Below are 57,671 nucleotides of genomic sequence, written 5' to 3'. Positions count from 1 at the left end.
CGCTGCGCGGTTTATACGAGGAAGTCCAGCGAAGAGGGCCTGGAACAGGAATTCAACTCGTTAGACGCCCAGAGGGAGGCTTGTGAAGCCTATATTGCGAGCCAGCGCCATGAAGGCTGGCGGGTATCGGCGACGCGCTATGACGACGGCGGAGTGTCGGGTGGGACACTGGACCGGCCGGCGCTGAAACGCCTCCTGCGCGACATTGAGGCTGGTCAGGTCAAAATGGTCGTTGTTTACAAGATTGACCGGCTAACGCGATCACTGGCCGATTTCGCAAAACTAGTTGATTTATTCGACAAGGCGGGATGTTCCTTCGTTTCAGTTACCCAAGCTTTCAACACATCGAGTTCAATGGGCCGACTAACACTGAATGTGTTGCTTTCTTTCGCCCAGTTTGAGCGTGAAGTAACGGCCGAGCGCATCCGTGACAAAATCGCCGCTTCGAAGCGTAAGGGCATGTGGATGGGCGGCTTGGTGCCGCTGGGATACAGGCTTACGGGATCGGCCGGCCGGCGAAGGCTTGAGATAGACGAACGAGAAGCCGAACATGTTCGCCTCATTTTCAGTTCTTATGAACGTGAAGGCTGTCTGGAAAACGCACGGAAGGCTGCCGAGGCGGCTGGTGTCGTCTCGAAGGCCCGAAGGTTCAAGAGCGGCAAGACATGTGGCGGGAAGCCACTCACGCGGGGGCAGGTTCACTACGTTCTGAAGAATCCCATATACGCCGGCAGGGTCAGACATCGCGACAAGACCTACGAGGGCGAGCACGATGCGATCATAAACCCGGACCTCTTCGAGAAGGTTCAGACGAAGCTGCGAGCGCGTGCCAGACGGCCTCCGGCCGGTTCAATCCCAACCGGGGACCGATCGCTTTTGTGTGGACGCCTCTTTGACGAGAAGAGTGATCGCCTGACACCGACTCACGCATCAGGCCGCAACCGCCGCAAGCATCGCTACTACGTCTCCAGTCGATTGCTAGCGGGAAGAGATGATCCAAGCGGTTGGCGTCTGCCGGCCGTGCAGCTTGAGAACGTCGTTTCTGGGCTGGTTGAAGGCCGTCTAAGGCAGGCGGTCAGCTCCGGGGGCTTGTTCGCGGAAGTCGATGCGGGCTCTATTAGGAACGCCGATAGCGTGCGTTTTGACACCAGCACGTGCCTGTCGCTCATCCGACGTGTTGATATTCAACCAGGAGAGCTTCTCGTTCAACTATGTCCCGATTCTGTCGCAGCATGGCTGGGGCTCAAACCGGAAGCCTTGGATCAAGGGCAGCTGCATTTTACTTCACGCTTCCAGATGCGAAGACGGGGTGTAGAGACCCGGATCATAACCAGCACCTCCGCCGCAGAAATCGACCCGGTCCTTATCCGTGCCTTGGCGCGGGCGCATGACTGGGTTGACCGTATCAAATCCGGAGAGCCGGCGAGTGCCATCGCGCTAAAAGAGAATACGTCGGACGCCTATGTCCGAGTCCGCGCTAATCTCGCCTTTCTGTCTCCGCGGATACAAAAAGCGATCACCGAAGGGCGGCAACCCCCGGATCTGACACTCGAACGCTTAGTCCGCGAAGGTATCCCGCTGGAGTGGTCGATCAGGAACGAAAATTTGGATTTTAACGACGATCGAATTCCCTGATACGCAGTTCCAATTCCCTCATTACTCCTAAAAATTCCCTGTTCCGATTCCTCAAGGGACATCCAAAGCCTTTGAAATAACGCGCGAAGTAAGCGTGACTGGCCGGTTTTTGTCCGGCTTTCCCTGTAGATTTCCCTGACATCAGGGAAATGCGGTTAAGCGAAGCGGGTGATGCTCGGAACTGAGACGGGGCGGAATTGGTGACTAGGTCGTGCCGTTGTTGCCTGTCTATTGGAACAGGGACTCCGACTAAGCACCGGAAATACGCCGCTTTTCGGCGCGTCCTGGCGAACATACGAATGAGACGGGAATAAGTGGCGGAGAGGATGGGATTCGAACCCACGGAACGCTTTTGACGTTCACTCCCTTAGCAGGGGAGCGCCTTCGACCACTCGGCCACCTCTCCACCTGCGGGTTTAGAATGCGGCGGCGCGGGCATCAAGTGCGAGTTGCGGCGATTGCGGCATGGATTGCAGGCGGGAAAATGCCGTTCCGGGGCGCTGTACGGCGGCCCGGGCCTGCGCGAGGGCAGGCGGGGCCCGTCATGGTACTGACAGGCCCCGCGATGTGGGAGTGCCCGCGGCCTAGAAAAATGCCTGCAGGCCTGTCTGGGCGCGGCCGAGGATGAGGGCGTGCACGTCGTGGGCGCCTTCATAGGTGTTGACCGTTTCCAGATTGACCATATGGCGCATGACCTGGAATTCTTCGGAAATCCCGTTGCCGCCGTGCATGTCACGCGCCATGCGGGCGATATCCAGCGCCTTGCCGCAATTATTGCGCTTCATGATCGAGATCATTTCCGGCGCGGCCTTGGCCTCGTCCATCAGCCGTCCGATGCGCAGGGAACCTTGCAGGCCCAGCGTGATCTCGGTCTGCATGTCAGCCAGCTTTTTCTGGAACAGCTGGGTCTGGGCCAGCGGCTTGTTGAACTGGATACGGTCGAGCCCGTATTGGCGGGCGGCATGCCAGCAGAATTCCGCGGCGCCCATGGCGCCCCAGGATATGCCGTAGCGGGCGCGATTGAGACAGCCGAACGGGCCCTTCAGGCCGGAGACATGTGGCAGGAGGGCGTCTTCGCCGACTTCCACATTGTCCATCACGATCTCGCCGGTGATCGAGGCGCGCAGGGAGAGCTTGCCGCCGATCTTGGGGGCCGACAAACCGGTCATGCCCTTCTCCAGCACAAAGCCGCGAATCTTGCCGTCATGCGCGTCCGACTTGGCCCAGACCACGAAAACATCGGCGATGGGCGAGTTGGAGATCCACATCTTCGCGCCATTGAGCGTGTAGCCCGTCGCCGTCTTGGTCGCGCGCGTCTTCATCCCGGCGGGGTCGGACCCGGCATCCGGTTCGGTCAGTCCGAAACAACCAATCCACTCGCCGGACGCCAGCTTGGGCAGATATTTCTGGCGCTGCTCTTCCGAGCCATAGGCATAGATGGGATACATGACGAGCGAGGACTGGACCGACATCATCGAGCGATAGCCGCTATCGACCCGCTCGACCTCGCGGGCCACCAGGCCATAGGCGACATAGCCCAGGCCCGCGCCGCCATACGCTTCTGGCAGAGTACAGCCCAACAGGCCCTGCTCGCCCATCTCGCGGAAGATGGCCGGGTCGGTGTTTTCTTCGCGATAGGCGTCGATCACGCGCGGTTGCAGCTTGTCCTGCGCATAGGCGTGGGCGGTATCGCGTACCATGCGCTCTTCCTCGGTGAGCTGGTCATCGAGGTGGAAGGGGTCTTGCCAGTCAAAGGAACCCAGATCCGGAGCATCCTTGGCTTTCAGCGTCGGCTTGTCGGTCATGATATCTCCGTTCCCTCGGGCAGTTTGTGTTTCGCTGTGATGCCGGATTAGCCGGGCGCGGAGCGCGGAGCAAGTCGCCGAAGCGGTTCGACTTGGCGTGGTATCGCAAACACGGCTAGAGGTGAGGCAAGGTGAGCTGATCACGGCTCGCATGACACCGTTCGGGGAGGGATGGATGTCGCAGGAAAGCCTGATCGTTCTGGCCACGCTGATCGCGTACAAGCTTGTGCTTGTTGCAGTCGGCCTGTGGGCATCGTCGCGAAACCGTACGGAGAGCGATTTCTTTATCGCCGGGCAGGGGCTCGGCCCCTGGGTGGCAGGTCTGTCCTACGCTGCGTCGACCTCGTCGGCGTGGGTGTTGCTGGGCTTTTCCGGCTTTGTTTACGCCAATGGCTTGTCGGCCCTTTGGATGGTGCCGGGCATCTGGGCCGGTTACGTCGCCATCTGGCTCTGGTTCGGGCGACGCCTGCGCGACGAGACCGGGCGAGAGGGGCATGTGACGACAGCGGATTTCCTGTCCGGTGGCCAGTCCATGATCGGCAAGCGCCTGATCGGGGCTGTCGCGGCCGCGATGATCCTGTTCTGCTTCATCTTTTACATCGCTGCCCAATTCGGGGCTGCGGCCCAGGCCTTTGAAACCCAATTTGCCCTGCCGCAATTGGAATCGGTTCTGGTTGGAGCCGGGATTGTCCTGCTCTACTCCCTTCTGGGGGGCTTCTGGGCGGTCAGCGTGACAGACATGCTCCAGGGCGCCTTGATGCTCGTTGTCGCACTGCTCCTTCCCATCGCGGCGTTGATCGCGGCGGGTGGCCCCTCCGAAGTCCTTGCCACGCTCGCGGCCAATGAGGCCGCCGCCTATCTGAGTTTTGGCGGCGATATGCCGGTCATGCTGCTGTCCGGTTTCATCATCGGCGTGTGGGGCGTGGGGCTGGGAGCCCTTGGACAGCCCCAGCTGATCACCCGTCTGATGGCGGTGAAGGATGAAGCGGCGCGCATGCGGGGCTTCCAGATCGCCATCGTTTGGGCCGTCCTTGTTTTTGCGGGCATGACCATTCTGGGCCTTTCCGGACGCGCCCTGGTGGGGGCCGGGTCGAACGGCGAAGCACTCTTCTATCAGGTTGCGCGGGATTACCTGCCGCCGATCGTCGGCGGTCTGGTGATTGCGGCGGTCCTGTCCGCCGTGATGTCCACAGTGGACTCCATTCTCCTGGTCGCGGCCGCGGCGGTCAGCCGGGATCTGGGCGTTTCGAGACGCTTCGCCGGCCATGAAGTCCTCGTCTCGCGGATCGTGATGATCGCGATCGCCCTGGTAGCGGTCTGGATGACGCTGGCCCTGCCATCGACGATTTTTGCCCGGGTGCTCTTCGCCTGGGCAGCGCTCGGTGCGGCGTTCGGCCCGGTCATCGTGATGCGGGTGGTGGGCGTGCAGTCCGGCCATAAGGCCGTCCTCGCGGCGATGATTATCGGCTTTGGCCTGACGGTTTTCTTCAATGCAATGGGGGCTCTCGACCCGGCCAGCCTGCCGGGACCGGCCGCATTGGCGGCGCAATGGGCGCACTTGCCCGGTGACCCGTTCGAGCGGGTCTTTCCGTGGCTTCCCGCGCTGCTGATCCTGTGGTTCGGGCGAGTCAGACCCGTCCGGGGCCAGACCTAGAAGCGGCTTGACCGACTACCAGATTTCAACGGGGTCGGGCAGCGGAGTGAAGGTGTCGGCCTGCGGCGATGACCAGTCGTCTGGCCCGGCCTCGGGGTCGACCAGGGATGACAGGAAGCTGCGTTGCCCCAGGGCGCCGGAATCCGGTCCCTGGTCCGCACTCAGGCTTTCCGAAACGGGAAGGGGTTTGACGGTCAGGCCTGTCTCCGTTTCGTCTTGCACCTCACTCAGTGAGACCCCGACAGGCTGGGCTTGGCTGAGCAGGGCTGACAGGTCGACAAGGTGAGCGTCCGGGGAAAGTCCGTCATTGTCGATCCAGTCCGCCCGTTCAACGCGGGACATGATGGGGGCCATATCTGCGGCCTCGACGTCGGACAAGGGTTGGAATGCCGCAATTGCGGCCTCCTCCGGCGACGCACTCTCAAAGGTGAAGTCCGCGCCGGTGAGGGCGGCTTCGGTCGTGTTCTCGATGGTCAGCGTGCCGCCATGATCGGGATCGGTGTAAATGACATCGCCACCGCTATCGACCGCATTGGCCTTGAAGTCAGCCAGGCTGGCCACGGAGTTGGACCGGATGGTGATCGTGTCGCCACTGGCGAAATCGGTGATTGTGTCGTCGCCGGCATCGTAGATGAAGACATCATTGCCGCCGCCGCCGGTCAGCGTGTCATTGCCGGCATCGCCGTTGAGCGTATCCCGGCCACCGCCGCCATTCAGAATGTCATCGTCCGCACCGCCATTCAGCGTGTCATTGTCGGCCACCCCATAGAGGGTGTCGGCGCCGCTGCCGCCACTCATCGTGTCGTCGCCATTGCCACCATTGAGCAGGTCGGCGCCATCGCCGCCGTCCATGATGTCATCGCCGTTGAGGCCGTAGAGGGAATCGGTCCCGGATTCGCCATTCAGTGTGTCGTGGCCGCCGCCCCCATTGAGCAGGTCATTGCCGTTCCCGCCATAGATCGTGTCGCGTCCGGAAACGCCGTACAGATTGTCATGACCGGCCCCGCCATAGAGCGTGTCATTGCCGCTATTGCCGTTCAGCGTGTCATTGCCGCTCTGACCGTAAAGCGTGTCATTGTCGTCGCCACCGAGCAGCTTGTCGCGGAAATCACCGCCATAAAGCGTGTCATCGCCAGCTTCGCCGAACAGGCTGTCAGGTCCGCCCTGACCGTAGAGCGTGTCATCGCCGTCACCGCCATAGATGACGTCCTTGCTGACGCCGCCCCACATGGAATTGGCAGAGCTGTTGCCGGTGAGGGTGTCGCGGCCATTTCCGCCGACGGCATTTTCGATCACGACGCCATTGGCGATCGTGAAGCCCATCCGGAAGTCGGTGACATAGGACACCGGGCCGCCACTCGTCGCGGTATAGTCCAAGGTCGCGGCGCGCAGGTCGATGACGACCGATGTCACCATGCCGGACGCGTCAATCGTATCGGTCCCGCCCGTGTCCCAGATTGTTGAATAGCCGCTTGGCGTGCTGCCGGCATAATCGATCAGACTATAGGTCGTACTACCGGCATTGTTGGCGACAGAGCCGAACAGGTTTTGCAGCGCTGCGATATCCCAAGCCCCGAAGGATTCACGATTGCCGTAGCCGACGGTTGAGGTGCCGTTGGTGTACCAGCCATCATTATAGGCCATGATGGAATTGATCGGATCATTGAGGCCGTCCGGCCCGAGTGAGAAGGAGCTGACCGAATCCATCCCGCGCAGGAAATCCGAACCACGCGACTCGTCATGCGTGTGCCCGAGACCGAGCGCATGACCGATTTCATGGATCAGTGTCTCATGCCCCTGACCCCCGGCTTCATAACCGGACGACCAGCGGCTGCTAATGGTGTGATTGATGCGTATGTCGGTCCAGGACTGGCTGCCGGTCGACAGCGTACCGGCTGTGCCGAGACTGCCGCTATTGTCATTCTTGAAGAAAGTCAGATCGGCAAGGTCCGGATCGACGACTTCCACAAAGGTCAGATCGATTACGGTCGAAATCAGATCAAGGGCGGCGGTGATGACGGTTTCCTCTGCCGCTGACCAGTCCTCTTCCCCGCTCCAATCAGTCTCATTGGCAACGGCCGTGCCGTAGTCGCTGACAAAGCCGCTGTCGCCGAAATAGTAGTAGATAGTGGTTGCTCCCCCTCCGAGCGGAGACAATGTGCCTTCCACCGATGAGACGGGATCGGCTGCTTCGCCGCCGAGGTGAAGTCCGCCCTGCATGGGGGTGTCGCCGATCCAGATGATCGGTGCGTGGTCATGGCCGTGATGCCCGTCATCGTGCCCATCATCGTGCCCGTCATCGTGACCGGTGCCCGTGGTCAGGTCGCCGGGTCTGTCGCCGACACCCGTGAATTCTAGCAGGTCGGGGAAGCGTGCCAGGCTCCAGGCGTCGTCGAACGGGTTGCGGATGGAAGCTTCGCCGTTGAGTGAGCGGAGTGGATTGGAGCCGAAGTCAAGCATGATGTCCTCGCTGTGGCCGAGCGTCAGGGCTGCCCAAACCGGGCATCCGCACCGCCGCTTCGCGGGTTGTTCGGGTTCAGTTCTGTCCCGCGTCGATGGCGCACGTTAACACCGGACGCCGGGCTCATCATCCCCAAAAGCGAATTTTACAACTCACAGGGGCCAGGCCTTGCGGCCCGGGCCCCCGTTTTTTCGGCATCCTTGGACGGTCTACCAGATGTCGACCTGATCGCTCAGGATAACGCCATGATCATTCAGCGACGGCGCTTGCCACCCGCCAAGACCATCAGCGTTGATGGACAGGTCAGGCAGGACGGTCGAGTCGTTGGCGGCAATGGTTTCGGAAACCGGATGGTCCTTGATGTCGGAGGTCCGGGCGGCTTCCTCGGTTGTTTCCTGGGTCGGATCAACCGGATCAGAGAGGGTCTCGAACACCGGCTTCGCGAAACCGTCCAGGTCCATCGTCGACAGATCGCCCATTTTGAAGCCATCCATCATTCCAACCAGGTCCGCGATCTCGGCCGTGTGCATGCGACCATCGAGCTCGCTGACCACCGGGATGGCCTCGACAGCCAATGACACGAGTTCAGCCGTGGACTCAGTAACTGTTTCGATCGCCTCGAAGATAAAGTCGGTCGCGCTCAAGGCCGCCTTGGTCAAGCCGACCAGGATCATCTGGCCGCCACTGTCGGGGTCGGTGAAGGTCAGATTGCCGGCAGGCGTTTCAATGGCGTTGTCCTTGAAAGTATCAAAGTCGAGGACGTTTTCCGACTTCACCTTGATCTTGTCGGTTCCGGCGACGAAGTCGTAGACGAAATTCCGCCCGTCACTGGTTTCGAATATGTCTGCGCCACCTTCGCCGTAAAGCTTGTTGGTACCATCTCCGCCCATCAGCGTGTCATCGCCATCGCCGCCGACCAGGGTGTCATTGCCGTCGCCGCCATCGAGGACATCATTGCCGCCGAAACCGCGCAGCTCGTCATTGCCTCCGAGTCCCGACAGCGTGTTGGCGGCGCCATTGCCATCGAGGACATCGGCGAAGTTCGTCCCGCGGACATTCTCGACCCCGGAGACGCTCTCCACATTACCGCCACCGATGTCGGCGGCATTGCCGGCGGCAAGGTTGACCATGATGCCGACCGCGCGGGTTTCCTCGATGAAGGAGAGGGTGTCCGTGCCGCCGCCGCCGTCATAGCTGTCGGTGCCAGCACTGGAGACAAGCAGGTCGTCGCCGACACTACCGATCAGCGTGTCGTCGCCATTGCCGCCATCAAGCCGGTCATTGTCGCGGCCGCCATTGAGGGTGTCATTGCCATCGCCACCATTGAGCGTGTCATTGCCATCAAGTCCGATGATCGAGTCATCACCACCATCGCCATTGAGCGTGTCATTGCCATCATCGCCGACGATCGTGTCATTCTCGTCTCCGCCATTGATGACGTCATCGCCCGCACCGCCGCGCAGGATGTCGCGACCGACCCCGCCATTGATCGTGTCGTCGCCATCATCGCCATACAGGCGATCATTGCCGTCACCGCCATTGAGCGTGTCGTTGCCGCCGCCGCCATTCATTGTGTCATTGCCGTCGCCGCCGGAAAGGTCGTCATCGCCGTCACCGCCATCAACGGTGTCATTGCCGCCGCCGGCTCTGACCGTGTCATCGCCACCATGAGTGTTGATGACGTTGTTGAACGAGCTGCCCGTAATGGTGTCCACCGTGTCGATCTCGGCCGATGTGCTGACGTTCTCGACCCGGATCAGCGAGCCTGAGCCGCCGAACCCGTCATTCGTGATGACTTCATCTTTCAGGTGGATCACGACCGGTGCGGCCGCGACGGTCTCAACGATGCCTGCGTCGGTGTCGACAAAGAGGATGCCGCTGAGTTGAAGCGTATCCGTGCCGGACCCGCCATCAATGGCACCACCGCCACCATCGATCGTGATGACGTCGTCGCCATTTCGCCCGAACACGGTGTTGTCAGCCCCCGAGACAATGATGATGTCGTCATTGCCGGAGCCGTTGACGGTGTCATGGAAGATGCTTGTTCCCTGTACGGATTCGATGCTGGTCATGGTTTCGGCATTGCCGAAGCCATCATTGGAGATCACGCCGGTCTGGAGATTGACCTCCACGCCCTGGTCAGCATCACCCGCAAAGCTGATGATGTCGAAGCCGTCACCGCCGTCCAGCGAGTCAACGCCTCGGCCGCCGTCGAGCCAGTCGTCATCGACCCCGCCGAGAAGGATATCGTCGCCTTCGCCGCCAAACAGGAAGTCATCGCCGCGTTGGCCGGCGAGCGTGTCATTCCCGTGCTGGCCGATCAGCAAATCACTGCCATTCCCGCCCAAGGCGCGGTCGTCACCGAATCCCATATCAGCACGATCATTGCCATCATTGCCGAGGAACTGGTCCGCACCGGCCCCGGTGCTGACTGTGTCATCGCCTGCGCTACCGCGGATCAGGTCATCGGTCGACGACAGGACCGAGGTTACAACGTATTCGATCCCCGTGAAGCTTGATGTGCCGCCGAAACCATCATTGACGATGGTGCCGGTCGCCAAATTGATTTCAACACCTTGCGGCGCGGCGGTGACACCGACCCCGCTCGTGAGTTGACCCGAGAGGGCGAGTATGTCGAACCCGTCGCCCCCATCCACAACCGTGCCGACATCCATAATGATGACGTCGTCGCCGCCTGCTCCGGATACTGTGTTTCCGGTCCCGAGGACCACGATCCAGTTGTCGTCGTCGCTGCCGATGATGGTGTCGCCATTCAGGGTGCCCGCGGTCACATTCTCAATTCCGGAGATGGTTTCGGAATTGCCCCACCCGTCATTATCAACCGCACCGGTTGCCAGGTTGATCACCAGACCCTGAGTGGTGCCATCGGTGATCAGGACCTCGAGTTGGTCTCGTCCGTCGCCGCCGATGATCGTGTCAATGCCATTGCCGCCCTTGATGATATCGTCGCCGGCCCCCCCGTCGAGGATGTCGTCGCCATTGCCACCTTCCAGATTGTCATCGCCGTCCTCGCCATTCAGCGTGTCGTTGCCGTCATTGCCATACAGCAAGTCATCTCCGTGCCAGCCGCTGAGAACATTGTCGCCGGCATCGCCGGTCAGGCTGTCATTGAACGCGCTGCCTTCCAGGTTTTCGATACCGGCGATGGCGACCGTGTCGCCAAAGCCATCATCGACAATCATCCCCGTCGAGAGGTCGACAGTCACGCCATAACCACTGACGGTATCGGCTATGAAGAAAGTCTTGTTGCTAACCATGCGGAGCGTGTCGACACCATCGCCGCCATCGACCGATGTCGCCGCCTCGATGATGATCAGGTCATCGCCGCCGCGCCCGAGAATGGTATCGCCGAGACCGCCCGTTCCCTGCAGGCGGTTGTCGTTGTCATCGCCGGCAATGAAATCGTTGAAAACGGTGCCGGCACCGAGGCTCTCGATGCTGGTAAAGGCCTCCGTATTGCCGAAACCGTCATTCTGTATGACGCCATCGGTCAGGTCCGCGTAAACGCCTTGTGTCGCGTCGGCGTCATAGAAGCTGATACGGTCAACCCCGTCTCCGCCATCATAGCGGTCCTCGCCGGAACCGCCGTTCAGATAATCGTCGCCAGCGCCGCCAATGAGTTCGTCCGCCCCGGCTCCGCCGTACAGGATATCGTTCCCGTTCTGACCATCAAGGCGGTCATCACCATCATAACCCCTGATAAAATCATCGCCGCCGCCGCCGCCAATTTGGTTGGCGTCGCTCGAACCGAGCAGTATGTCATTGAATGACGTCCCCCCGAGGTTCTCGACACCCGTGATGGATCCGGAATCGCCGAATCCGCCCGAATATATCATTTCATCGGCGAGAGAGATGGAGACTCCCTCGCTCTCCTCGACAATGAGGTTGCCCAACTCGTCGAGGCCAACATAGCGAACATCATAGAAAAAGACGGCGTCGGTGCCGTCGCCACCATCGATAGTGTTCGCGCCCTGGACCTGGAAGGAATCATCGCCGCCATTGCCGGTCAGGGTGTCGCCGCCCCCAACGGCGATAAAGAAGTTGCTGTCGTCGGTTCCGGTGAATGTGTCGGCAAACAATGTGCCGGCGCCCAGATTTTCGATCCCTGTCATGGTTTCGAGATTGCCGAAGCCGTCATTGCTCACAATGCCGGTGGACAAGTTGGCAACCACGCCCTGTGTGGCTGTGAGGTCAAAGAAGCTGACGCGGTCGAAGCCGTCTCCACCCGCATAGCTGTCCACCCCGGCGCCGCCGCTGAGATAGTCATTGCCGGCTCCGCCGATCAGCGTGTCGTTTCCTTCTCCGCCACGCAGGAAGTCGTCGCCGTCGCCGCCATCCAAGGTATCATCGCCGCCATATCCCCAGACGGTGTCACTGCCGCCATTGGTCTGGATGACATTCGCGACTTCAGTGCCGCCGATCTGATCATTCGTGTCACGGTCACGCGATGTGACAATGTTTTCGACATTGCTGATCGTGGATTGATTGCCAAAACCGTCGTTAAAGATAAATCCGGAACGCATGTCGACGACAACTCGCTGGTCGGCGTCGACCGTCGTGACCCCGTCCGCCGCGTCGTAGGCGCGCATGTATCCACGCAGCTCGACCGTGTCGACGCCATCGCCGCCTTCGATGTCCGTGGCGCCCTCGATCAGGAAAATGTCGTCGCCACCGCGTCCGTCAATCGTGTGATTGGCGCCATGAACCTCGATGTGGTTGCCATTGTCATCGCCAACCACGATGGAACCGGCCAGATTGGCAATGCGGATGTTCTCGATACCGGAAAGTGAGTCCTGGGTGCCGAACCCATCATTGGCGACCGTGCCGCCCGAGAGGTCGATCTCGACCCGCTCGGTGGCCTCGCCGAACTGGTCGAACACAGCGGTGTCGATACCGTCGCCGCCATCAAGGGTGTCGGTACCGCGCCCCCCATTCAGTTCATCATTCGCGCTGCCGCCATCGAGGGTGTCGTCACCGTCATCGCCCCACAGGGCATCATCCTGGCTGCCGCCCAGAAGGGTGTCATTGCCGTCGCCGCCATGGAGGGAGTCGGCGCCGACATTGCCGAGAAGACGGTCATCGCCCGCGTCCCCGCGGATGATGTCATTGCCCGTATTGCCGAAAATGGAATCGTTGCCGTCGCCGCCATTGAGCGTGTCTGCGCCATCACGTCCGACGAGGTAGTCGTCGCCGCCGCCGCCGTGAAAAACGTCGTCGCCAAGGGAGCCGTAGAGGCGGTCATTCTTGGAACTGCCAACGATTTCCTCGATGCTGGTGATCGACGAGAAGTTGAAGTGTCCATCATCAATGATGGCGCCGAAGACCAGGTCGACGGTCCAGCCATGTCCTTCCTCGCGGCCTGACGATGTGTCGAGAAAGGTGGCCAGGACAAGTGTGTCATGACCGTCGCCGCCGTCAACGGTTGTGGCGCCTTGCAGTTGAAAGCGGTCATCGCCGCCGCGGCCGATCAGTGTGTCACCGGCCCCGACCGAGAGCAGGAAATTGTCGTTATCATCACCGGCCAGGTAGTCTTGATGGAGCGTGCCACCACCGAGTCCCTCGATACCCGTGAAAGTTTCGCTATTCCCAAACCCGTCATTGGTGATCGTTCCGGCAGCAAGGTCAGCGATAACGCCCTGCGTTGCGGTCAGATCGTAGAAGCTGATGCGGTCAAAGCCGTCACCGCCATCGTAATCGTCGATTCCAGCGCCGCCATTTAAATAGTCGTCGCCATCCCCTCCGATCAGGCTGTCATCGCCGCCGAAGCCTCGAATGACATCATCGCCACCAAGTCCGCTGAGGACATTGCGGTTGTCATCGCCGTAAAAGAAGTCTCTGAATTCCGTGCCGTTGACGTTCTCGACGCCGGTAATGGTGCCGCTGTCACCAAAACCACCATTCCCGATGAGGTTCGCGTTGAGGTAAACGAAGACGCCAGTGCCGGTTATCGTGCTGCCATCGGCACGCGTGAGGACGCCGTTGAAGGAGACGGTGTCGATGCCGTCACCGCCGTCGATATTGTTCGCACCTTCGACATAGAATTCGTCGTCGCCGCCGCGGCCGACCAGCGTGTCACCGCCACCGAAGGAGAAAAATCTGTTGGCGTTGTCGTCACCGGCGAGCGTGTCGATGTGGATGCTGCCGCCGACAGCTTCGATACCGCTCAGGGTTTCCTGATTGCCGAAACCATCATTGTAGACAATCCCGTCTTCGAGATCGATGTTCACACCTTGGGTGGAGGCCGTGTCGAAGAAGATGATCTCGTCAAAACCGTCGCCACCCGAATAGGAATCGGTTCCGCGGCCGCCCACGAGGCGATCATCGCCGGCTCCGCCGATCAGCGTGTCATCGCCGCCGAGGCCGCGCAGGAAGTCATTGCCGTCGCTGCCGTCCAAAATGTTGTCATCATTCGAGCCCGTGAGGTCGTCGGCGAGATTGTTGCCGCCCTCGATGATGATGTTCTCGATCCGGATTGCCGTGCCGGAAAAGCCGAAACCGTCATCGTAAATTGTGTTCTCTTCCAAAGAGATATGGAGGCCGCCAGTCCGGGTGAAGCCGTCGCGTGCCGGACTGGTTCCGCTATAGACAAGTGTGTCATTGCCATTGCCGCCATCAAAATCGCCGGCGGCTGCGACGTGGATTTCGTCGTCGCCACTGCGACCGAAAATAGCGTGGCCATTCCCGTCGACCGCCAGCACATTGTCGCCGTGGGTGCCCAACACCTGGGACCCGACCGAATAACCGATCTGGACATTCTCGATATTCGCCACGGTTTCCGCATTGCCGTCGCCATCATCGGCGACAATGCCGGTCAGAAGGTCAATCTGAACCGACCCCGTCCAATCGATCGGATATCCTTGCCATGTGTCGATTCCGGCCCCGCCATCGACATGGTCCGCACCGTCACCGCCGTTCAGCAAGTCATTGCCGCCGCCACCGAGCAGCGTGTCGTTGCCATCCTCGCCGTTCAGGACACTGCTCCCAAACGTGCTGCCGACAATCAGTGTGTCATTGCCATCACCGCCATACATCGTCGCTGTTCCGTCTATCACCTCCAGACGGTTGTCACCGGAATCGCCGAACAGGGTCGAGTTGGAGGCAAAAAATATGGTGGCATTCTCGATGTTTGTGACGGATTCCAGGCCCGAACCGGTCTGGTCGTTGTAAACGTTCGTGCGGAGGTCAAAATAGGCGTTCTCTATGCCCGCCTGCGCCTGGATGATGAGCGTGTCTATCCCGTCGCCGCCGTCGATCACGTCAACCCCGGTACCGCCATCAAGCGTGTCGTTGCCGGCACCGCCATCGAGTGTGTCATTGCCGGCATTGCCGTTGAGCGTGTCGTTGCCGTCGCCGCCGGACAGGTCATCATCGCCATCGCCGCCGTCCAGGACATTGTCGAGCGCGTTGCCGACAATGGTGTCATTGCCGTCGCCGCCAAGCGCGTTCTCGATCTCCACACCATTGGCGATGGTGAAGCCACCGGTCAGGCTGGCATAGGAAACACCGCCGCCGCTCAGGGCGTCATAGAGGAGGGTGGCCGGGCGCAGGTCGATGGTCGCGTCCTCTGACAGGCCTGCGGCTGAAATCGTGTCAGTGCCTCTCGTGTCCCAGATCGTGCTGAATCCATAACGTGCCGCGTCCGTGGTGGTGAGGCTGTAGACATTGTCACCGTTATTGTTGTTGACCGCGCCGAAGCGGTTTTGCAGCGCAGCAACGTCCCAGGCGCCGAAATTCGAGCGATTGCCGGAGTCGACGGTGGAGCTGCCCTGAGCCGCCCAGCCGTCGCGGTAGGCCATGATGGAGTTGATGGGATCGTTCAGCCCATCCGGACCCGAGGTGAACCGGTTGGCATTGGACATGCCGCGAAGATAGTCCGAGCCGAGGGACTCATCGTGGGTGTGGCCAAGGCCGAGTGCGTGGCCGATCTCGTGTACGAGGGTCTCATATCCCTGACCGCCCGGGTTGAACCCGTCGGGGACCCGGTTGCTGATCGTGTGGTTCATCACGATGTCGTAATGGCTGCCGCCTTCCGTTCCGGCTGCATAGCCGAGATAGGGCAGATTATCGTTCTTGATGAATGTGAGATCAGCTTCGGCCGGGTCGAAGGTCTGCACGAAGGTCAGATCGACAATCGAAGAGATATCGGCAAACGCATGCTGGATGCTGGCAATCTCCGCGGCGGTCCAGTCAACTTCGCCGATGTCGTCGGCGCCTGTGCTGTAGGTGACGCCATACTGGTTCTGGTAGCCGGTATTGCCGATGTAATAGACGATCACGCCATCATCGCCGCCCAGCAGTACAGACGTGCCCTGTACCGCGTCCACTGGATTGCCGGCCTCGTCAAAGACAATCTCCGCGCCTTCAGCACTGAAGTCGACGGCACGTCCTGCGCCACAGCCGCAAAGCGAATATTCATGGAAAACGTCGTCGTCCTGGTGGATGTCGTAATTTTGCGCGACATCTTCGCTGAGCTGCGACTCGAACCTGGCCCGCGGCGATCGCCCGGAAGCGGAGAAGCCGGAACCATCCGCCTCAAACCAATTCATCAGGCCAAATTCCTGGGCCATGAAGGGCGTATCGAGCGTGGTGAAGTCGCGCATGATGTTTTCTCTCGTTCACAAGCCTGTACAGGATGTTGGGGACACCACGGCCAGGATCACTTGGTTTTGGACAAGCGGACAGGTCCGACGCCGATGTTGGCATCGATGACTGCACGCTTAGCGCCTTGTTGTGGAAAACGGCCGCCCGAATGGGTCTGGCCCGACTAACGCCCCCAGAAACGATGGGCAGCCTGTATTGCCCATTAAGAAATTCCTAACACTTCAAATCTGGGGGTGCCACGAAAAAAGTCCTCGCACTGCAACAACTTGTCGGAATAATTTAATGCGGGCGTGTGGATCGCGTCACGGTTGTCGACCCGCAATGCTCTTGCCTGCGACACCTCGCGCCTTGACCTCGGCGCCATCCCGTAACAAGTCGGCGGCATGATTGCAGAACTCGGGCAGTTCGCCCTCATCCTGGCCTTCGTGGTCGCACTCTTCCAGTCGGTGGCCATCTTTGCGGGGCTGCGGACCGGCGATGCCGTGGTGCACGGCTTCGCGCGGACCGGTGCGATGGCGCAATTCGGTCTGGTGCTGGCGGCCTTTGCCTGTCTGACCGTATTGTTCGCACAGTCGGATTTTTCGGCGCTTGTGGTTGCCGAGAACTCCCATACCGACAAGCCCTTCCTCTACAAGCTGACCGGCGTGTGGGGCAATCATGAGGGATCAATGCTGCTCTGGTCACTGATTTTGACCGGGTATACGGCGGCGCTGGCCTGGTCGGCCAAGCCGGTTGAAGCCCGATTGATCTCACTGACCTTTGCGGTCCAGTCGCTGATTACAGCAGCTTTCACGGCCTTCTTGCTGTTTACCTCCAATCCGTTCGCACGACTGTGGCCCGGGCCGGAGAATGGCCAGGACCTCAATCCGCTTCTGCAGGACCCGGGCCTCGCCTCACATCCGCCCATGCTCTATGCGGGCTATGTCGGGTTCTCGATCACCTTTGCCTTTGCTGTGGCCGCTCTGATCGAGGGGCGCGTCGATGCACGCTGGGCCCGAATTGTTCGCCCCTGGGCGTTGGCTGCCTGGACCTTCCTCACCATCGGCATCGCACTGGGCGCCAGCTGGGCCTATTACGAGCTGGGCTGGGGCGGCTGGTGGGCCTGGGACCCGGTCGAGAACGCCTCTCTCTTGCCATGGCTTGCGGGCACCGCCTTCATCCACTCCCTTCGGGTGATGGAAAAGCGGGATACGCTGAAGGCCTGGACAATCCTGCTTGCCCTGATGACCTTCGCGCTGTCCATGGTCGGCACCTTCCTGGTGCGCTCCGGCCTGCTGACTTCGGTTCATGCCTTTGCCGTCGATCCGGAGCGCGGCGTGTTCATCCTGGGCATCTTGATCGCCTTGATCGGTGGGTCCCTGTTGATCTACGGGCTGCGGGCCAATCTGCTCAAACCGACCGGCCTGTTCTCCGAGATCAGCCGGGAGAGCACGCTCCTGGTCAATAATCTGGTGCTCGCAGCCGCTTGTGCGCTGGTATTTTTTGGCACGTTCTACCCGCTCTTTGTCACCACGGTGAGCGACGAGACGGTCACGGTCGGTGCGCCTTTCTACAATAGAACTTTCAATCCGATGATCGGCGCCTTGCTGGTCCTGGTACCGATCTCCGGCATGCTCGCCTGGAAGCGCGGCAAGCTGATGCCCGTTCTCAAGGATCTCGCACCGGCCGGGATCGCCGCACTGGCCGGAGCGATTGCGGCTTTCTGGATCGCTGATCGCGGCCTTGTTGCAGGGGCGCTGGGTACGGGCCTGGCGATCTGGGTCGCGCTGGGCGTGCTGACCGATCTGGCCAAGCGCTTCAAGCTGGGGCAGATCGCCTTCTCCGCCTCACTGGCGCGCGCGGCGCGTCTTCCACTGGGTATCTGGGGGATGGCTGTGGCCCATTTCGGGGTCGCCATAGTCGTCTTTGCCATTACCGGTGTGAGCGCGTGGAAGCAGGAAGCGAGTGCCTTTCTGATGCCGGGCGAGCATCTCGAGATCCGCGAGCTTGCGATCACGCTGGACGATGTCCGGCAATATGAAGGCTCAAACTATATCGCAGAGCAGGGCGGGTTCACGGTCCGGAGGGGGCAGCAAGTGGTCGCTGACATGACGGCTGAGAGACGCTTGTATCCGGTGCGCGGCATGTCAACGACCGAGTCGGCGATCCATGCCCGGGCCACAGGCGATGTTTACGTGACAATCGGTCAGCCCAGCCCGGAGCATGGCTGGCCGGTCCATGTCTATCTCTACCCCTTCGCGGTCTGGCTGTGGATCGGGTCGGCGGTTCTCGGACTGGGCGGGTTGCTCTCGCTCCTGGACCGCGGTCGCCGAGCGCTCGCCGCGAAACCCAAGGGCAAACCCGTCATCGCGGAGCCGGCGGAATGAATCGCGTCTTTCTTTTCCTGCCTCTGGCGGTCTTTGTCGTGATGGGCGTCTATTTCGCCCTGGGTCTGCGCGAGGACCCGTCTTCTATTCCCAGCCGGATGATCGATCGGCCGCTGCCGGAATTTGACCTTGCCGCCATTGCGGAGGGCGAGCCGGGCTTCTCCAATACCGATCTCGACGGTCAGGTAGCGCTGGTCAATGTCTTCGGCACCTGGTGTCCGCCTTGCGAAATCGAGCATCCGATGCTGATGCAGATCAGCCGATCGGGGCGGGTGCCGATCTATGGTGTCGACTGGCGGGATGAACCGGGCGCCGGGGCCGCCTGGCTCGCGCGCAATGGCAATCCCTATCAGCGCGTCGGCGATGATCCGGACGGCGACCTGGCCTTTGAACTGGGCATCACCGGCGCCCCGGAGACCTTCCTCATCGACCGCGAGGGACAGGTCCGTTTCCACCATGTCGGCATCATCGACGAGACCGTCTGGCGCGACACCTTGCTGCCGATGATCGAGGCGCTGGAAACCGAATGATGTCCGCTTTTCGCACCCTGGCGATCCTGCTGGTCGTCCTGAGCACCGCGCCGGCGGCCTTCGCGTCGCCGCCGCCGGACGAGCAGATGGCGGATGCCGCCACCGAAGTGCGCGCTCGTGCGCTCTACCGGTCCCTGCGCTGCGTCGTCTGCCAGAGCCAGAGCATTGACGAGAGCAATGCGGCCCTGGCGGCAGACATGCGTGACAAGGTGCGCCAGCGGCTTCTCGCTGGCGACAGCAATGCCGAGGTCTTGGCATGGGTTCGCGAGCGTTATGGCGATTATGTGCTGATGACGCCGCCGCTGCAGGCCAATACGTTGTTTCTCTGGCTGCTGCCCTTTATCGCGCTGATTGGCGGCGGCGCCTTGCTCGTCAGTTTCGTGCGCCGACAGGCACAGCGAACCGGGACAGGCATGGATGCCGAAGACGAGGCCGAGTTGGCCCGTCTGCGTGAGGAGGAGGGGCAGTCATGATCTGGATTCTGATTGCCGCGATCGCCAGTCTGGTCGTCCTGGTTCTGGTCCTGCCTGTCTTGCGCGGGGTGAAGGAGCAGGTGGCTGACGGGCAGGGTGTGTTTGCCGGACAGCTGGCCGAGCTTGCGCGGGATCGTGAGCTTGGCTTTATCGATGCCGAGGCGGCTCGCCAGGCGGAGCTGGATATCCGCCGCCGCATGAGTCAGGTCGCAGCCTCATCCAGTACGCGTCGTGACGCGCGCGCTTCAGCCCGTCTGCGCCAGGGCCTGGTTGCCGGGTCGGGCGTTGCGGCGATCGCCGCGGTGTCGCTCTACATGATGCTGGGGAGCCCCTTTCTCGTCGGCATGGAGCCGGCCCGGGCTCCGGAACTGCCTGAAGAAGCGCAGGCCATCATGGCCGAGCTGGCAAATCTGCGCGCCAATCTCGAGGTAAATCCTGACGACCCGCAAGGCTGGGCCGTGCTTGGCCAGGCCAATATGCAGATCGGGCGCTACAGCGTCGCGGCAGACGCATTCGAGAATGCGATTGATTGGGAGCCGGCTTCGGCCTTCCTCTTTTCCTCGCTGGGACAGGCACGGCTGTTCGAAGCCGGGGGCGACATGACTCCGGCCGCACGGGAAGCGTTCGCACGGGCGCTTGATGTCGATCCGGACGATGTCCGGGCACGCTTCTTCATGGCAGAGGCGCGCTATCAGGACGGTGAGGAATCAGAAGCGCTGGAAGCCTGGCAGGGCATTCTGGACAGCGCCGAACCGAATGCCGCCTATCGCGGCATGGTCGAGGCCCGCATCAGCGCCGCTCGAGCGGCGGCGCAAACGGACAGCGGCACACCCTGAAGCGTGCCGCCCCGTTAACCGCTTCTAGCCTCAGGAGGCCGGAGTTTCGGGATTGCCCATGTCCGGAACGGCGGCGTCATTGCGAGCCCAGGTGACGAAGACATCAAGCTGACGCTCGGCCTCTTCGTAAACATGGTCCGGAATCTGCGTGCGCTCCGCGACGGCACTGCCGACACTCGGCAGGAAGTTCGCGACAACAAGCGCAGCGGTGACTGCGCTCCCCAGAATTATTGCTCTCGTTCTCATCAACAGCTCCCCAGCGATGAATCGAATAGCTAGTATCCTTACGAAAGCGTAAGAAATGGCGCCCGTCCATCCCGAGAAACGATAAACATCCCAGTTTTTCTTGGCTTATCGACCTTTCTTGCTCCTTGAGGTTGCTTGTCCGCGGTGGGCGGCACAGTTAACGTCCCAGCCTTGGGCGAGGTGAGACCGGTTGGCTTGTTTGGGGAGTCGGCTGGTGTTTGAACCGCATGGATCAGCCGATCACTCAGGATCGTGCAGCGCATGATGCGCATGCGCAGAGGACCCTCCTGAAACTGGTGAAAACCAGTTCGGAAGGAGAGGGAGGGCACGAGGCGTGTATCAGCGCATTGCTGGACGTGGTTGCCGCGTATTTCCAACTTCCCCTTGCCATCATTTCACGCATCGATGGGGACCTCTATGAAGTCGAATTCGTGCGCGATGAAAGCGGCGAGGTGGCCGTTGGCCAGACCTTCGAGTTGCCACAAACCTATTGTGAACGGGTGATTTCGCTTGAGCGACCCCTCTATGTTCACCTGGCCGCCAACAGTATCTACGCAGACCATCCCTGCTATCGCGAGCTGGCCCTGGAAACCTATATAGGGGTCCGGCTATTCGTTGACGGGGAAGTCTATGGAACATTGAATTTGACGGCGCAGGACCAAAGGGAACGCGCTTTTTCAAACGCCGAGATAACCGTCTTCGAGACCGCCGGCGCCCTGATCAGCCATCATCTCGCACTGCGCGAAGCGGATTGGCGCCTTTCGCTCGCGGTGACAGGTGCCGCGGTTGGCCTGTGGCTATGGGAAATGCGGACCAACTCGGTGGATTGGTCGCCGCGATTCCTCGATCTCGTCGGGATCACCGATCGGGACTTCAAGCCCTGTTTCGATGATTTCGCGAATCGTCTTCATCCGGAGGATCGAGACCGTGTGATCGGCGCCATCAATGATCATCTGGCTCAGAAAAAGCCCTATGATATTGAATATCGCCTGCGGCATGAGAGCGGCCATTATTTCTGGGTCCGCGCGCGCGGTCAGGCGGAATGGAAGGCCAATGGCCAGGCCATGCGGATGGCGGGTTCCATCGACGACATCACCGAACGCAAGAATGCCGAAACGCGGGCCAGTGACCGCCTGCGCATGATGGAAATGGCGGGCGAGGCGGCAGAGGTCGGCTATATCGACATCGATCCCGTGGCCCGGCGCGGCATGGCGAGCGACGAGGCGTTTTCCATTCTCGGCCTGGACCGGACAACGTTTGAACTTTCTCTGGAAGCCCTGTTCGAGCGGGTTCACCGAGATGATCGCGACGATGCGAATCAATTGGTTCGGCAGGCCCTGAAAAGCGGCAGCCTGACTTCCCGCGTTCTGCGCTTTACCCGTGCCGACGACGGTTCGGTTCGGGTGATCCAGCTTTGGGTTCAGGCGCTCAAGGGAAAGCAATGTGAGAAGTCCCGCTTTTTCGGGGTCATCCAGGATGTCACGCTCCAGCGCGCCAATGAGCAAAGGCTGCGACAACAGACGGCCGAGTTGAGGCGCTCCAATACAGAGCTGGAGCATTTTGCATCAGCCGCTTCGCATGACCTGCAGGAGCCCTTGCGCAAGGTTTCGGCTTTCGGCGAGCTGGTTCTGCGCGATTATGACGACGCGCTGGACGCGCGCGGCAGCAGCATGGTCAACACCATGGTGGATGCAGCCCAGCGCATGCAGCAACTGATCCATGACCTGCTGCAATACTCGCGCTCCTCCCATGTGCCCTTGAAGCTCGAACGGGTCGCGATTGGCGAGTTGATGGGTGAGGTTGTCGAACACCTGGAGTTTGCGATCCGAGACTTTGGCGGTCGTCTGGAGTGGCCCGAGGATGCGCATGTCATGGGTGACCGGGTCCTGCTGCGCCAGCTGTTCGTCAATCTGGTCGGGAATGCCCTGAAATACCGGGCTGAAGACCGGGCGCCTCACATCATCATCGCGATCGACGATTCTGGCGCGGACTGCGACCTCACCATCACTGACAATGGTATCGGTTTCGCGCCTGACCATGCCGAACGCATATTCGAAGTCTTCCGCCGCCTGCACAGCCGCGATGCCTATCCGGGGACCGGCGTCGGGCTGGCCCTGTGCCACCGGATTGTCGAGCGGCATGGCGGAACGATTCGCGGTGAGGGCCGGCCGGGCGAAGGTGCGTGCTTTACCATTTCCTTACCGAAGAAGCCGGTCGACCGCTATTCGCTTATGACTGGCGGTGATGACTGAGGCGAGTCCATACATAAGGTGTTTGACGACCGGAGCGGGGCAGCTGAAACTCGGCGCCAGTTCCGTACCGGTTCTTTTGTTCTTATTGCGAGTGGCCATCCATGACCCTTGAATCCCGCATCCTTGCGCGCTCCGAAGCCATCCTCAAATCCTGGCGGACGCTAAACTGGGCGAGTGCCTTTTCTGCGATCATATACCCGGCCCTGGGCCTGGCCCTGATTACGACCATGATCGTCCTCGGCCTCGCCCTGAGCGGCCTCACCTTGCGCTGGTGGTACGCCCCGCTTTGCCTCGGTGTGACCGCTCTGACCATTTTCCTGTGCAATATGGGAATCGGCCCGCTCCACCGGATCTGGCAGCACCGGGCCGGCGAGATCAAATGGCCGGGTCAGGTCATCATCATGATCAATTGCATCCTCGCGATGCAGGGCACGTTGAAGGATTGGGTGAACTACCATTCCCAGCATCATCGTTTCGCCGACAAGCCGGGCGATCCGCACAATCCGCTCGAGTCCAAGGTCTGGGCCTGGGTCGGCTGGATCCTGTGGCGCGACGAAAAGGATCTGGCCCGCCCGATGCCGATGTGGCTGAAGGAAAATCCGGTTGTTCGTTTTGCCGACAAGTTCCACATCACGCTCTCGCTGGTGATGCATCTGGTGATTCCCGCCATCATCTATGCCGCAGTCGCGTTGAGCGGTGGTTCGCTGATCCTGACGGCCCTGATTCATGCCAGTGTGATCATTGGTCGCGGCCTCCAGTTTCACGCCACGACGCTTGGTGTGAACGTATTCGGGCATATGAAAACGCCGAAATGGTTCGACTATGTGCTTGCCCTGCTGACCGGCGGCGAAGCCTTGCATGATCACCATCACGATTTCCCGCGTTCGGCGCTCCACCTGCCCAAAAAGGGCTTCTGGAACCGGGTCGTTGACTATAACGGCACGGCGCTCCTGGTGATGCGCCGCCTCGGCCTGGCCAAAAATCTCGAGATCGCGCCGCAATTTGCGTGATCTGCGCGGCATCACGACCGCACCCTGCCTTCAAAGCCCCGGTCCTCGGACCGGGGCTTTTTCATGCGCGCATGTATGCCGGAATTTCACTGAAATTGCCGCTTTCGGCCATGGACCTGCCCCCGGTTCGGCGCTAGCGTCTTCGCAAGTGCATCATACCGAATGCTCGATAATGTCGATAAAGGGGAGATCATGTCCGATCTGGAAAGCTTCCGCGAAGAAGTCCGGGACTGGCTGAACGCCAATTGTCCCGAAGAAATGCGCCGGCCGATGGAGAGCGAGGCTGACGCTGTCTGGGGTGGCAAGAAGGGCCAATACTCCGAACCGCAATTACTGTGGCTGGAGCGAATGGCCGCCAAGGGCTGGACCGTTCCGGAATGGCCGACCGAGTATGGCGGCGGCGGTCTTTCCAAGGAGGAAGCCAAGGTCCTGCGCGCCGAGATGCGGACCATCAAGGCGCGCTCCCCGCTGCAATCCTTTGGTATCTGGATGCTTGGGCCGGCGCTGCTGAAATACGGCACCCACGAGCAGAAACTCGAGCATCTGCCCCGGATCGCTCGCGGCGAGATCCGCTGGGCGCAGGGCTATTCCGAACCGAATGCGGGCTCCGACCTCGCGGCGCTGATGACCAAGTGCGAGGACAAGGGCGATCACTATCTGATCAATGGCCAGAAGATCTGGACCTCCTATGCCGATCAGGCCGACTGGATCTTCGCGCTCGTCCGTACGGATTTCGAGGCCAAGAAGCATGAAGGTATTTCCTTCATCCTGGTCGACATGGACCAGCCTGGGGTCACCACCAAGCCAATCAAGCTGATCTCGGGGAAATCGCCATTCTGCGAGACGTTCTTCGACGACGCCAAGGCACACAAGCACAATGTGATCGGCGAGCTCAACAAGGGCTGGAGCGTGGCCAAATACCTGCTCACCCATGAGCGCGAAATGATTGGCGGCATGGGCTCTGGCGCAATGCGGCCGGCCGGTGATGTCGCCGTGCAGATGCTGGGCAAGGATGAGAGCGGTCGCCTCGCGGATCCAATCCTGCGCACCGATGTGGTGCGGATGGAGATCGACGGACTCGCCTTCATGTCGACGATGGAGCGCGTCACGGATGAGGCGAAGGCCGGGCAGGGCATGGGGGCCAATTCCTCGGTGCTCAAATACTATGGCACCGAACTCAACAAGCGCCGCCTCGAACTGATGATGGATTCGGCCGGCCAGGACGGTCTCGAATGGGGCGCGGATGATGATGTCGCGGCCAATTGGCTTCGGACCAAGGGCAATTCGATCGAGGGCGGAACGTCCGAGGTCCAGCTCAACATCATTTCCAAGCGCATTCTCGAATTGCCGTCGGCCTAGGCGCCGCACCACAGGGGAGAGACCATCATGGCCATGGTGCTCAATGAAGAAGCCGGCATGCTCAAGGATGCCGCCCGCGGATTTCTCGCGGACAGTGCGCCGATCGCACAGATACGCAAGTTGCGGGACTCGGAGTCCGCAGACGGGTTTGACCGCAAGACCTGGGCCGCTATGGCTGAGATGGGCTGGACCAGCGTCCTCGTGCCGGAAGACCAGGGCGGGGTGGAGATGGGCCATGTTGCCGCCGGCGTCATTGCCGAGGAGATGGGGCGCACGCTGACGGCGTCGCCCTTCCTGTCGACCGCGATCATGGGCGCGACGGCGCTTACCCGCTTTGGCTCCAACGGGCAAAAGTCGGAATGGCTGCCGCGCATTGCGGCGGGCGAGGCCATCACGGCCGTCGCGGTTGACGAAGGCCGCAAGCACAACCCGTCCAGCGTCACCACAAAGGCGGAACGCTCGGGGAATGGATTCAAACTGTCCGGGCGCAAGAGCTTTGTCGCTGAGGGTCATGTCGCTGACATGATGATTGTCTCGGCGCGGACTGCCGGAAGCGAAGCGGACGCCGAAGGTGTCTCGCTTTTCCTCGTGCCGATCGATGCGGCCGGGTTGACGGTGGAGCGCATCAAGACGGTCGACAGCCGCAATATCGCGACCGTTACCCTCGACGCGGTGGAGGTGACCGCAGACGCGGTACTCGGTGAGGTCGATGGCGGGCTCAAGGCACTTGAAGCTGTACTTGATGCCGGCCGCGCCGGCCTGTCTGCGGAAATGTCGGGCTCGGCCCAGCAATGCCTTGAGAGCACGGTTGGCTATATCAAGGAGCGCAAGCAATTCGGCCAGATCATTGGCACCTTCCAGGCGCTGCAGCATCGGGCAGCGCATCTCTATTCCGAGGTCGAGTTGGGCAAGTCGATTGTGCTCAAGGCGCTCCAGACACTGGATGCCGCGCCTGATCATGCGGCCATGATGGTGTCGGCAGCCAAGGCCAAGCTCGGCCAGGTCGCGCAGCTCGCCGCCCAGGAAGGTGTGCAGATGCACGGCGGAATGGGGATGACGGATGAATTCGATATCGGCTTCTTCATGAAGCGGGTCCGCGTGGCGGAAGCCCTCTACGGCGACGCCAATTACCACGCCGAGAAATTCGCGCGGATGCGGAATTACTGATCAGCGACGCGAACTGGGCGAAGGAGATACGGATGGATTACCAAGGCAAGGTGGTCGCGATCACCGGCGGCGCGCGCGGGATTGGCCTGGCCATGGCGCAGGCTTTCCATGCCCAGGGTGCGAAGATCGCCCTGGCTGATCTGGCCGGCGCGGAAGAGGCCGCGGCGAAGTTTGGCGGTATCGGCATGAAGGTCGATGTCACGCGGGAAGCGGAGATCGGCGCGTTTCTCGACAAGGCCGAGGCCGAGTTGGGCCCGATCGATGTCTATGTGTCCAATGCCGGCATATTGCGGACCGATGAGCCGAGTTGGGATGCGGCCGGTGCCGATGACCAGGCCTGGCACGACAGTTTCGAGGTCAATGTGATGGGTGCGGTTCGCGGCGCCCGCCAGGTTTGGCCACGCATGAAGCTGCGCGGAGGCGGGGTTTTCGTGGTCGTCGCCTCGGCGGCGGGATTGCTGGCCCAGATCGGTGCCTCCTCTTATACTGCGTCCAAGCATGCAGCCGTTTCCTTCGCGGAGAGCATGGCCATCGCTCACGGCGATGAAGGCCTTCAGGTCGTGTGTGTGTGTCCACAGGCCGTGCGGACGGATATGCTTGGCGGCAGCGAGGATGGCGGCATTGCCGGGGCTGATGGGGTCGTCGAGCCGCTTGATGTCGCGGCCGAGACAATCGCGGCGATCGCGGAAAAGCGCTTCCTGGCGCTGCCACATGAAAACGTCCCGGCGTATGAGCGGGCGCGCGCGAATGAGCGTGATCGCTGGCTCGGCGGGATGCGCAAGTTTCGCCGCATGATGGTCGGCGCTCGCGGCCGCCCTGTTTAGACACGCGTCCGGTCGGCCGGAATTCGAAGAACAGTAACAACGATTAAAAGATCAAAGGGGAGAGACATGGATCTCGGTGTTTCAGAGCGGGTCAAACCGCTCATTGAGCAGGTTCGCGCCATGGTGCGTGACGTCGTCATGCCGCTGGAGGCAGAGTATCACGCCGAGATCGGCAAGAGCGGCGACCGGTTTGCCTTCACCGACCGCCAGACCGAGATCCTGGAAAGCCTCAAGGCGGAGGCCCGCAAGCGCGGCCTGTGGAATTTCTGGCTCACCGGGTCGGACCGCGGCTATGGCCTGTCGACGGTCGAATATGCCTTCCTCGCGGAAGAGATGGGCTGGTCACACCTGGCCGCCGAAACGTTCAACTGCTCCGCGCCGGATACCGGCAATATGGAAGTCATCGAGCGCTACGGAAATGCCGAGCAGAAGAAGAAATATCTCGAGCCGCTGCTCGAGGGCAAAATGCGCTCGGCCTATCTGATGACCGAGCCGGACGTCGCATCCTCGGACGCCACCAATATCGCCTTTTCCGCTGTCGAGGACGGCGATGAATGGGTGCTCAATGGCGAGAAATACTGGGCGTCCGGTGCCGGTGATCCCCGCTGCGCCGTCTATGTCCTGATGACCCGGACCGAGGGGGATGACGCCCCGCGTCATGGTCGTCACTCGCAATTCCTCATTCCGTCCGACCTTCCGGGCATCGAAATCCTGCGCCCGATGACCGTCTTCGGTCATGATGACGCGCCTCACGGCCACATGCATATCCGTTTCACCGATGTGCGTGTGCCCAAGGATTGTCTCATCCTCGGCCGCGGTCGCGGCTTCGAGATTTCCCAGGGACGTCTCGGGCCGGGCCGTATCCATCACTGCATGCGGGCGATTGGTCAGGCCGAGCGGGCCCTCGAACTGATGTGCCGTCGCTCTTTGACGCGGACCGCTTTCGGAAAGCCCCTGGCCAAGTTGGGTGCCAATTATGACATCATTGCCGAGCGCCGCATGGCGATCGAGCAGGCCCGGCTTCTTTGTCTGAAAGCGGCGTGGATGATGGATCAGGGCGATCCGCGCGCCGCTGCGCCGTGGATCTCGCAGATCAAGGTTGTCGCGCCGCGCGTGGCGCTGGAAACGGTGGACGAGGCGATGCAGATGCATGGCGGAACCGGCGTCTCCCAGGACACGCCGCTGGCGGCCATGTGGACCGGTCTTCGCACGCTGCGCTTTGCCGATGGTCCCGATGCCGTGCACCGCATGGTCATCGGTCGCAAGGAACTCAAGCCATACGCCAATGAGGTCTGAGCATGGCCGAGCGTAAACCAGCCCCGCCGCGGGCCCTTCTCGAGCAGATCGCCCGCCAGGTCACCGAGGCGGAAGAGGTGCTCAATGTCGCCGAGACGGACGTTTTGGGCGTGCGTCAGAAAGCCTATGTCAACGCGCCAGCCGATCTGCGCTTTCTTTTGCTCAAGGCAATGGAGCATGGCGACAAGACTGCGGTCGTCTTCGAGGACCAGCGCTGGTCCTTCGCCGATCTGGCAGCGCGTTCGGTTGCGGTCGCCAATGCGCTGATTGACCATCATCGGGTCAGGCCGGGCACACGTGTGGCGCTGGCGATGCGCAATTGCCCGGAATGGATGGCGTGCTTCCTCGGCGTCATCGCGGCGGGCGGTGTCATCGTGCCGCTCAATGGCTGGTGGACGAGCGAGGAAATGGCTTTCGGCCTGGAGGATTGCGGCGCCAAGATCGTGATCGCCGGAGCGCGCCAGATCGAGCGTATTCGTCCGCATGCCGGTCGCCTTGGCCTGACGCTCATCTCCGGGCGCGACGAGATCGACGGGGTCGCTGACACCTTTGATCGCATGGTCGCCGCCGGCGCCGGCAAGGCTCCGCCGGAACTGGTCATCGAGACCGATAGCGATTTCGCGATTTTCTACACATCGGGCTCGACTGGGAAACCAAAGGGCGCTGTCCTGACCCATCGCGGGGCGGTGACGACTATCCTGTCCTTTGCCCTTCTGGGTGCAGCGCTCAAACTTGCCAATGGCAATGATGAATTCGTTGATGGCGATCCCGGTGTTCTGGTCTGTCTGCCGCTCTTTCATTGTACCGGATCGCACGCCGTCTTCATGCTGTCGGTCTTCGCCGGACGCAAGATGGCGCTGATGCGTAAATGGGATGCCGGCGATGCGGTCGATCTCATCCAGGCGGAGAAGCTGACCGACATGGTGGGCGTGCCAACGATGTCGCATGAGCTGACCCTGGAGGCCGAGCGTCGGGGCGAGGTCCTGGAGACGCTGCAGTCCATGGGAACGGGAGGCGCCAAGCGCCCCGAGGCGCATGTCGAGAAGATCAATGACGTGTTCCCGCAGGCCTGGTCCTCCTCGGGCTATGGCCTGACTGAAACCAATGCGCTGGGTACGTATAACGGATTGGCCGAGTATCAGGCCAAGCCCGGCTCCTGCGGCGCGCCACTGCCGGCCGTCACCTTCATCAAGACGGTCGATGAAAATGGCGAGGAAACACCGACCGGCGAGCCGGGCGAGGTGTGGATCCGGTCGCCCGGCGTTTTCCGGGGCTATCTCAACCAGCCCGAAGCCACCGCTGACGTGCTGACCGAGGATCGCTGGTTCAAGACCGGGGATGTCGGCATCATTGACGAGGACGGCTTTCTTTTCATCGTCGATCGGATCAAGGACATGCTCCTGCGCGGTGGCGAGAATATCAGCTGTCTGGAAGTGGAGGGCGCTCTGGCCCACCATCCCGATATTCTCGAAGCTGCGGTTATCGGCATTCCTGATGAGCGACTTGGCGAACGCGTCGGTGCGGCGATCTTGCTGCGCGACGGGGCGAGCCTGTCCGATGAAGACCTCAAGGCCTTCCTCAAACCGCATCTGGCGCCATTCAAGATTCCCGAGCAGGTCTGGCGGATGGACCAGGCCTTGCCACGTGGTGGAACCAGCAAGATCGACAAGCCGGGTCTTCGCAAAATGCTTTTGAAAGATGGGGAGACGGGCTGATGCCGATACTGAGCAAGGACGAAATTGCGGCTGCGGTCGGGACCGTGATCGGTGTGTCCGACTGGACCGAGATCAGCCAGGATCAGATCAACACTTTTGCCGATGTCACGGATGATCATCAATTCATCCATATCGATCCCGAGCGTGCCGCCAAGGAAACGCCTTTTGGTGGCACAATCGCACACGGTTTTCTGACCCTGTCCATGCTGTCCTCGATGGCGGCAGGCACGACGGTCGTCATCGACGGCATTGTCATGGGGATCAATTACGGCTTCGAGAAAGTCCGCTTCCTGACACCCGTACGGGCCGGAAAGCGTGTTCGTGGTCGCTTCACGCTGGCCGATGCGGTGGAACGCAATCCGGGCCAGTGGATGCTCAAATATGAGGTGATGGTTGAGATCGAGGGCGAGGACAAGCCGGCGCTGATGGCGCAATGGCTTACCCTCCAGGTCCTCGGCTGACCGGACCGCAAATCAAGCAAGGAATTGAGACGTTATGAGTGAACTTCGTTTCGACGGCCGCGTCGCTATTGTCACCGGATCCGGTCAGGGCCTGGGTCGGACCCATGCGCTGGCGCTGGCATCGCGGGGCGCCAAGCTGGTCATCAATGATCTGGGTGGCTCGCTGGACGGCACCGGGTCGGGTTCGGCCGCGGAAGATGTCGCCGCGGAAATCCGGGACGCTGGCGGGGAGGCGATCTCCCATCGGGCCAATGTCACCAGGGCCGATGAAGTCGCCGACATGGTCAAGCAAGCCATGGACAAATGGGGCCGGGTCGACATCCTGGTCAATAATGCCGGCATTTTGCGCGACAAGTCCTTCGCCAAGATGGAGCTGGATGATTTCCGCGCCGTGGTCGATGTCCACCTGAACGGGTCGGCGGTTTGCACCAAGGCCGTCTGGGACATCATGCGCGAGCAGGAGTATGGCCGCATCGCCATGACCACCTCATCCTCGGGCATGTATGGCAATTTCGGGCAGTCCAATTACGGCGCCGCCAAGTTCGGTCTGGTCGGGCTGATGAACACGCTCCATCTGGAAGGCGCGAAGTATAATATTCGTGTGAACGCCCTCTCGCCGACCGCTGCGACGCGCATGACGGAAGGCCTTCTTCCGCCGGCTGCGCTGGATCTGATGACCCCGGAATCAGTGTCCACGGGTCTTGTCTATCTGGTCAGTGAAGACGGACCGAGCCGCACGATCCTGTGCGCCGGAGCGGGCGGCTATGCCGTCACCAAGATTCACGAGACCGACGGCATTTACCTGCCACCAGAACAGCAGACGCCGGAGAATGTCGCAGCACGTTTTGCGGAAATCGCCGATGAGGCGGGCCAGAAAGAGTTGAAGGCCGGTGGCGAGCAGACGATCAAATTCCTCACCAAGGCAGCGGCCCATGCGGGCGTGAAACTGGGCTGACCCCCACAACAGGAGACGCCAAAATCATGAAAGCGCTTATCTGCAAGGAATTCGGTCCCGAGGACCAGCTCGTCGTCGAGACCATCGAGGCCCCGGCCATCCAGCCGGGTCATGTCCGTATCGATGTGAAGGCTGGAGGGCTGAATTTCCCTGACCTGCTCTGTGTGCGCGGGCAATACCAGTTCAAGCCGCCGCTTCCTTTCGTGCCGGGCACGGAGGGCGCGGGTGTGATCGCCGAGCTGGGCGAGGGCGTCGACACGCTCGCGGTCGGCGACAAGGTTCTGTTCAACACGCCCGTTGGGGCCTTTGCCGAACAGGCAGTGGTTCCGGCTGCAGCGGTGACGCCAATCCCGGATTCCATGCCCTATGACGCGGCGGCCGGTCTGACGATTGTCTATGGCACCTCCTACCATGCGCTCAAGCAGCGCGCCTTGCTCAAGCCGGGTGAGAGCCTGCTTGTGCTGGGTGCCGCCGGCGGTGTCGGATTGGCCACGGTCGAGCTGGGCAAGGCGATGGGTGCCAAAGTGATTGCTGCGGCCTCGAGTGATGAGAAGCTGGCAGTCTGCAAGGAACATGGCGCCGATGAGCTGATCAATTACTCGACCGAGGACCTCAAGGCCCGGATCAAGGAATTGACCGGCGGCAAGGGTGTCGACGTGATCTATGACCCGGTCGGTGGCGACTACGCCGAAACGGCCTTCCGCGGCATCGCGCCTGGCGGCCGTCACCTGGTGATCGGCTTTGCCGCCGGCGACATCCCCAAACTCCCGCTCAATCTGCCGCTTTTGAAAATGGCCAGCGTTGTCGGCGTGTTCTGGGGCGCCTGGGCCGGGTCCGTGCCGGGGGGGCACAAACAGAACATGGACGAGCTGTTCGAGATGTTCGAAGCCGGCAAGATCAAGCCGCACGTCGCCGGGACCTACAAGCTCGAGGATTTCCTGGAGGGCTTCAATGCCCTGTCCGGTCGCAAGGCGATCGGCAAGGTCATCCTTGTGCCCTGACTGGGTTAAATGCCTGAACCGGGATGCAAGAAGGGCGCGACCAGCTGGTCGCGCCCTTTTCATGCTCGACCGCGCTTCGCGGGATCAGGCAACGACGTCGCCCAAGACAACTTCCTTGGGGTCACCCCCATACTGGTTTTCGCCCGGCGGGCCGGGCAACAGCATCATGACGAAAAGGATCAGTCCACCGATAGAGGGGATGGGGCCCAGCAGGTAGAGCCAGCCTGTCTTGTCACTGTCGTGCAGGCGCCGCACCGTGACAGCGATGGCCGGGAGCAATGCTCCGATTGCCCCGACAGCGATCAGGATCGCCGAAACCGTGGCCCCGGTATCGCTCGTGTCAGGCGAGGTGGCGACCATCGGAATAATCAGCACAAAGGTGAGCAGGATCCAGGCGAGCCAACACTACCCATACTCGGCGCGGCGGGCGCGTCCGTTGAAGTTGCATAGAATTCGAAAAGGCTTCTGACAGCGTCAATCATATTCATCGGGGGCCGCCGGTACGCGGATGTCGGGTGTTTCTGGTCGTCTGGCGTGGCCGGATCAGGCGAAGATTTCGGCCGGCTGGACCAACTGCAATTCCTTCAGCTGGCCAGCCAGGCGCAGGAGGAAGAAGGCGGACAAGCCTACAATGACGGCCAGGGCGCTGCCGTAGAGCTGATAGCTGACATAGGCGTCCACCGAGCCGGGGCTGAGCATGAAGTCGATCTGGCTCGCCGGGAAAAGGCGATCCCCAAGACCGACCAACGAGCCGACGACCCAGAACCCCCACCACAGAGGAATGAGCGGGGTTGTCGGGCCTTCTCCGCCGGGATGGAGCGCGTGCCAGACCTCCACCATGCCATTGACCGGCTTGTAGAGGCTGGCGATCGGCACAATGTGCCAGAGCCAATAGCCGTGCGGGCTCATCTTGACCTGGTCAGGATAGCGCAGGCGCGCATTGTAAATCGATCGCGCCATGAAACAGGCATAGGCGATCGCGCAGCCGAAATAGCTGACGAGGAAGGCGATGCTGGTGCCGACCTGACCATAATCGACGATATGGGCCTGGGTGAGGAGAAAGGCGTCCGGCGCGTCGGTTGCAAACAGCGCCGGAACCACGACAGCAGCATGAAGGTTGGACGCGATCATTGCTCCGCTCGTGATCAGGAATGCGACGAACAGGATACGGAACCATGTCCAGCGGGCGGCGATCGGTCTGGCGACTTTGGCGTCAGTCTCAACCGTCCCGGAAGCCGTTTCCGGCCCTCCAGAAAATTCATCAACCACAACGACTCCCCCACGACGCAACTGAAGGTAGATTATACAAATCGCGGCGCACCCAACCAGTCGAAAAGGCGCGGGGCGGGCATTCCTTTCCACAGGTTCTACGCTTGACCACGCGAGCCGTCGGCTCATCATCTAGCCCAGCTAGTACCCAATCCCGGGGGAGGGACATATGAAACTCGTTACCGCAGTCGCCCTGTCGGCATTGATTGCCGCTCCAGCCCTGGCCCAGGAGCATGCGCCGCCGGCGGAAGTCCTCGCCGTCCATGACTATGTCGCCGCAGTGTCAGCCGATCGGATCGAGGCAGACATCCGCACGCTGGCCGAATTCGGCACGCGCCACACCCTGTCCGAAACGGAGAGTGACACGCGCGGAATCGGCGCGGCCCGGCGCTGGATCTTTGACGAGTTCGAGCGAATCTCTGCGGACTGTGGTGGCTGCCTGGAGGTGATGTATATCTCGGACACGATTTCCGGGGCCAGGCGTATTCCCGAGCCGACGGAGGTCGTGTCCGTGATCGCCATCCAGCGAGGGCGTATCGATCCCGATCGCTATGTTGTGGTGTCCGGCGATATCGACAGCCGGGTCACCGATCCGCTCGACGGCACATCGGACAGTCCGGGGGCCAATGACAATGCGTCCGGCATGGCCGGCGCCATCGAGGCCGCGCGCGTGCTCAGCCAGCACGAGTTTGACGGTTCCATCATCTATGCCGGCCTGTCCGGTGAGGAGCAGGGCCTGTTCGGCGGTCAGATCGTGGCCGCCCACGCCATCGAGAATGGTTGGCGGATCAAGGGCGTGCTCAATAACGACATGATCGGCAATATCGCCGGCATCAATGGCGTCATCAACAACACCACGGCGCGTGTTTTCTCCGAAGGCACGCGGGCCGTTGAAACGCCGGATGAAGCCACGGACCGCCGATTCCGGGGTGGAGAAGTCGACAGTGCGTCGCGCAATCTGGCCCGTTTCGTTGACCGCACGGCTGACCAGTACATCCCCAATCTCGATGTGATGATGGTCTATCGGCTCGACCGTTTCGCCCGTGGCGGTCATCACCGCCCCTTCAATGCCGTCGGTTATCCCGCTGTCCGGATCATGGAGACCAATGAGCATTATGATCGCCAGCATCAGGATCTGCGTGCCGAAGACGGCCGTCCTTACGGTGACACGATTGACGGCGTCGATTTCGACCATGCTGCGCGTCTGACCGCGCTCAACGTAGCAGTTCTGGCCCAGATGGCCGGGGCTCCGCCATTCCCCTCCGAAGTCAGTATTGAGGGCGCGGTTCAGCCATCGACAACGCTCAGCTGGAACATGGCCGAGGGCGTGGGCGCGGAGAACCTGTCCGGTTATCGCATTTATTGGCGCCTGACCGACCAGCCGCAATGGCAGTGGAGCCGCTTCGTCGGTCGGACCGACAGCTACACGCTGGAGAATGTCGTGATCGACAATTATTTCTTCGGCGTCTCGGCGGTTGCGCTGGACGGGTCCGAAACGCCGGTGGTCTTCCCGGGGGCTGCGGGCTCATTCGGCAATTAGATTGGGCCATTCGTCCCAGCAGCGGCGCGCACCGGTGGTATGCGTCGCTGCGCGGGGCCACACTCCCACGCATCTGAACCAACAGGATGCGGATCATGATCAAGACATTGCTGGCCAGTGCAACGCTCGCTTTCGCCTCGGGGGGCGCTTGGGGTTGGGATGATGATTCGGGGTCGCAGGCCGCGAGGATGACGCCGTCACTGGCCGATCGACTCGCCCCCGAGCTTGGTCGGTTTGCTGTCATCAATCGGGTTGTGAGCGGTCCCGGCGAGATGGCCGAGCTTCATTTTACCGTCGACACCCGGCCGGCCCTGGGCGGGCAAGGGGTTCGCACAGTCTGGCGCGACGCGGAGGACGGCGCCTTCTTCGGTGAACTGACCCGCATCCTGGACCCGGAAACCGGGGAAGTTGTGCAACACTGGTTTGCGGCGGCACGCGGCGAGTGGGCGGTCACGCGTCAGGCCGTGCGCTTCCTGGCGGACGGGCATGGGTCAGAGTTTACCGGTGAAGATGGCTTCGGCGCGTTCGACGCGCGCACGCGGACCACCCATAATGCCGACGGGAGTTATGGCTGGACGATCGAGCGGCGCTATCCCGGTACGGAGTGGTTCCTGGTCGATCGCGGCGAAGCCGTGCCCGTGGAGGATTGACGGACGGGGCAGGGCCCGCCCGTCTGCACCCGTCAGCCTAGTCGCGCGTCACAATGGTGTAGGTCACCGTTTCACCGGTGGCGGCATTGACACCGGACCAGCTGGCGCCGACTGCCTCGGCCTCACCGAGCGGCGCGCACCCGCCTTCGCCCGTGCTGCGTTCGAAGCAAAGTTCATTGCCATCAACCCACCAGGTGCCGGAAATTCCGATATTCGTGGTGTAGGTCCCGTCAGCATTGAAATAGGTGGTGTAGCTGCCCTGAGCCGTGGAAACTTCCAGCGCATTGGCGACAAGCGTGTCGACCGGCGAGGCTTGCAGCGCGGTGGCGAGAAGAAGTGAACTGATCAGCATGATGTATTCCCCTGGTCGGTGCGGTTGATTGATTGCGGCAGGATCGCCGTTTCCAGCACTCGGTATGACCATAGGCGGCGAATTCGCCTGTCTCAATACATGTGTCCGAGAATTTCGCGTGAAAGGGGATGCTGGCAGCGCCGTCAGGAACGCAGACGGGCTCGTAGTCGGGCTCGCCGACGGGCGCTGCACCGCGCTGAGGCTCGCACAGCTACAGTCACCGTCAGCGATTGGGTCGCCGTCAGATCCGGAAACGGGGGTCAGGCGTGTGCTGACCGGGTCTGCCCCAAGGGGCTAGCCGGCTTCGCGAATGGAAGGTCCGCGCGGGTCACGCCCGGCGATGTCCCGATGGGTGACTTCCTCGCCGCTCTGATTGGCCACACTCATCGGTGCGAGCTGTTCGCCGGTCCGGGCGTCATAGACTTCCAGCGGAAGCCCGTCATCGCCATACACCCATTTGTCGCCCCATTGCTGCATCGCCATGAGGATGGGGAAAAGCGCCTCGCCGCGCTCGGTCAGGACATATTCCTGACGCTGTCCACGGACACCGACTTCCTCGCGTGCCATGATGCCGTTCTCGACCAGCTTGTTGAGTCGGTCAGTCAGGATGTTTTTGGCAATGCCGGTGCTCTCGTGAAAATCACTGAACCGGCGCGCGCCCTTCATGGCGTCCCGCACGATCAGGAGCGTCCACCAATCGCCCACCTGATTCAAAGTCTGCGCGATCGCGCACGACATTTCATCAAAACGTTTCCGACCCATTCCCGGTCCCCCAAAAACCTGGCCGCTGCCCGTGCGGCGTGCTCATACAAAAAATCCAAACCAATCGCTCCAACCGGCCCCCACGGCCAGATGTTGTGCGATCAATCCTTACGCGCAAGGGTGTGGAACGGTGTCCACGGCGCACGTAAATGTCCGATCACAGGATACAGGCTGAGATGAATTTGGCGACCCCTCATGTTGACATGACAACTGGTTAGCCGGCCTCTGAGGCGGTGTTTCGACTTTTGGTTAATCTGACAAGTTATTGACAGGGCAGGAATTTATGGACGTCGCCGCGATAGACCAATTACAGGTAATAGTTGATGACCAGTCGCGGCTGGGGATTGCTTTCATTCTCTTTGTGATGATGTTCTCGGTCGCCTTGTCGCTGAGGCTGACGGATTTTGTCCTTGTACGCCGTCAGCCTTTGCGGGTGCTTGGTGGCGTCGCGGCCCAATTGATCGGTTTGCCGCTTCTGACCCTGGGGCTGATCCTGCTGATCTCACCGCCGGCGAGCATTGCCCTCGGCATGCTGGTCGTCGCCAGCTGCCCGGGCGGCAATATCTCCAATGTGTTGACGCGCGCGGCCGGTGGAAACACGGCCTATTCGGTGACTTTGACGGCGATATCGAGCGTCTCCGCGGCGGTGATGACGCCGGTCTCGATTCTGCTCTGGTCGAGCTTGTACCCGCCCGTTGATGCGCTTGTTGAGGCGTTGCACGTCGATCCCCTGCCTTTCTTTGCCCAGACCGCAGTCCTTCTGGCGGTGCCCCTGGCGCTCGGCATGGCGCTCAATGCCTGGAAACCTGCCATGGCAGAGCGCATGAGTCGTGTTCTCGGCCCGGTGGGCCTGGCCTGCATAGCGCTTCTGGTCCTGGTCGGTATCGTCCAGAACTGGCCGGTTTTCCTGGCAGCCGGAGCGGTCGTTATCCCGATCGTCATTCTTCACAACAGTGCGGCTTTCGGACTTGGCTGGCTGAGCGGCCGCGCCATGGGGATGGAGGGCGCCCGGCGACGGTCCCTGACCTTCGAGGTCGGGATCCAGAATGCCGGCCTTGGCCTGGTCATCCTGCTCAGCCAGTTCGACGGCGTCGGCGGCGCTGCCGCCATTATCGGGGTCTGGAGTATCTGGCACCTGATCGGTGGCTCGCTGCTCGCGGGCTTGTTCCGCTGGTCCGATTCGCGGAAACTCGGGGCAAACGCCAAAGAGCGTGAAACCTGACGGGAGGCATCGATGTACGATCTCAAGATTACGGGCGGCGAAATCCATGACGGGACGGGCGGTGAAGCGGTTCACGCCGACATCGCCATCAAGGACGGGCGGATCGCCGCGATTGGCACAGATCTCGGTCCGGCCGAGCGCACGCTGGAGGCCGGCGGCAAGCTGGTCACGCCGGGTTTCATCGACATTCACACCCATTATGACGGCCAGGCCAGCTGGGACGGTCAGCTTCGGCCTTCGATCGATCATGGCGTCACCACTGCCGTGATGGGCAATTGCGGGGTCGGCTTTGCGCCGGTGCGCGAGGCCGATCACGACAAGCTGATCAAGTTGATGGAAGGCGTCGAGGACATTCCCGGTACGGCCCTGCATGAGGGGCTGACCTGGGACTGGGAGAGCTTCCCGGATTATCTTGATGCACTGGCGAAGATCCCGCGGACCATCGATATCGCGGCCATGGTCCCGCATGACCCGCTGCGCGTTTACGTGATGGGTGATCGGGCTGTTCATTCCGAGCCGGCCAATGATGCCGATATCGCCGAGATGCGCCGCCTGACCCGCGAGGCGCTCGAGGCCGGCGCGGTCGGTTTCGCGACCGGGCGTTCGGATGTCCACAAGACCGCCGATGGCGAATGGACGCCGTCTTCGGAGTCCACGCGTGAGGAATTGACCGGAATCGCCCAGGCCTTTGACGGCCTTGATTTCGGGGTCGTGCAGGCCGTGTCGGACTTCAATCTGGAACGGGGTGAACAGGATTTCGACGATGAGTGGAGCATCATTGCCGACTATGCAAAGGCGTCCGGCCGGCCATTCTCCTTCTCGCTCATGCAGCGCGATTTCGCGCCGGACCAGTGGCTCAAGCTGATTGCCCGAACCGAGAAGCTGAAGGATGAGGGCGTTGATGCGCGCATGCAGGTCGCCCCGCGCGCGATTGGTGTCTTCCTTGGCTTCAATTGCACCTTCCATCCCTTCATGGGCTATCCCAGCTACAAGACGATCGCGGACCTGCCACTGGCCGATCGCGTCGCGCGGATGATGGCACCGGACTTCAAGGCGCAGATCCTGTCAGAGACGACAGACAAGCTGTCTGGGCCCGGCTCGTCAGTTCCGCCACTGGCCGACATGCTGATGGAGCATATCGAGTTCGTGGCCGAGAAATTCTTCCAGCTCGGCAATCCGCCGGATTACGAACAATCAGGCGAGAATTCCCTTGCGGCGCGGGCCCGGGAGAAAGGCGTCTCCCTGATGGAGATGATCTATGACACCTTGCTGGAGCGCGACGGCCATGAGCTGATCTATTTGCCGCTCTATAACTATACCGAGCTCAATTACGACAATGTGCTCAAGATGATGGAACATCCTCAGGCGCTTTATGGCCTGTCCGATGGCGGGGCGCATGTGGGCACGGTCTGCGATGCCTCGATGCCGACCTATCTGCTCACCCACTGGACCCGCGACCGCAAACGTGGCCGCAAGCTGGACCTGCCCCGCGTGGTTCGCATGCTGACCGGCGCCCAGGCCGACTATATGGGCATGAATGATCGCGGATATTTGCGTGAGGGGCTGAAGGCCGACCTCAACATCATCGATCTCGACCGCCTGCAGATGGAGCCGCCCCACATGGAGCGCGATCTGCCCGCCGGCGGTCAGCGCCTGCTGCAGGGCGCCACGGGCTACACGGCGACTATTGTGGCCGGCGAGGTGGTGATGGAAGAGGGCAGGCTCACCGGCGCCATGCCGGGCACGGTTTACCGCGCGGGCCAGCAGGCGCTGGCGGCGGAGTAGAAAGTCGGGGCATGGACCGCGGGTCCATGCCCTGATCCCACGACTTATGTCAGCGCGATCCTTAGCGTTTGCGTGCTTTGCGGGCGGCGTAGCGCTGGTCGCGTTCGGCTTTCTTGGCGGCGGCTTCTGCGACGAGCGCGTCGGCGGCGGCTTTTTCGGCGACGAGGGCGGCGGCTTCGGCTTCAGCCTGTTCGGCGAGCTTGCGGGCCTCGGCTTCGGCCTTCACGCGTTCGCGTTCAATACGACGCGCTTCGCGAGCCTTTGCGGCGGCCACGCGCTCTGCGCGCTTGGCGGCGCGCTGCGGATCGTCGAGGGCTGGCTTGGCCTTGAATTTTTCCAGAAGCTTTTTCTTGGCTTCAGCTGCGTTCTTATTTCGGTCGGCGAAGCTCGGATTTGCGTAGTTTTTCAAACTATTGTCTTCCTTGAGACTGTGAAGCGCCAGCCCGGCGGGCTGCCTGCAATGACGCTCGGGGCCCTTACTGCCTGCGCGAACCCGCACACACAACCCCGCACGGTCTCATATTCGATAGGCTTGCGCTCTTTCGGTTCAGGACCGGACCCGGTGAAGGCCTGTCCTCGGGAGGACATATTGGCAGTCCGAGCCGTCCTGCGGGGCATGCGGGATGGGCGTGATCGCGGGTGCGACAATGCTAGCGCACATAGCTCGCACCATTGATATCAATGCAGCTGCCGGTGGCGCTGCGGCAGGCGCCGGAGGCGAGGAAGGCGCACATGGCCGCGATCTCGTCTGGCTGGGCGAGGTCGCCGATCGGGATTTCTGCCTTCGCACGGGCGCGATCTGCTTCATGCTGCGGCCCCATGCGCGTATCGATCCAGCCGGGAGCCAGGGCATAGGCATAGACATGGTCACCGCCCCATTGCCGGGCGATGGTCTTGGTCAGTGAGAGCAGGGCCCCCTTGGACGCACCATAGGCCATGTGTTCGCGGTCTTCCCCACGATAACCGGCCCGGCTTGCAATATTGACGATCGAACCGCCACCGGACGCCACCATTTCCGGGATTGCAGCCCGGCAGATATCGGCCACCGCCATCAGATTGACCTGCAGCGTGGTCGCCCAATTGCGCTCCCAGTCGGCATCCGACGAGTCGAGCGGGCTGGCCCAGTGGATGCCGGCATTGTTGATGATGATGTCCAGACGACCGGACGCCATGTGCAGGGCGGCGTCATAGAGATCACGCCCAGCCCCGGGTTGTGACAGGTCGGCCTGGATTGCGCCGAGCGCCGCCGGGCCGATGGCTTGGACGGCCTGGTCTGCGTCCGCCATGTTCTGATTTCCGTGCAACACGACTTCAGCACCCTGGGCGGCAAACATGTGCGCGGCGGCGAGGCCGACGCCATGGCTGGAGCCGGTGATCAGGGCACGCTTGCCCGCGAGTTGTCCGGTCATGAAACCCCTATTTCATCTGCTTCTTGGCTACGCTCTCGTACATCTTGCCATAGGGCGGAGCAAGCAGCCGCGACGGGTGCCATTTACCGGTGCGGAAGACGGAGCGTTCATGGCTGAATGTCATGAAGCCAGCCTCGCCATGATAGGCGCCCTGTCCGGATGCACCGATCCCGCCAAAGGGCAAGTCGGGGACCGAAAGATGGAGCAGGTTGATATTCACGCCGACGCCGCCCGACTGTGTATTGTCGAGCACCCGGTCAGCCTGGGTCTTGTCGGTCGAATAGACATAGAGCGCCAGCGGGTGGTCGTGATCCGCGACATATTCGGTCGCCGCGTCCAGCTCCGTATAGCCGTTGATCGGCAGGATGGGCCCGAAGATTTCCTCGGTCATCAGACGACAATCAGCCGGAGGATTGAGCACCACGGTCGGCGGGATCTTGCGCGCGGCCTTGGCGGCGTCCGCATCATGCTCGGGCTGGAGGATTTCTGCGCCCCCGGCCCGGGCCTCTTCGATCATGTCATTGAGGCGCGCATAGTGGCGGTCCGAGACGATGGCCGTGTAGGAATCGTCGGTGGCCGCATCCTCGAACTGGTGGGCTGCGACCTTGATGATCGCTTCGCCGAGCGCGCTTTCCGTGCCTTTCGGTGTCAGCACGTAATCCGGTGCGACACAGGTCTGGCCGGCATTGAAAAGCTTGCCCCAGCCGATCGACTTGGCCGCTGAATCCGTCGGATAGCCTGGCGTCACGATAGCCGGCGATTTGCCGCCCAGTTCCAGCGTGACCGGCACCAGGTTTTCCGCCGCTGCCATCGCAACCAGCCGGCCGACCTGGGTCGAGCCGGTGTAGAAGAGATGGTCGAACGTCATTTTGGTGAAAGCCTCTCCAACCGCCGGACCGCCGGTAATGACGGTGACGTGATCTTCCTCGAAGGCTTCGGCGAGCAATGTCTTCATCAGCTCAGCCATGGCCGGCGTGTATTCCGACGGCTTGATCATGGCCCGACAGCCGGCTGCCAGGGCTGCAATCAGGGGCGCCATCGCAAGTTGGAAGGGGTAGTTCCACGGCGACACAATGCCGACCACGCCCTTGGGCTCACGCCGGATCATGGCCGAGCCCGGCATCAGGGTCATCGGCACGCCGACCCTGCGCGGCTTGGACCATTTGCCCAGATGTTTCTTGGCATGCCGGGCGTCCTGGATGACGAAGGCGATCTCGGCGATCACGCTTTCCTGCTTGGCCCGATTGCCGAAATCACGGCTGATCGCTTCGGCGATGGCATCCGCATGTTTGCGACAAAGATCGGCAACCCGGTCCAGATCCGCCTTTCGCTTGTCGAGCGGACGGTGGCGCTCGGCCCGGAAGGCCGCCTTCTGGGCGGTCAGGAGGGCTTTCATGCGTTCGATCTGTTTGGCTTCAGCTTCACTCATCAGAGCCTCCTCAGGAATTGTCTTCAGCAATCATGGCGGCCGCTCGGGTCGCGACCATGATGGTTGGGGCATTGGTGTTGCCACCGACAAGGCGCGGCATGACCGACGCGTCGACCACGCGCAGCCCGTTGATCCCCTTGACCCGGCAACGACTGTCGGTGACAGCCAGATCGCCGGAACCCATCGCACAGGTCGACGTCGGGTGATAGAGCGTCTCCGCCCGTGCCCGGACATCATCGCGCAGTTGCGACATGGTGGTGATATCCGCTCCGGGATAGCGTTCTTCCTTGCGATCATGGTCGAAAGCCGGGGCGTTGAGAATATCACGGACCTTGGCCAGGCCATCGGTGAGCACGTCGAGATCAAACTCCTCGGCCAGATAGTTCGGCTGGATCGCCGGATGCGCGCTGGGATCGGTGCTTTTCAGCGTGATCTCGCCGCGGCTCTTGGGATAGAGCTGGCAGACATGAAGCGTGATGCCGTGTCCGCGTGTCTTCTCCATCCCGTGCGGGTTGGAGATGGCGGGAATGAAGACCAGCTGCAGATCGGGCAGGTCTTCGGCAAAGGCGGACTTGATGAAAGCGCCCCCCTGGACCGGATTGACGGTGAACGGACCGTCACCGCGCAGGGCCCAGCGGCTGACCATATACATATGATGCGGCAGGGAGCGGACGGAATTGCCGATCGACGTCGCCGAATTGGTCCAGACCTGGGCCGTCACATCGAGATGATCCTGCAGGTTCTTGCCTACACCGGGAAGGTCATGCTCGACACTGACGCCGGCCGCACGAAGCTCGTCAGCCGGGCCAATGCCGGACAGGAGCAGGGTCTGGGGTGAGTTGATCGCACCGCCGGACAGGATGACTTCCTTGTTGGCGTTGAGGGTGCGAACCTCGCCTTCAATCTCGACTTCGACGCCGGTCGCTCGCCCGCCATCGATGACCACACGGCGCACCAGTGCACCGGTCTGAACCGAACAATTCTCGCGCTCCAGTGCCGGGCGGAGAAAGGCATCCGCGGCGGAACAGCGTTTGTGCCCGCGCTGGGTGACCTGGTAGGGGCCAAAACCTTCCTGTTGCGGTCCGTTGAAGTCGTCATTGCGCTTGTATTGCAGCTGATCCGCGGCTTTCAGGAAGTCCTGGGTCAGCGGGTTGAGCGGTTCGATGTCCTGAACCCAGAGCGGGCCCCCGCTTCCGTGCAGCTCGCTTTCGCCGCGGGTCTGGTGCTGGACCTCCTTGAAGGCGGGCAGGGCCGTCTCCCAGCCCCAGCCCTCGGCGCCATATTCGCGCTCCCACTCGTCGTAATTCTCCGGCGCACCGCGCATGTAATGCATGGCGTTGATGGAGGAGGAGCCGCCCAGCGTTTTGCCACGGGGCCAGTGCAGAACCCGGTCATTCAGGTGTTCTTGCGGTTCGGTCCAATAGCCCCAGTTGAACTGCTCACCGGTGACCGCGTACTGCAGCAGCATCGGCGTGCGGATGATCGGAGAATTGTCACTGCCGCCGGCCTCCAGGACGAGAACCGAAACAGACGGGTCCCGCGACAGGCGTTCGGCAACCGTGCAGCCGGCCGAGCCTGCGCCACAGATGATGTAATCGAAATCAGCCCTGCTCATCTTCAGCCTCCATATCGACATCAGTGTTGGCTGTGATCGGATCGCCGTAATGGGCGGCGAGGGCGCGCATGGCGATGATGGATTCCTCGGTCCGGCCACCCCATTCCGTGTCGGCCGCGGTGCGCGCGATCACGATGTTGCGGCGCTCATCGACCCAGACATATTGACCGTAAACGCCCGCCATGAAGTATTCGCCGTCATGATTGTCCGGCACCCAGAAATGCAGGCCATAGCCGCGATGGGCATAGACTGAATCCGGTCCGGCCTCCTGGAATGGCGCATTGGGTCGGGTGGCTTGATTGACCCAGCCTTCAGGGAGCAGACGCTCACCACCCCAGACGCCATCCTGAAGGTAGAACTGACCGAAACGGGCATAGTCCTCCAATGTGGCATTGAGGCAGCAATAGCCGATCGCCATCCCGTTCTCGCCGGGAATATTCTGGTTCCAGTACGCATCCCCGGTCATGCCAAGCGGCGTCCAGATGCGCTCCTCGACGATGCTGGCGAGCGTGTCGTTATAGACGCCGCGCACGACGGCAGAGAGAACCTGCGTGTTGGCGCTGACATAATGAAGGTCTTCACCGGCCGTGCGATCGCGCTCGATCTCGCCGACCAGCCGATCGATGTTCTGACCGTATATATTGGCACCGAGGAAAAGCCGGCGAATGTCTGAATTCGGAGCGTTGTAATCTTCCTCGAAATCCATGCCCGCCGACATCATGAGAAGGTGACGCAGCGTGGTGTCGCCGTAATCGCTGCCGCCATATTGCGGCGCGAACATTTCAGCGCTCTGGTCGAGATTGGCGATCCGGCCATCCTGCATTGCCATGGCGATCAGGGTCGCGACGAAACTCTTGCCAACGGACCAGGAGGTGTGACGCGTGGCGGCATCGGCACCGAGACGGTAGGTTTCATGCACGACCTCGCCATTGTGCAATACCATCAGGCCGGTCGTGTCGCTGTCGGCCATCCAGTCTTCGACCGTGCGATCAGCGTCGCCGAAGCGGTAACCAACGGAAACCTGCTGAAGGTTTCTCCCCAGATAGGTGGCCGATTCGGATGGATTGATCGCGCGATAGGGGAAAACCTCCCCCATGTTCGAAAATGTTTCCACGAGGTGGTCTGGCTGCGTCGCCGCCTGGATTTCCGCCGGTGAATAGTCCGACCAGGGGCGGTAGAACCAGCCGGCGGCCGACAATGCGAGTAGCGCCAAAATGGCGACTAAGCCAATGATAAATTTCTTCATTTCTCTCCCCATGACAGCGATTTGAACGCTGTTCACTAAACAAGGTATCAGAGTTGGGACAGGAGAAAAGGGTGAGATTTCCGCTCGAAATTCAAATCACTGGGTGAGGTATCCGTGCATCAGGCCGGGCATGATTTTTGCTGTCTCGGGATAAACCGGCTGACAGAGGTGTCGAGCGGTGTTCATATATTGGGCAGATGCGCGGAATGGTTGGCTAATAAAACCGCGCCACAGGGGAGAAATTCCAATGAAAATGTTTTCCAAAGCTGTCGCGATGGGCACGACAGCAATTCTGACCGGGCTTTTTGCGGGTAGCGCAATGGCACAGGTCGACGTGATTACCGTGACGTCCCAGAAGCGCGAGCAGACGCTTCAGGACACACCGGTTTCCGTTGCTGTCGTCACCGGCGCACAAATCGAGCAGTCGCAAATCCGCGACGCCGCGGACCTCCAGACGCTGGTGCCTTCACTGCGCGTTGCCGAGTTCGCGACCTCGACCAATACCGAATTCAATTTGCGCGGCATCGGTACTTCGAGCTTCAACCCGGGCCTCGAGCCGTCCGTCGGTGTCTTCATCGATGGCGTCTATCGCCCGCGTTCGGGTTCCGCGATCAACGACCTGATGTCGGTTGAGCGCGTCGAGGTCATTCGTGGCCCGCAGTCCACCATCTTCGGCCGCAACACGCCGGCCGGTGTTGTCAGCGTCATCACGCAGGCACCGGACTTTGATTTCAATTACGCCGGTGAAGTGACGGTCGGAAATTACGGCATGCGCCAGGCGCGCGGCACGGTGACCGGGCCGATCAGCGACAATATGGCCTTCCGTCTCGACGGCAATGTGCACCAGAATGACGGCTATATCGACGTCGTGGACGGCCGTGAGGCCAATAATCGCGACCGGATGAGCTTCCGGGGTCAGCTGCTCTTCAATCCGAGCGACAACACCGAAGTGCGCATCATCGCCGACTGGGGCGACATCAACGAAAATTGCTGTGCGGCTCCGTTCGCCTTCTATGATCCGATCGACCTCGGGGCCCTTGTTGGTCTTGGCGGCACTGCTGTGCCGGCCGACCCGAATGGCGGCGACCGGATTGCGATCGATGGCGGTCTCAACACCGAGCTGGTCACGCAAGGCATCTCGGCCCAGGTCGAGCATGATTTCGACGGCTTCACCTTCACCTCGATCACCGCATTCCGGAATTATGACGAGGACCAGCTGTTCGACGCTGACTTCTCTGACCTTGACCTGGTCAGCCTGCGCAGCATCCAGAACCAGTATGACAGCTTCACGCAGGAATTCCGCCTGACCTCGACCGGCGACAATATGGTCGACTGGATGGTCGGTGGTTTTTACTACAATAACGAGCTGAACTACGACAATGCGACGCCTTATGGCGCCGACGCCCGCACCTTCTTCGATGCGGCTTCGGCCGGGACAGTGGCTGATCTCGTCGCGTCCTTCGGCTTGCCGGCAGGTACAGGCGGCGTCTCGCTGCTGGAAATCTTCCTCGATATGAACCAGGCCGCCGGCGTGGGTGCTTTCGTGCCGCTCGCTTCGGGTAATGGCGCCCTGCCGACGACTCCGGCTGAAGGTTTCATCTCGACCCAGCATGGTCTGATCTCGGAGAGCTATCAGTACAACACCAATGCCTGGTCGGCCTTCGGTCAATTTGACTGGCACGTCACCGACCAGTTCACGGTGACACTGGGTGGTCGCTATTCCGACGAAGACAAGGACATGACGACGGCGATCAACCAGCCGGATCCGATGTCGGCCTTCTCTTTCGTGGACCTGGCCCAAGACCTGCGCCTCGTCACGCCGGGGACCTGTGATCCGGTTCTGTTTGGAGTGGTCGGTGGCGATGCCTGTGCTTACCTGGTGCCGTCCATCCTCTTTGGTCAGGCCCAGGCCGAGGCCCTCGGTGGGGATCCGACCCTGCTGAACACGCTTCTGGCGCTCGGCATCTCGCCAACCACGCCATTGACCGATGCTCAGGCCGCCAATCCGGCCCTGAACCCGCTGCTTGGCTTCACGGCCTTCCAGAACTTCCCGCCGGTCAATGCGGGCAATTTCCCGACCTCGCGGAACGACACCAATTTCTCGGGCAATATCATCCTGTCCTATGACGTGTCGGATACGTTCAACGTCTATGCGAGCTATGCCACGGGCTTCAAGCCGGGCGGTTTCAACGTCTCGACCAATGCTGCCTTCACCGGCGTGTTCGAGTTCGAGGAAGAAACGGCTGAGAGCTTTGAAATCGGTGCCAAGGGCTCGTTTGACGATGGTCGCTTTGTCTACGCCATGGCGTATTTCAACCAGGAAGTGACCGACTTCCAGACCAACAACTTCGTCGGCAATGGCTTCGCACTTGAGAATGCCGGGTCCATCGAGGTCTCCGGTCTCGAATTCGAAGGTCAGTGGGCGCCGTCCGACAACCTTCTGATCACCGGTGGTTTCACCTATCTGTTCGACAGCAAGTATGGCGAGTATCTCTATGCGCCTTGCCCGGACAGCTTCGATGCGACCGATCCGAACTTCGCGTTGTGTGTCCCGGGTGCCGAGCGCACCAATGGCGCTGGCGTGACGGCCTTGTTCAACGACCTGTCCGGTCGTGATCGCGGCAACTCGGAATTCCTCGGCGCAATGACCGCGACCTATACCCATCCGGTCGGCGAGGGCATGGAAATGTCCTGGCGCGGTGAAATGAACCACGTCTCCGAGTTCGGTCACACGACCAGTCAGGACCCGCGTCCTTTCGCCAACCAGGACGGTTTCCAGCTCTATAATGCCTCCATTACCCTCGGTGCCGATGACGGTGCCTGGGCACTGCAGGTCTGGGGCCGGAACATCTTTGACGAGAACTACACCAAGGGTGGCTTCCCGTCGGTTGGTTATCTGGGCACCAGCTACAACGCCTATCCGGGTGATCCGCAGACCTACGGCATCACCCTGCGTGTTCGCGGCTAGTGAACAGCGTTCAAATAAGCGTATGATGGCGGGCGGGACCTTTTGGGTCCCGCCCGTTTTCGTGTGACACGGAGTCTGTCATGGGAATTGCCCTGCTTCTGCTCGGGTCCATCCTCGGCGTCAGCGCCATGGTCTTTGTCAATGCGAGCCTTGGAATCAGTCCGAAGGCACGCCTCGCCGATATCGACGAGGCGGCGGCAAGGCTTGATGCGGACCGCGTTGGCTTCGAGGCGGCGGATGCGGTTCTGGCAAAGGACGGGCAGGGCGCCCTGGTCGTCTCGCGCGCCGGCGATTGCCTCGGTCTTCTTGTTGCGCGAGGCAGTGACTTCGTGATCCGCTATCTGACGCCGGGCATGATCCGCGAGGTCAGCGCGGAAGGGGAGACCGGCCTGCGCGTGCGTCTGAATGATTTCGTCTTCGCCCCAGCCCATCTTGAATTTGAAACAGCCGAGACCGCCAGCGCCTGGAAAGACAGGCTGTCCGCGCTGGCCGGACCGGAGAGGACCTGAGCATGGACGTGCCGGCTTTTGTCGAAACCTGGAACCCCATCACCCTGGCGATTCCCTTTTTCACCATCTCCGTCTTCGCCGAGATGATTCATGCGCGCCTGACCGGGAAGACCCGGTTCGAGACGCGCGACACCGCTGCCAGTCTGATCATGGGGTTGGGCAATAATGTCTCCAGCATCATTTTCGGCCTGCTGCTGGGAGGCTGGTCGGTCTTCGTCTATGAGCACCGGCTGATGGATATTTCCTTCGCCTGGTGGGTCTGGGTTGTTGCGATCTTCCTTGATGATTTCCTGTATTACTGGTCGCATCGTTTCGCCCATACCGTGCGCTGGTTCTGGGCCGATCATGTGGTCCATCACTCGTCCCAGCACTACAATCTGACCACGGCCCTGCGACAGCCCTGGATCAGCCCCTTCACGCTGAAATTCCTGTGGCTGGGTTCGGCCATGGTCTTTCTCGGCTTCCACCCCGCCCTGGTCGCCTTCGTCGGCGCGCTCAACCTGATCTACCAGTTCTGGATCCACACCGAGGCGATCAAGAAGTGCCCGGCCTGGTTTGAAGCGGTCTTCAACACCCCGTCCCACCATCGGGTCCACCACGCCACCAACCCGCTCTATCTCGATCGCAATTACGCCGGCATCTTCATCATCTGGGACAAGATGTTCGGGACCTTCCAGGCGGAGCTGGAGTCGGAGCCCTGCCGCTATGGCATCGTGAAGAATCTCGGCACCTACAACCCCATCAAGGTCTGCTTCCACGAATGGCTGGCGATCGTGCGGGACATGGCCGGTGCCAAATCAATCCGGCACGCCGCCCTTTACCTGCTCGCCCCGCCCGGATGGTCGCCGGACGGTTCCCGCGAAACCTCGACCCAGATCCTCGCCCGCTGGAAGGCGCGCCAGGCGGAAGAGGCCGAAACGGCAGAAGCCGCCGAGTAGGGCCTGCTTCATTTTCTCAAAACCGGTTGCCGATTCCCCCTTGCCAAAAACAGGAATATGACTCACGTTTGTGTTGTGAACGTTGTTCACCAAAGCGCTGTGTGCGATAAACGCACCCGCACGAGACACGTTTGGTCGCTCCTGGGGAGGAAACGCGCCATGGCATCGCTTCGCGATCTCTATCCAATGCCGGATATCGACAGGCACTGGTCGATTCCGGAACAGTTCAACGCCACTTTTGACTTCGAGTATGATGAAGGTCGCTCGACCCTCATGCACCTGTATCAAAAGGGCAAGGACATGCAGTGGGATGCGGTCAACCGCATTGACTGGACCCTCGAGCTCGACCCCGAAAATCCGATGCAGCTGCCTGACGAGGGCATCGCGCTCCACGGCTCCCCGATGTGGGAGAAGATGACGAAGAAGGAACGGATCGAGTTCCGTCGTCACGCCCAGGCCTGGAATATCTCGCAATTCATGCAGGGCGAGCAGGCCGCGCTGATCTGTGCCGCCAAGATCGTCGAATCGGTGCCGGATCTGGACGCGAAATTCTACGCCGCGACCCAGGTGATGGACGAGGCCCGCCATGTCGAGGCCTACAAGAAGCTGATGCAGAAATTCGGCGTCGCCTATCCGATGACCGAACCGCTGCGCCAGCTGGTCGATCAGGCCCTGCGCGACAGCCGCTGGGACTTCACCTATCTGGCCATGCAGGTTGTCATTGAGGGCCTGGCCCTGGCCGCCTTTGGCACGATCCGCGATATCGCCCAGAACCCGCTTGCCAAGATGGTCAATGCCTATGTGATGGAAGACGAGGCGCGCCATGTCGCCTTTGGTCGCCTGTCCCTGCGCGATTACTATCCGCACCTCACCGATGCCGAGCGCGCCGAACGTGAGGAATTCCTCGTCGAGGCCTGCTACCACATGCGTGATCGCTTCCAGGCACGGGAAGTCTATGAAGTCATGGGCTTGCCGGTTGAGGAATGTGTGGCCTGGGCCGAGCAGTCAGAAATGAACAAGCTTTTCCGCACATTGCTGTTCCAGCGCATCGTTCCGGTGGTCAAGGATATCGGCCTGTGGGGTCCGAAGATTCAGGCCGCTTACGCCGATATGGGCGTCTTGCACTATGCCGATCAGGATCTCGACGCCCTCGCCAAGCAGGACGAGGAAATCGCCAAGGAGCTCGACACCATCAAGCACCAGGACGTGCGAACCGCCTATGTGCATGCCGTCGGTGGGCTGGCCGAGTAGGCCGGCTGCCTCACACCACTGTATCCCGGACTGGGGCTCCGCATCATGCGGGGCCCTTTTCTTTTGGGGGGGCTGGGTCAGACTCCATCGATATCCATGGCGCCATGGACGACCGCGAGGACATCCATTCCGTTGGGACTGATGCGATAGAAAACGATATGCGCGTTGTGGCGGTATGAACGCGAATTGTCGGCGATGTCGTTGCGTGCGCGTCCGGAAGGCGGGTGTTCGGCAAGCCATCTGATGCGATCGTCCAGGCTGCGCAAATAACTCTGACACTGCGCATGGCCCCAATTCTTTGTGGTGTAGCGAGCGATGGCCTTGATATCAGCAACAGCGCGCGGCGTAAGCCGCACCCGGAGTGTCATGCCTCTCGCCCGGCCTCGGCGATGATCGTCTCGATGTCGTAATCATCTACGAAGGATTCCTGGTCCGCCTCGCCAAGCCCTTCACGGACATGGCGTTGCAGGGCGGCAAGTCGCGCGCCGCGGCCCTCCAGCTCCCGCAGGGCTGCCCGCACGACTTCGCTGGCCGTTCCATAGCGGCCACTCGCCACCTCTTCGCGGATATAGGATTCCCAATGGGGACCGAGGGACAGGCTGGTCGATGCCATGTTTGCGCTCCGAGATATTCAAAATGAATATAGGAGCGGTGAGGCAGCTTGGCCAGCGGCAAGGGGGCCATGGCGGAGCGCGCGCAGCGCTTCCGATCAGAACGTTTCGATGGCCGCGAATTCAATCCTGCCCGAACGCATAAGGCGACGCCCGCAGCTGGTGCGGGTCCATGGTGAGTTTGCGGTTGAGGGGTGGGAAGGCGCGCTGGGCGCAGTCCTCGCGGTCGCACAGGCGGCAGGCGAGGCCGATCGCGGCGGGGATGGTGTCGCTCATCCCGTCGGCATGAGCGACCTTGCCGGCATTGTCCCAGTCACAACCCAGCGCGATGGCATGCAGGGTCGGTGGTTGGCCCGTGGGGCCTTGCGTTGACTGGCCGCGGGCGAGCGACAGCATGCGGGTGCCGTCGGGCAGTTCGAAGGCCTGGGCCAGAATGCGCTCGGGCAGGCGCAGGGCGTCGTAGAGATTCCATTTCGGGCAGCCACCGCCGGCCCGGGCAAAGGGCATGATGCCGCCGCCAAAGCGTTTGGAGACATTGCCCGCCGCATCGACCCGGATCATGAAAAAGGGCAGGCCACGCGCGCCCGGCCGCTGCAGCGTGGTCAGGCGATGGCAGGCCTGTTCATAGCTGACCTCGAAACGCCGTTGCAGCACGCCCAGGTGATAGCGACTGCCTTCGGCGACCGTGTGGAAAGCGGCGTAGGGCATCTGCACGGCGCCGGCGAAGTAATTGGCCAGGCCGATGCGCAGGAGGCGCCGCCCCTCGGCTGAGGGCAGGGAAATCCGGTCGCACAGGCGATCCAGCAGCTCGGCCTGCTCCAACGAGGCCAGGACCACGGCGATGTGGAAGCCCCGCGATGCGGGCGCGATGGTTTCGGACAACAGCAGACGCCGACCGTGGAAATCCAGTCGGCGGCGCGCGCCGGCCATGACGTCCTCATCAAGCACCCGCACGGTGAAACCATGCTGGTCCTGCAGATAAGTGGCCAGGGCCTTGTCACGATTGCGGCTGCGCAGGCCGGCGCGTTCACACAAGGTTTCGGCGGCCTCTTCCAGTTCCGGGAAATGATTGTGATGGGCGTCAATGGCGTTGCGGACTGATTCCAGAATGGCGCCGGGGCCACCGGTCGTCGCGCCGGGGCCGGACATGCGGGTGGCAAGATCGGCAGTGGCGGTTGCCATTTCCCGATAGGACTGGAACAGGCGGGTGAGAGCCTCGGCGGCGCGCGGCTGACTGTCGGCCAGCTCATTGAGCTCCATCCGGTCGAGCTCGAGGCCGGAAAGTACCGGGTCGGCTGCCGCCTCAGTGAGGTCGGCGATCAATTGCCGGTCGCTCTCATTGGCAAAGCTGCGCACATCGACATCAAAGGCATCGGCGAGGGCGAGGAGGACGCGGGCCGTCACCGGGCGTTGATTGCGCTCAAGCAGGTTGAGATAGCTGGCTGACAGGCCTAGGGCTTCCGCCGCCTCGGCCTGGGTCATGCCGCGCTCGCGTCGCAGGCGGCGCAGGCGCGCGCCGGCAAAGATCTTTTCGAAGGCCTGGTTGTCACTCATGCTTGTACCAAAATTTACAAAGTTACAGTCGCACAATGTATGTAACTTACACGCAAACCTCTTTATAGGAAAAGCGATATCGACACCCACCGTTCCGTTTGACAGTTTTGGGGCAATCCTGATCACCCAGAACCGGCCGAGCCGGAACGGAGATAAAAATGACGACTTTTGCGGAACTGGTCCCCAATACGGCCGATGATCGTTTCAACGGGATCGAGCGCCCTTACTCGCCCGAAGATGTGCAAAAGCTGCGGGGCTCCGTCACCATCAGCCAGACCCTGGCCGAACGCGGTGCCAACAAGCTGTGGGAATTGCTCAAGACCGAGCCCTACATCAATGCGCTGGGCGCACTCTCGGGCAACCAGGCCATGCAGATGGTTCGCGCCGGTCTGAAAGCGATCTACCTGTCCGGTTGGCAGGTTGCTGCGGACGCCAACACCGCCGGCACGATGTATCCGGACCAGTCGCTCTACCCGGCCAATTCGGCGCCGGAACTGGCCAAGAAGATCAATCGTGCGCTGCAGCGCGCCGATCAGATCGAGGTCTCCGAGACTGGCGAATCCAGCCGTGACTGGTTCGCTCCGATCGTGGCCGATGCGGAAGCCGGTTTTGGTGGCACGCTGAATTGCTTTGAGATCATGAAGGCCTTCATCGAGGCCGGCGCCGCCGGCGTCCACTTCGAAGACCAGGTCGCAGCCGAGAAGAAGTGTGGCCATCTGGGCGGCAAGGTCCTGATCCCCACCAGCCAGCATGAGCGCAATCTCGCCGCGGCCCGTCTCGCCGCCGACGTGATGGGTGTTTCCACCATCACCGTGGCCCGGACGGATGCGGAATCGGCCAATCTGATCAATTCCGACATCGACGAGCGCGACCATGAATTCATCGACTTCGACGCGGGCCGCACGCCGGAAGGCTTCTTCCGCCTGAAAGAAGGCGTTGGCGTTGATCATTGCATCAAGCGCGGCCTGGCCTATGCCAAGATTGCCGACCTCCTGTGGTGGGAAACCTCCAAGCCGAACCTGGACGAGGCACGCCGCTTCGCCGAGGCGATCCAGAAGGAGTTCCCGGGCAAGATGATGGCCTATAACTGCTCGCCATCCTTCAATTGGGAAGCCAATCTGGACAAGGCCACGATCGAGACCTACCAGCAGGAACTCGGCGCCATGGGCTACAAGTTCCAGTTCGTGACCCTCGCCGGTTTCCACCAGCTCAACCACGGCATGTTCGAACTGGCGCGCGGCTACAAATCCCGCGGCATGGGCGCTTATTCCGAGCTGCAGCAAGCCGAATTTGCCTCCGAGGTCGATGGCTACACCGCGACGCGCCACCAGCGCGAAGTCGGCACCGGCTATTTCGACAAGGTCTCGCTGGCGATCTCCGGCGGCAAGGCGTCGACGACCGCCATGGGCGAGTCCACCGAGTCGGCCCAGTTCGCAGCCGAGTAGCGCCTTACTCACTGCCTTTGCCGGGGTGCGGTCCCTCCGAACGCACCCCGGTCTTGTCTCCAGCAACAGGAGAATGACATGACCCTCATTGCCCCCTCCGGCGTCGAAGTCCTCGGCCATCTCGAGCCCGGCTATCGCGATATTCTCAGCCATGAAGCCCTCGGCTTCCTGGCCGGCCTGCACCGCCGTTTCGAAAAGCGCCGCCAGTCCCTGCTGCGCTACCGCAAGGAACGCCAGGCCGAGCTCGACCAGGGCGCCTTGCTGATGTTCCCGCACGAGACCGTCGATATCCGCTCGGGTGAGTGGAAAGTGCGCCCGGCTCCGGCCGACCTGCAAGATCGTCGCGTCGAGATCACCGGTCCGGTGGATCGCAAAATGGTCGTCAATGCGCTCAATTCCGGCGCCAAGTGTTTCATGGCCGATTTCGAGGACGCCACGGCGCCGCTCTGGTCAAACCTGGTCGAAGGGCAGATCAATTTGCGCGATGCCAATTTGCGCGAGATTGATTTCACCGACCCGAAGAATAACAAGCGCTACCAGGTCAAGGATGATGCGGCAGTCCTGATCGTGCGGCCGCGTGGCTGGCATCTTGATGAGCGCCACGTCCAGGTGAATGGTCAAGCCATTTCCGGCTCTCTGTTCGATTTCGGCCTTTATGTCTTCCACAATCACGCGGCCCTGAAGGAACGCGGCACGGCGCCGTATTTCTACCTGCCGAAGCTGGAAAGCCGTCTGGAAGCGCGCTTGTGGAGCCTTGTGCTCCAGCATGCCGAGGACGAGCTGGGCCTGGAGCGCGGTACGCTGCGCGCGACCGTGTTGATCGAGACCCTGCCAGCCGCTTTCGAGCTGGACGAGATCCTGTACGAGTTGAAAGACCATATCGTCGGCCTCAATTGTGGCCGTTGGGACTATATCTTCAGCTATATCAAACGTCTGAAGTCACGACCCGACCATGTCCTGCCGGATCGCTCCGCGGTGACGATGAGCGTGCCCTTCATGGCGGCCTATTCCCGGCGCGTGGTGGCGGTCTGTCACCGCCGTGGCGCCCACGCGATGGGCGGCATGTCGGCCTTCATCCCGGTCAAGAATGACCCGGACGCCAATGCCGCCGCGACGGAGAAGGTCCGTGAGGACAAGTTGCGCGAAGTGAAGAATGGCCATGACGGCACCTGGGTCGCCCACCCGGACCTGGTGCCGGTGGCGATGGAGGTCTTCGACGCGCATATGAAGGGGCCCAACCAGCTTGCGCGACCGGCCGACCCTCATGACCGTCCGGTGACCACCCAGCAATTGCTCGAGGCCCCGGAAGGCGTGATCACCGATGCCGGTGTGGACGACAATATCGATGTCGCCATCCGCTATATCGCCGCCTGGCTCGGGGGTCGCGGTGCGGTGCCGATCCGCAATCTGATGGAGGATGCGGCGACCGCCGAGATCGCCCGGGCCCAGCTCTGGCAGTGGCGAACCTATGACCGGTCCACAGTTGAAGGCACGGCGCTCACCGGTCCGATGCTGGAAAACAAGATCGAGGACATTTGCGCCGCGATCCAGGACGAGGTGCCGGACCAGACCGAGCTGTGCGATCGTATCCGTTCGGCTGCGGAAGTCCTTACCGAGTTGGTCCTGTCGACGGAGTTCGCCGAATTCCTGACCCTGCCGGCCTATGACCGCCTGACGGCCGAACTCAGGGCACCGATGAAACTGATGGAATTCGAGGACTAGGCATTCGATGAGCTGATGACGGTTGGTCGTCTCAGGCGCGGGGTTCGGGCGAGGTCGAAAAGACCGGCCCGGACCCCGCATTTCATTCAGCCCGTAGCAACCGGGGAACCGGGCATCCGATAGCCGCACAGGTCGGCCAGCTTCCAGCCGGTCGCGGTCTGTTCGAAACGGCAGGTCATGTAGTCGCCGCGATAGGTGCCCCAGGGCAGGGGCGCGTCGAGGAGCGGAGTTTCCACGGGCGGGGCGACCCGGTCATGAGCGCGCTGCGGATAGACCAGGATCTGGCGCGCGGCCTCCGTCGCAACGAAACCCGGATCATCGAAGATGCACAGCGGCGGCTGGCTGAGCATGCCGGTTACCGTGCCGCGCGTATTGCCGTCGGCGCCCCAGACATGACTGCGCACCATCGGGTCACGCGAGATAAAGGCGTTTTGCAGGGCGCCCGGCGCCATCGCGTCTGCGACGGCGGTCTCGCTATGGCTGATAATCGCCGAGAAGGCTGCCATCTCGTAGCTCATCGGCGCGCGGCACATGGGTATCGTCTCGGTCGCACAGGCTGACAGACCCAGCATGGCGGTGGTGGAGGCAAGCGCTAAAACACGTTTCATCGATTCTTCCGGTTTGCGATCAGGTCGTCGACGACGCCCGGGTCAGCCAGTGTAGACGTGTCACCGAGATTGCCAAACTCGTTCTCGGCAATCTTGCGCAGGATGCGGCGCATGATCT

43 protein-coding genes and 1 tRNA gene (1 of these 44 running past the window's edge) are annotated in these 57,671 nt (G+C 61.5%); 26 read left to right on the top strand and 18 right to left on the bottom strand.

Going from position 1 to position 57,671, the window contains the following annotated elements:
* Window positions 1-1,635: the 3' portion of a recombinase family protein gene (locus JXQ94_RS05015; protein ID WP_421922715.1), read on the top strand. Its footprint begins 24 nt before the window's first position; the window shows 1,635 of its 1,659 coding nt (coding positions 25-1,659); the start codon falls outside the window, past its left edge; its stop codon occupies window positions 1,633-1,635.
* A 315-nt stretch (window positions 1,636-1,950) separates the two neighbouring features.
* Here JXQ94_RS05015 and JXQ94_RS05010 read toward each other — a convergent pair.
* Both JXQ94_RS05010 and JXQ94_RS05005 read right to left on the bottom strand, forming a co-directional pair.
* Window positions 1,951-2,041, bottom strand: a tRNA-Ser gene (locus JXQ94_RS05010).
* 178 nt (window positions 2,042-2,219) lie between these two features.
* The gene (locus JXQ94_RS05005; protein WP_421922714.1) at window positions 2,220-3,440 is read right to left on the bottom strand and encodes an acyl-CoA dehydrogenase; all 1,221 of its coding nucleotides are present in this window, start codon (window positions 3,438-3,440) and stop codon (window positions 2,220-2,222) included.
* Window positions 3,441-3,615: 175 nt separating this feature from the next.
* On the opposite strand from JXQ94_RS05005, the gene JXQ94_RS05000 reads away from it, so the two are divergent.
* A complete protein-coding gene (locus tag JXQ94_RS05000) occupies window positions 3,616-5,094 on the top strand; it encodes a sodium/proline symporter (protein ID WP_421922713.1) in 1,479 nt (492 codons plus the stop codon).
* A gap of 15 nt (window positions 5,095-5,109) precedes the next feature.
* Here JXQ94_RS05000 and JXQ94_RS04995 read toward each other — a convergent pair whose 3' ends face one another.
* Together JXQ94_RS04995 and JXQ94_RS04990 are read right to left on the bottom strand one after the other, a co-directional pair.
* A complete protein-coding gene (locus JXQ94_RS04995) occupies window positions 5,110-7,554 on the bottom strand; it encodes a M10 family metallopeptidase (RefSeq protein ID WP_421922712.1) in 2,445 nt (814 codons plus the stop codon).
* A 210-nt stretch (window positions 7,555-7,764) separates the two neighbouring features.
* A complete protein-coding gene (locus JXQ94_RS04990) occupies window positions 7,765-16,176 on the bottom strand; it encodes a hypothetical protein (protein ID WP_421922711.1) in 8,412 nt (2,803 codons plus the stop codon).
* A 384-nt stretch (window positions 16,177-16,560) separates the two neighbouring features.
* On the opposite strand from JXQ94_RS04990, the gene JXQ94_RS04985 reads away from it, so the two are divergent.
* Genes JXQ94_RS04985 through ccmI form a run of 4 tightly spaced genes read left to right on the top strand, consistent with a single transcriptional unit; the run spans window position 16,561 to window position 20,382 of the window.
* The gene (locus tag JXQ94_RS04985) at window positions 16,561-18,543 is read left to right on the top strand and encodes a heme lyase CcmF/NrfE family subunit (RefSeq protein ID WP_421922710.1); all 1,983 of its coding nucleotides are present in this window, start codon (window positions 16,561-16,563) and stop codon (window positions 18,541-18,543) included.
* On the top strand, window positions 18,540-19,073 hold the full coding sequence (locus JXQ94_RS04980; RefSeq protein ID WP_421922709.1) for a DsbE family thiol:disulfide interchange protein: 534 nt from the start codon (window positions 18,540-18,542) through the stop codon (window positions 19,071-19,073). Before JXQ94_RS04985 ends, JXQ94_RS04980 begins: the two co-directional genes overlap by 4 nt.
* Complete coding sequence (locus tag JXQ94_RS04975) at window positions 19,070-19,546, top strand: cytochrome c-type biogenesis protein (RefSeq protein WP_421922708.1); 477 nt, start codon at window positions 19,070-19,072, stop codon at window positions 19,544-19,546. Before JXQ94_RS04980 ends, JXQ94_RS04975 begins: the two co-directional genes overlap by 4 nt.
* On the top strand, window positions 19,543-20,382 hold the full coding sequence (gene ccmI, locus JXQ94_RS04970; RefSeq protein ID WP_421922707.1) for a c-type cytochrome biogenesis protein CcmI: 840 nt from the start codon (window positions 19,543-19,545) through the stop codon (window positions 20,380-20,382). The genes JXQ94_RS04975 and ccmI overlap by 4 nt, the downstream gene beginning before the upstream one ends.
* A gap of 30 nt (window positions 20,383-20,412) precedes the next feature.
* On the opposite strand, the gene JXQ94_RS04965 is transcribed toward ccmI, so the two are convergent.
* Entirely contained in the window at window positions 20,413-20,628 is a 216-nt protein-coding gene (locus tag JXQ94_RS04965) for a hypothetical protein (protein WP_421922706.1), read from the bottom strand.
* 227 nt (window positions 20,629-20,855) lie between these two features.
* Between JXQ94_RS04965 and JXQ94_RS04960 the strand changes: the two genes are divergently transcribed.
* The 10 genes from JXQ94_RS04960 (at window position 20,856) to JXQ94_RS04915 (ending at window position 32,668) form a co-directional block, all read left to right on the top strand.
* Window positions 20,856-22,880: a PAS domain-containing protein gene (locus JXQ94_RS04960; RefSeq protein WP_421922705.1), complete on the top strand. Its 2,025-nt coding sequence runs from the start codon at window positions 20,856-20,858 to the stop codon at window positions 22,878-22,880.
* 101 nt (window positions 22,881-22,981) lie between these two features.
* Window positions 22,982-23,890 (top strand): acyl-CoA desaturase, encoded by a 909-nt coding sequence (locus tag JXQ94_RS04955; RefSeq protein WP_421922704.1) that lies wholly within the window; start codon window positions 22,982-22,984, stop codon window positions 23,888-23,890.
* A 192-nt stretch (window positions 23,891-24,082) separates the two neighbouring features.
* On the top strand, window positions 24,083-25,249 hold the full coding sequence (locus tag JXQ94_RS04950; protein WP_421922703.1) for an acyl-CoA dehydrogenase family protein: 1,167 nt from the start codon (window positions 24,083-24,085) through the stop codon (window positions 25,247-25,249).
* 27 nt (window positions 25,250-25,276) lie between these two features.
* Window positions 25,277-26,416: an acyl-CoA dehydrogenase family protein gene (locus tag JXQ94_RS04945; protein ID WP_421922702.1), complete on the top strand. Its 1,140-nt coding sequence runs from the start codon at window positions 25,277-25,279 to the stop codon at window positions 26,414-26,416.
* A gap of 32 nt (window positions 26,417-26,448) precedes the next feature.
* Window positions 26,449-27,240, top strand: coding sequence for an SDR family oxidoreductase (locus JXQ94_RS04940; RefSeq protein WP_421922701.1), 792 nt, complete (start codon window positions 26,449-26,451; stop codon window positions 27,238-27,240).
* 66 nt (window positions 27,241-27,306) lie between these two features.
* Window positions 27,307-28,536, top strand: a complete 1,230-nt coding sequence (locus JXQ94_RS04935) for an acyl-CoA dehydrogenase family protein (protein ID WP_421922700.1) — start codon at window positions 27,307-27,309, stop codon at window positions 28,534-28,536.
* Window positions 28,537-28,538: 2 nt separating this feature from the next.
* Window positions 28,539-30,251 carry a class I adenylate-forming enzyme family protein gene (locus JXQ94_RS04930; protein ID WP_421922699.1) on the top strand — a complete coding sequence of 571 codons (1,713 nt, stop codon included), beginning with the start codon at window positions 28,539-28,541 and terminating at the stop codon, window positions 30,249-30,251.
* On the top strand, window positions 30,251-30,712 hold the full coding sequence (locus JXQ94_RS04925) for a MaoC family dehydratase (protein ID WP_421922698.1): 462 nt from the start codon (window positions 30,251-30,253) through the stop codon (window positions 30,710-30,712). Before JXQ94_RS04930 ends, JXQ94_RS04925 begins: the two co-directional genes overlap by 1 nt.
* A 34-nt stretch (window positions 30,713-30,746) precedes the next feature.
* Complete coding sequence (locus tag JXQ94_RS04920) at window positions 30,747-31,667, top strand: SDR family NAD(P)-dependent oxidoreductase (protein ID WP_421922697.1); 921 nt, start codon at window positions 30,747-30,749, stop codon at window positions 31,665-31,667.
* 26 nt (window positions 31,668-31,693) lie between these two features.
* Window positions 31,694-32,668, top strand: a complete 975-nt coding sequence (locus JXQ94_RS04915; RefSeq protein WP_421922696.1) for an NADPH:quinone oxidoreductase family protein — start codon at window positions 31,694-31,696, stop codon at window positions 32,666-32,668.
* An 84-nt stretch (window positions 32,669-32,752) separates the two neighbouring features.
* Here JXQ94_RS04915 and JXQ94_RS04910 read toward each other — a convergent pair whose 3' ends face one another.
* Both JXQ94_RS04910 and JXQ94_RS04905 read right to left on the bottom strand, forming a co-directional pair.
* On the bottom strand, window positions 32,753-33,055 hold the full coding sequence (locus JXQ94_RS04910; RefSeq protein WP_421922850.1) for a DUF805 domain-containing protein: 303 nt from the start codon (window positions 33,053-33,055) through the stop codon (window positions 32,753-32,755).
* A gap of 156 nt (window positions 33,056-33,211) precedes the next feature.
* On the bottom strand, window positions 33,212-33,937 hold the full coding sequence (locus JXQ94_RS04905) for a DUF4328 domain-containing protein (RefSeq protein ID WP_421922695.1): 726 nt from the start codon (window positions 33,935-33,937) through the stop codon (window positions 33,212-33,214).
* Window positions 33,938-34,106: 169 nt separating this feature from the next.
* On the opposite strand from JXQ94_RS04905, the gene JXQ94_RS04900 reads away from it, so the two are divergent.
* The gene (locus tag JXQ94_RS04900; protein WP_421922694.1) at window positions 34,107-35,477 is read left to right on the top strand and encodes a M28 family metallopeptidase; all 1,371 of its coding nucleotides are present in this window, start codon (window positions 34,107-34,109) and stop codon (window positions 35,475-35,477) included.
* A gap of 95 nt (window positions 35,478-35,572) precedes the next feature.
* Complete coding sequence (locus JXQ94_RS04895; RefSeq protein ID WP_421922693.1) at window positions 35,573-36,127, top strand: hypothetical protein; 555 nt, start codon at window positions 35,573-35,575, stop codon at window positions 36,125-36,127.
* Between the two features lie 37 nt (window positions 36,128-36,164).
* On the opposite strand, the gene JXQ94_RS04890 is transcribed toward JXQ94_RS04895, so the two are convergent.
* Together JXQ94_RS04890 and JXQ94_RS04885 are read right to left on the bottom strand one after the other, a co-directional pair.
* Window positions 36,165-36,479, bottom strand: a complete 315-nt coding sequence (locus tag JXQ94_RS04890) for a hypothetical protein (RefSeq protein WP_421922692.1) — start codon at window positions 36,477-36,479, stop codon at window positions 36,165-36,167.
* Between the two features lie 294 nt (window positions 36,480-36,773).
* Window positions 36,774-37,241, bottom strand: a complete 468-nt coding sequence (locus tag JXQ94_RS04885) for a winged helix-turn-helix transcriptional regulator (protein ID WP_421922691.1) — start codon at window positions 37,239-37,241, stop codon at window positions 36,774-36,776.
* Window positions 37,242-37,524: 283 nt separating this feature from the next.
* Here JXQ94_RS04885 and JXQ94_RS04880 point away from each other — a divergent pair, with 283 nt between their 5' ends.
* Together JXQ94_RS04880 and JXQ94_RS04875 are read left to right on the top strand one after the other, a co-directional pair.
* Window positions 37,525-38,463 carry a bile acid:sodium symporter family protein gene (locus JXQ94_RS04880; RefSeq protein WP_421922689.1) on the top strand — a complete coding sequence of 313 codons (939 nt, stop codon included), beginning with the start codon at window positions 37,525-37,527 and terminating at the stop codon, window positions 38,461-38,463.
* A 12-nt stretch (window positions 38,464-38,475) separates the two neighbouring features.
* Window positions 38,476-40,248, top strand: a complete 1,773-nt coding sequence (locus JXQ94_RS04875) for an N-acyl-D-amino-acid deacylase family protein (RefSeq protein ID WP_421922688.1) — start codon at window positions 38,476-38,478, stop codon at window positions 40,246-40,248.
* Between the two features lie 61 nt (window positions 40,249-40,309).
* Here the strand turns inward: JXQ94_RS04875 and JXQ94_RS04870 are convergent, their stop codons facing one another.
* The 5 genes from JXQ94_RS04870 to JXQ94_RS04850 form a co-directional block, all read right to left on the bottom strand.
* On the bottom strand, window positions 40,310-40,657 hold the full coding sequence (locus tag JXQ94_RS04870) for a DUF6481 family protein (protein WP_421922687.1): 348 nt from the start codon (window positions 40,655-40,657) through the stop codon (window positions 40,310-40,312).
* A 241-nt stretch (window positions 40,658-40,898) separates the two neighbouring features.
* Window positions 40,899-41,657 (bottom strand): SDR family NAD(P)-dependent oxidoreductase, encoded by a 759-nt coding sequence (locus tag JXQ94_RS04865; RefSeq protein WP_421922686.1) that lies wholly within the window; start codon window positions 41,655-41,657, stop codon window positions 40,899-40,901.
* A gap of 7 nt (window positions 41,658-41,664) precedes the next feature.
* On the bottom strand, window positions 41,665-43,086 hold the full coding sequence (locus tag JXQ94_RS04860) for a coniferyl aldehyde dehydrogenase (RefSeq protein WP_421922685.1): 1,422 nt from the start codon (window positions 43,084-43,086) through the stop codon (window positions 41,665-41,667).
* Between the two features lie 10 nt (window positions 43,087-43,096).
* Window positions 43,097-44,701 carry a GMC family oxidoreductase gene (locus JXQ94_RS04855; RefSeq protein ID WP_421922684.1) on the bottom strand — a complete coding sequence of 535 codons (1,605 nt, stop codon included), beginning with the start codon at window positions 44,699-44,701 and terminating at the stop codon, window positions 43,097-43,099.
* Complete coding sequence (locus JXQ94_RS04850) at window positions 44,688-45,947, bottom strand: serine hydrolase domain-containing protein (protein ID WP_421922683.1); 1,260 nt, start codon at window positions 45,945-45,947, stop codon at window positions 44,688-44,690. Before JXQ94_RS04850 ends, JXQ94_RS04855 begins: the two co-directional genes overlap by 14 nt.
* 247 nt (window positions 45,948-46,194) lie before the next feature.
* Here JXQ94_RS04850 and JXQ94_RS04845 point away from each other — a divergent pair, with 247 nt between their 5' ends.
* The 4 genes from JXQ94_RS04845 to JXQ94_RS04830 all read left to right on the top strand — a co-directional run bounded on the left by JXQ94_RS04845 (window position 46,195) and on the right by JXQ94_RS04830 (window position 51,613).
* Entirely contained in the window at window positions 46,195-48,915 is a 2,721-nt protein-coding gene (locus JXQ94_RS04845) for a TonB-dependent receptor (RefSeq protein ID WP_421922682.1), read from the top strand.
* Between the two features lie 80 nt (window positions 48,916-48,995).
* The gene (locus JXQ94_RS04840) at window positions 48,996-49,424 is read left to right on the top strand and encodes a hypothetical protein (protein WP_421922681.1); all 429 of its coding nucleotides are present in this window, start codon (window positions 48,996-48,998) and stop codon (window positions 49,422-49,424) included.
* 2 nt (window positions 49,425-49,426) lie between these two features.
* A complete protein-coding gene (locus JXQ94_RS04835; protein ID WP_421922680.1) occupies window positions 49,427-50,362 on the top strand; it encodes a sterol desaturase family protein in 936 nt (311 codons plus the stop codon).
* 159 nt (window positions 50,363-50,521) lie between these two features.
* A complete protein-coding gene (locus JXQ94_RS04830; protein WP_421922679.1) occupies window positions 50,522-51,613 on the top strand; it encodes a ferritin-like domain-containing protein in 1,092 nt (363 codons plus the stop codon).
* A 77-nt stretch (window positions 51,614-51,690) separates the two neighbouring features.
* Here the strand turns inward: JXQ94_RS04830 and JXQ94_RS04825 are convergent, their stop codons facing one another.
* The 3 genes from JXQ94_RS04825 to JXQ94_RS04815 all read right to left on the bottom strand — a co-directional run bounded on the left by JXQ94_RS04825 (window position 51,691) and on the right by JXQ94_RS04815 (window position 53,778).
* Window positions 51,691-51,981 (bottom strand): type II toxin-antitoxin system RelE/ParE family toxin, encoded by a 291-nt coding sequence (locus JXQ94_RS04825; protein ID WP_421922678.1) that lies wholly within the window; start codon window positions 51,979-51,981, stop codon window positions 51,691-51,693.
* Window positions 51,978-52,226 carry a type II toxin-antitoxin system ParD family antitoxin gene (locus JXQ94_RS04820; RefSeq protein ID WP_421922677.1) on the bottom strand — a complete coding sequence of 83 codons (249 nt, stop codon included), beginning with the start codon at window positions 52,224-52,226 and terminating at the stop codon, window positions 51,978-51,980. Before JXQ94_RS04820 ends, JXQ94_RS04825 begins: the two co-directional genes overlap by 4 nt.
* A 121-nt stretch (window positions 52,227-52,347) precedes the next feature.
* On the bottom strand, window positions 52,348-53,778 hold the full coding sequence (locus JXQ94_RS04815) for a helix-turn-helix domain-containing protein (RefSeq protein WP_421922676.1): 1,431 nt from the start codon (window positions 53,776-53,778) through the stop codon (window positions 52,348-52,350).
* A 158-nt stretch (window positions 53,779-53,936) separates the two neighbouring features.
* Between JXQ94_RS04815 and aceA the strand changes: the two genes are divergently transcribed.
* Complete coding sequence (aceA, locus tag JXQ94_RS04810) at window positions 53,937-55,223, top strand: isocitrate lyase (protein WP_421922675.1); 1,287 nt, start codon at window positions 53,937-53,939, stop codon at window positions 55,221-55,223.
* Between the two features lie 78 nt (window positions 55,224-55,301).
* On the top strand, window positions 55,302-56,945 hold the full coding sequence (gene aceB / locus JXQ94_RS04805) for a malate synthase A (RefSeq protein ID WP_421922674.1): 1,644 nt from the start codon (window positions 55,302-55,304) through the stop codon (window positions 56,943-56,945).
* 86 nt (window positions 56,946-57,031) lie between these two features.
* Here the strand turns inward: aceB and JXQ94_RS04800 are convergent, their stop codons facing one another.
* Window positions 57,032-57,553: a hypothetical protein gene (locus JXQ94_RS04800; protein ID WP_421922673.1), complete on the bottom strand. Its 522-nt coding sequence runs from the start codon at window positions 57,551-57,553 to the stop codon at window positions 57,032-57,034.
* Between the last annotated feature and the right edge of the window lie 118 nt (window positions 57,554-57,671).

The sequence above is a fragment of the Maricaulis maris genome, from assembly GCF_049116555.1.
GTDB classification, from domain to species: domain Bacteria; phylum Pseudomonadota; class Alphaproteobacteria; order Caulobacterales; family Maricaulaceae; genus Maricaulis; species Maricaulis maris_C.
This window is presented reverse-complemented; position numbering and strand designations above follow the sequence as displayed.

Excerpts from the sequence above, each read along its gene's own strand:
- JXQ94_RS04950 (WP_421922703.1), top strand. The coding sequence starts at position 24,083 with ATGTCCGATCTGGAAAGCTTCCGCGAAGAAGTCCGGGACTGGCTGAAC.
- JXQ94_RS04820 (WP_421922677.1), bottom strand. The coding sequence starts at position 52,226 with ATGGCATCGACCAGCCTGTCCCTCGGTCCCCATTGGGAATCCTATATC.
- JXQ94_RS04845 (WP_421922682.1), top strand. The coding sequence starts at position 46,195 with ATGAAAATGTTTTCCAAAGCTGTCGCGATGGGCACGACAGCAATTCTG.
- JXQ94_RS04825 (WP_421922678.1), bottom strand. The coding sequence starts at position 51,981 with ATGACACTCCGGGTGCGGCTTACGCCGCGCGCTGTTGCTGATATCAAG.
- JXQ94_RS05005 (WP_421922714.1), bottom strand. The coding sequence starts at position 3,440 with ATGACCGACAAGCCGACGCTGAAAGCCAAGGATGCTCCGGATCTGGGT.
- JXQ94_RS04935 (WP_421922700.1), top strand. The coding sequence starts at position 27,307 with ATGGATCTCGGTGTTTCAGAGCGGGTCAAACCGCTCATTGAGCAGGTT.
- JXQ94_RS04985 (WP_421922710.1), top strand. The coding sequence starts at position 16,561 with ATGATTGCAGAACTCGGGCAGTTCGCCCTCATCCTGGCCTTCGTGGTC.
- JXQ94_RS04895 (WP_421922693.1), top strand. The coding sequence starts at position 35,573 with ATGATCAAGACATTGCTGGCCAGTGCAACGCTCGCTTTCGCCTCGGGG.
- JXQ94_RS05000 (WP_421922713.1), top strand. The coding sequence starts at position 3,616 with ATGTCGCAGGAAAGCCTGATCGTTCTGGCCACGCTGATCGCGTACAAG.
- JXQ94_RS04890 (WP_421922692.1), bottom strand. The coding sequence starts at position 36,479 with ATGCTGATCAGTTCACTTCTTCTCGCCACCGCGCTGCAAGCCTCGCCG.
- JXQ94_RS04965 (WP_421922706.1), bottom strand. The coding sequence starts at position 20,628 with ATGAGAACGAGAGCAATAATTCTGGGGAGCGCAGTCACCGCTGCGCTT.
- aceA (WP_421922675.1), top strand. The coding sequence starts at position 53,937 with ATGACGACTTTTGCGGAACTGGTCCCCAATACGGCCGATGATCGTTTC.
- JXQ94_RS04880 (WP_421922689.1), top strand. The coding sequence starts at position 37,525 with ATGGACGTCGCCGCGATAGACCAATTACAGGTAATAGTTGATGACCAG.
- JXQ94_RS04865 (WP_421922686.1), bottom strand. The coding sequence starts at position 41,657 with ATGACCGGACAACTCGCGGGCAAGCGTGCCCTGATCACCGGCTCCAGC.
- JXQ94_RS04815 (WP_421922676.1), bottom strand. The coding sequence starts at position 53,778 with ATGAGTGACAACCAGGCCTTCGAAAAGATCTTTGCCGGCGCGCGCCTG.
- JXQ94_RS04885 (WP_421922691.1), bottom strand. The coding sequence starts at position 37,241 with ATGGGTCGGAAACGTTTTGATGAAATGTCGTGCGCGATCGCGCAGACT.
- JXQ94_RS04875 (WP_421922688.1), top strand. The coding sequence starts at position 38,476 with ATGTACGATCTCAAGATTACGGGCGGCGAAATCCATGACGGGACGGGC.
- JXQ94_RS04930 (WP_421922699.1), top strand. The coding sequence starts at position 28,539 with ATGGCCGAGCGTAAACCAGCCCCGCCGCGGGCCCTTCTCGAGCAGATC.
- JXQ94_RS04900 (WP_421922694.1), top strand. The coding sequence starts at position 34,107 with ATGAAACTCGTTACCGCAGTCGCCCTGTCGGCATTGATTGCCGCTCCA.
- JXQ94_RS04915 (WP_421922696.1), top strand. The coding sequence starts at position 31,694 with ATGAAAGCGCTTATCTGCAAGGAATTCGGTCCCGAGGACCAGCTCGTC.
- JXQ94_RS04800 (WP_421922673.1), bottom strand. The coding sequence starts at position 57,553 with ATGAAACGTGTTTTAGCGCTTGCCTCCACCACCGCCATGCTGGGTCTG.
- JXQ94_RS04960 (WP_421922705.1), top strand. The coding sequence starts at position 20,856 with ATGGATCAGCCGATCACTCAGGATCGTGCAGCGCATGATGCGCATGCG.
- JXQ94_RS04840 (WP_421922681.1), top strand. The coding sequence starts at position 48,996 with ATGGGAATTGCCCTGCTTCTGCTCGGGTCCATCCTCGGCGTCAGCGCC.
- JXQ94_RS04830 (WP_421922679.1), top strand. The coding sequence starts at position 50,522 with ATGGCATCGCTTCGCGATCTCTATCCAATGCCGGATATCGACAGGCAC.
- JXQ94_RS04940 (WP_421922701.1), top strand. The coding sequence starts at position 26,449 with ATGGATTACCAAGGCAAGGTGGTCGCGATCACCGGCGGCGCGCGCGGG.
- ccmI (WP_421922707.1), top strand. The coding sequence starts at position 19,543 with ATGATCTGGATTCTGATTGCCGCGATCGCCAGTCTGGTCGTCCTGGTT.
- JXQ94_RS04835 (WP_421922680.1), top strand. The coding sequence starts at position 49,427 with ATGGACGTGCCGGCTTTTGTCGAAACCTGGAACCCCATCACCCTGGCG.
- JXQ94_RS04920 (WP_421922697.1), top strand. The coding sequence starts at position 30,747 with ATGAGTGAACTTCGTTTCGACGGCCGCGTCGCTATTGTCACCGGATCC.
- JXQ94_RS04945 (WP_421922702.1), top strand. The coding sequence starts at position 25,277 with ATGGCCATGGTGCTCAATGAAGAAGCCGGCATGCTCAAGGATGCCGCC.
- JXQ94_RS04980 (WP_421922709.1), top strand. The coding sequence starts at position 18,540 with ATGAATCGCGTCTTTCTTTTCCTGCCTCTGGCGGTCTTTGTCGTGATG.
- JXQ94_RS04995 (WP_421922712.1), bottom strand. The coding sequence starts at position 7,554 with ATGCTTGACTTCGGCTCCAATCCACTCCGCTCACTCAACGGCGAAGCT.
- JXQ94_RS04855 (WP_421922684.1), bottom strand. The coding sequence starts at position 44,701 with ATGAGCAGGGCTGATTTCGATTACATCATCTGTGGCGCAGGCTCGGCC.
- JXQ94_RS04975 (WP_421922708.1), top strand. The coding sequence starts at position 19,070 with ATGATGTCCGCTTTTCGCACCCTGGCGATCCTGCTGGTCGTCCTGAGC.
- JXQ94_RS04955 (WP_421922704.1), top strand. The coding sequence starts at position 22,982 with ATGACCCTTGAATCCCGCATCCTTGCGCGCTCCGAAGCCATCCTCAAA.
- JXQ94_RS04925 (WP_421922698.1), top strand. The coding sequence starts at position 30,251 with ATGCCGATACTGAGCAAGGACGAAATTGCGGCTGCGGTCGGGACCGTG.
- JXQ94_RS04990 (WP_421922711.1), bottom strand. The coding sequence starts at position 16,176 with ATGCGCGACTTCACCACGCTCGATACGCCCTTCATGGCCCAGGAATTT.
- aceB (WP_421922674.1), top strand. The coding sequence starts at position 55,302 with ATGACCCTCATTGCCCCCTCCGGCGTCGAAGTCCTCGGCCATCTCGAG.
- JXQ94_RS04850 (WP_421922683.1), bottom strand. The coding sequence starts at position 45,947 with ATGAAGAAATTTATCATTGGCTTAGTCGCCATTTTGGCGCTACTCGCA.
- JXQ94_RS04860 (WP_421922685.1), bottom strand. The coding sequence starts at position 43,086 with ATGAGTGAAGCTGAAGCCAAACAGATCGAACGCATGAAAGCCCTCCTG.